This is a genomic window from Actinomadura hibisca NBRC 15177 (genome assembly GCF_001552635.1).
GTDB classification, from domain to species: domain Bacteria; phylum Actinomycetota; class Actinomycetes; order Streptosporangiales; family Streptosporangiaceae; genus Spirillospora; species Spirillospora hibisca.
On the sequence record NZ_BCRO01000086.1, the window covers coordinates 1 to 55,314 of the forward strand.

The following is a 55,314-nucleotide window of genomic DNA, read 5'->3' on the forward strand; positions in this document are numbered from 1 at the left end:
CCGCCCCCACACCCCCAAGACCGGCTCCGCCGCACAGTCGCGTCACGGCAGTGCGAGAACGATCAGGCCGTTTTGGACGTGAACTGTGCAAGGTCTATCCAGCGCGACGATTACTCCGCTGAGCTGGAGTTTTTGCGCTGGTTGGTGTTGAAGCGCGCTTTCTTCTGGCGGTTCCCGCACGTGTTCATGTCACACCATCTGCGGGTGCGGCTCTGGCTGGTGTCGAAGAAGGCGGCCTGGCAGGTGGGTGACGCGCACAGGGCCAATTTGCCGTCTCGTTCACCCGCGATGATGTTGATCGCATCAGCGGCGATCACGCCGAGGGCGTCTTCCACGCCGGAATCCGCGTTGAGCCGCCACTCCCGCTTGCCCTCGGGCGTCAGGATCGCGGCGGCCCGCCCCTCGGCACTGCGGTCGTTGATGACCTGAACGGCGGACGCGGGCAGCGGGTGCTGGAGCGCGGCCGCTGTTGCGGCCAGGTGAATCGCTTCCCTCAACTCCCGAGCGAGGTCGAGTTGGGCAGCGGTGCAGGAGTCCACGGCGAGGCCGTACACCGCCAGCCAGTCGACGAGTCGTTGCGGCGTGGGAATGCGCTCGACGGGAGTGCCGTAACGCTCCGAGAGGGTCCCGGTGAAGCTGGTCGCCAGCACGGTGCCGAGGCGGAAGTCAGGGAAACCGGCAGGCATGGAACCACCTTAGCTGGTTTTGCATGGCGGCGTGGGGGCATGTTAGAACCGTCTTAGCCGGTTCCGCGATGGCCAGGAGGTCTCATGTCCCGCCCGACCAGCGACGTGCAAGCATTCGAAGCCCACGCAACTGACGCCGACCTGGAAGATCTGCGCGCACGACTGGCCGCGGCGCGACTACCGGAGGCCGAAACGGTGCAGGGCGCCGCGCCCGGCCCTGACCGATGGGGCCAAGGCGTTCCTCTCGCCGACCTCGTCGATGTCGTGAACTACTGGCGCACCGAGTACGACTGGCGGTCGTTCGAGAAGCGCCTTGACCACATCGGCCAGTTCCGCACGACCATCGACGGGCTGGGAATCCACTTCCTGCACCGCCGGTCCACGCGTGCGGACGCCACTCCGCTGGTCCTGACGCATGGCTGGCCGGGCAGCATCGCCGAGTTCATCGACGTGGTGGACGAGCTGGCAGACCCGGAGGACGCGGGCGCGCCGGCGTTCCACGTCGTGGTCCCGTCGCTGCCGGGCTTCGGTTACAGCGACAAGCCGACCACCAGCGGGTGGAGCACCGGGAAGATCGCGGCCGCCTGGGTGGAGCTGATGGGAAGGCTCGGCTACGACAAGTTCCTGGCGCACGGCGGCGACTGGGGAGGCAACATCACCACGGTCCTCGCGGGCAGGTTCCCGGAGCACGTCCTCGGCATCCACACCCTGTTCGCGGGGGCGGTGCCCGGGGCGACGATGGACGGGCTGACGGCGGACGAGCGCAGGTGGGCCGAGGGAACCCAACACTTCTGGCACCACCGCGCGGCGTACGCGAAGCAGCAGGCGACCCGGCCGCAGACCATCGGCTACTCGCTCGTCGACTCACCGGTCGGGCTGCTCGCCTGGCTCCTCGACAAGTTCGCCGAGTGGTCGGACACCGAGGACAGCCCGTTCGAGACGATCTCCAGGGATCGTGTCCTCGACGACGTCACCCTCTACTGGCTGACGCGGACCGGTGCGTCGGCGGCCCGCATCTACTACGAAAGCCACAACTCGCTCGACCCCGAACTCCGGGTGGACGTCCCGACGGCGATGACCATGTACCCCCGCGACATCGAGAAGATCCCGCGCCCCTGGGCCGAGGAGCGGTACCGGCAGATCGTCCGCTGGAGGTCACCCGAACGCGGAGGCCACTTCCCGTCGCTGGAAGTCCCCGAGTACTTCGTCAAGGACTTGCAGGAAGGACTCGCAGCAGTACTGGCCGCCCACCGCTGACCGGCAATGTGAATGACGGACCTTCGGGCAGGCTACTGGCAGGTTGTCGGGCCATGTGGTTCGCCTGCCCGAAGGGGCCCGTCACGCCCTTTGCGAGCGAAGCATCATGAACCGGGCCCGCCCGTAGGTGCGCACCCTGAGTTCGCCGCCCTCGCGAACGACGATGCTCGCCAGCTCACCCCGATAAGGGGCGACGATGATTCCCCCCGGCCTCGTCTGCTCGATCCACGCCGGTGGAACATCGTTGATCCCGCACGTCACATGGATGCGGTCGTAGGGGGCGCCGTCCGGGAATCCGTTCGTTCCGTCGGCAGTGATCAGCCGGGGCGCGTGCCCGGCCGCGTGCAGGTTCCGCGAAGCTCGCTGCGACACCTGGGGATCGACTTCCACCGTCGTCACTGCCGGCTCTCCTACAACGGCACTGAGCAGCGCTGCCGTCCACCCGGTACCGGTGCCGATCTCCAGCACGTTGTGACCTTCGCGGGTCCCGAGAAGCGACAGGAACGCCACCACGGTCGAGGGGGCCGAAGCCGAGGAGGTGAACCGGGCGCCTTCCCGGACGGCCTCAGTGATCGGGAAGGCTCCATCGTCGATCTGCGTGATGATCGCTTCATCCGCGTAGCAGGCCCGCAACCACGTCTCCGGGTCGGCCTCTCGGTCGATCACATATCCGGGCCGATCATCTGGAGAAACGTAGGCGGGGGAGGGGATGAAGAGGTGCCGGGGGACGGCGCGGAGAGCTCCTTTCCACGGGCCCAGATCTCCGAGCTTCTCGATCTCGCTGATCATCGCCTGGTTGAGGCGCTCCGAGTCCATCGCCTACTTGCCCTTCTCGTGCTTCCCGCCGCCCTTGGGGTCCTCCTTCTCCGGGGGTGGTACCGGCCGCCCCTTCTCCTGTCCGTTCTTGTCGATGTCCCTTTCCCTCTTGCCCATGATGACGTTCCCTTCTACGGGCACCGGATTTTCGCGCTCCGTCGTCTCGTCACGAACATGACGGTAGGAAGGCCGTCCCACGCTGGTCCATGAATTTGGCAGTCTTTGGCAGTAACTCTCTGCTGCTGGCTCTTGACGCTGCCCGGAGTGACGGCGAGGGTCGGTTGCGTCGTCTCAACGGGAGGTTGCGCGTATGGACTTCGTCGGTATGGATCCGCACAGTCCGGCGGACAAGTGCCCGGCCGTCCACGTCGAGCCGGCGACCGGTGACCTCTACCTGGTCGGCCGTCAGGTCACCGACCCCGCCACGCTGGCCAAGCTCGCAGAACACGCCTCGATCGAAGAGGACGAGACGGCGATCTGGATGCCCGCCCGGATGGGGCCCTTCCTCCGTGAGGCCGTCACTGGCGACCACGAGCCGGGCCGACAGGGCAGAGGGGAGCCGACGCTCTCCGAACTGCTGGCCGGCTGCCGCCGCTCAGTGGTCCACCTGGAAGCCCGTGACACCTACGACGCCACCGATCCCGCGTTCCTCAAGTGGCGCGAGAACGGCGACACCTCGTACGACTGGGACGGCTGGGTCGAGAAGCTGTCCGACGCGATCGCGCGAGGCGTGCGGTTCCGGCGGCTGCGGATCGTGTCAGAGCCGGTCAGCGACTACATCCGGTGGGAGCACGCCATCAGCTACGGCAACGTGCGGGCCGGTGAGGAACTGCGCTGGCTGCCCCGCCGTCTGGCCTTCGACCTGGCGCAGCCGGTGGCCGACTACTTCATGTTCAATCAGAGGTTGATCCGCTACAACTTCACCGCCGGGGACGGCACCGACACCGGCGACATGAAGTACGTGACCGACCCACGCCAGATCGTGCCCGTCGTCGGGCAGTTCGAGATGTTGTGGGAACGGGCTGTCCCGCACGAGGACTACGACCCGTCCTGATCCTCGGCGGCGTTGAGCGCCTCGCCGATCAACGCGCGCGCCCTGTCGCCGAACACCGCCAGCGACGACAGGCGGTTCCATTCGAACTCGTACATTGCGATCTCGGCGGGCGTGGTCACCGACAGGTACCCCGAGACGAGCTCGACGGTGACGAGATCCGAGTCGAACATGTTGAACGCCTCGGCCGGGTGGATTCCCCGGCGACGGGCGTCCATCGGGATGATCCCGAGTACCACGTTGGGGCGGCGCATGACCTGCATGAGATGCCGCAGTTGGGCCGCGTGGACCTGACGCGAGTAGGGTCGGAACCGCAGTACGGCTTCTTCGAGCACGTACAGCCAGCGGGCGTCGGGACGTCCGAGGAGCCCTTGACGCGCCATCCGTTCGGCCACCGCTTCGGCCAGATCGTCGTCCGCGTCGGGCACCTCCACGCTCTGCTCGATGATCACGCCCGTCAGCGCGTGCCGCGTGTAGTCCTCGACCTGGAGCATTCCGGGGATCAGCTTGGGTTGGTACGAGCGCGACAGCGTGAGCTGTTCGTACTGCTCCCGCACCGACTTCTGCGCTCCGGCCAGCCCGCCTCGGTTGAGTTGCTGGTAGGTCATCCACATGCGCTCTGCCGCCGCCTGCTCGGACAGCAGTTCCTCGGTCCGGCGCGGTGACGCCGCACAGACCCGGCACCACAGCCGGACATGGTCGGCGGTGATCGTCCGCTGTCCCTTTTCGACTTTGGACACCACCGACGAGTCCCGCCATCCCGCCAGCTCAGCGAAGCGGACGCCGGAGATATGCGCCGCCTCACGCAACGCCCTGAGTTGCTCGCCCAATCGCTGGCGTGCGGCCTGGGCGCTGGAAGAGGAGGGTCTGGACATCAGTTCGCATCATCGCGGACGCGCGTCGGTCAGGGCGGCCCTTTGACGGGCTTTGCCATGCTGGTCAGCGTGCAGCCGGGCGGGCGCGTCCGGCTGGCCGTCGCGCTCGATCTGCTCGTTCACGTCGCGACTCCCCGTCCTTCGGACGGAGGTCGGCCCGCCTCGGCGTCGTCCGGTTCGGCAAGGGCGGCGCCATCCGGCGCCGCCCTTCCGCACGTCAGCCGGGTGGTGTCACTCCGGCGTCGACTCCTTCTCGTAGGCGTCGATGATCGCGCCGAGCTTGGCGAACTTCTCGGTGTAGGAGTACGGGTAGACGCCTCCGGGCAGGGGCGGCCGGTCGGCGTCCACGTACTGGGTCCCCAGGTTGGAGAACACCGTGATGATGTAGTGGCGGCCGCCCTTGCCGCGGAACTTGACGATGCCCGCGTCCGAGGCCGAGTTGTTCACCCAGCCGGTCTTGTGCAGGAACGACACCTCGGCGGCGGTGTTGCACGGGCGGACGTCGGCTCCGAAGTTCGAGCCGTTGACGTTCACGGTGCCGTCCGCCTGGAGCCAGGGAGCGCCGACCGCGTGCGGGATGCCCCGGGCCGGGTAGGTGCCCGAGCACCGGTTGGCCGAGGACAACATGTCGTTGAAGCCCTGCTGCCCCAGCTTGGCCTTGAAGACGTTGCGCGAGGTCTCGCTGAGCACCGCCCTCGGCTTGACGGGGTCACCGTTCGGCGCCGTCCACACCGTCCCGGCGGAACCGTTCACCAGCACCAGGAGCTTGGCGGTGTCCAGCGAGTTCATCGTGACCGGGTTGCCCCAGCGGCCGCCGTTCACCGGGTTGGTGTTCTTGAGCTGGATCGTCTCCAGGCCGAGGTCCTGGAAGGTCTGGTTGAGGGTGCCGATGTAGTCGTGGTCGTGCATCAGCTTGACCAGCGCGCACGCGGCGCCGTTCGACGACCAGGTCAGCGAGTCGTTGATGTACGACTCGACGGTCCGGCTGGTCGCCCCGCCGCACAGGGAGCTGATCGTGGTGGGGTTGTAGTCGTAGGTGTCGGTCAGGCGGATCTTGCCCTGGTCGACCATCCGCAGCACACCGAAGTTCACCGCGAGCTTCAGGACGGACGCCGGGTAGGGCGACATGAAGTCGTACTCGGCGTTCTCACGTCCGGGCACGATGTCGACGGTGCCCCGGGCGTTGTTGGCGTACCAGCCCGCGTCGTCCCACTGCCGCCACCGCACCGCGTCGGTGCGGAGGTTCTCGTCGACGGGGACGACCACGCCGTCCTTGTACTGCGGGCTCATCAGCACGGTCCCGGACCTGGCGGGCTTGCCGCCGCTGTCCAGCTCGATGACCGTGGCGTCGATCTGCGGCTGCTGGACGATCGGCTTGGCGTCGGCCGCCGCCGCCAGGAGCCGCGACCGCTGCCCGGCGGCGGTCGCCTCCTTGTCCACGGTCACCAGCGTCCTGGCCAGTGCGCTGCTGGGCGGCGCGGTGTCCAGCACCTCCTGGAACCTCAGCCGCTCCATGGTCGAGCGCAACTGCTCGGCGACGGCACTGGTCTGCGCGGGGGCCGCAGAGGCCGGTCCCATCGCGCCCATGGTCAGCACGCCGGCCATGGCCAGCCCGATCGTTCCGTGAACCCATGTCCGTCGCATCCACACCCCTCGATGGTTCTGACAGTTTCAAGATCATTTTAGGGCGCTCTGTCGGTTCCATCGCGGTACTTGCGAAAAGTCCGACGCGGCGTCGTCATGACCTGCGCCGGGGGCTCGATGGGCGATCGCATGCCGAACGTCGATGCCCGGAGGCTCGGGCCGTACCTGCGACGGGCAGGGTGCGAATCCATCATTTCTCGACTGTGGAGGCAAAGGAGATGCCCCCATATTCGGTCACGGATATGGGGGCGCTCGTGGCGGGGGTTTCTGGCTCGTCAGAGGCTCTTGAGTGCCTTTGCGAAGTGGGTGAAGTCCTGACGGCCGATGAGGATGTTGCCGCCGTCCGGGTCCTTGCTGTCGCGAATTGCCACCGTGGTGGGCGCCGACGCAACCTCGATGCAGTCACCGCCGTTGTCGGTGCTGCGGCGTGCCTTGCGCCACACGACGTTGCTCAAGTCCATTTCTCCTCAATCACCTTTCTTATAGCGTCTCGCGTCTGGTCTTCCGGCAACGCCTTCGCTCGCAGCTTTACCAGCGATTGCGCGATCTGCGCGAGGTCATCCGGGCTATCGGTAGTGATACCCCGGATGGTGGTTTCTAGATAAGCTATCTCGCTTCGGTCGTTCATCGTCGCGAGAATGAAAGCGCCACCGAACGCGGCGGGCCGACCACTGTTGGGGACGAGTTGGATCGTGATGTTCGGCCACTCGCTCAGCTCGATCAGGTGCTCCAGTTGAGCCCTCATGATCTCAGTCGATCCGACGCCGTGCGTCAATACTTGCTCGTTGAGGAGCACGACCAGGGTGAGGGGCGCGGGCTTGGTGCGGGTGAGTACCGCCTGGCGCGCGATGCGAGCTTCTACGGCCTCTGCGCTGAGGAACTGTGCGGCGTACGCGGGAGTCTGAAGGAGGCCGGGCACCACGGACGGCTGCCACGTGACCGCCATGTCCGCTTCGGCTTCGACCTGCGGCCAGTCGAACCAGAGGGGAACGGGGCTGCCGTCCTCCTTGGTCAGGTCGTCGTACAGCTCCAGGAGCGCGCCGCCCGCGCCGGTGACTTGATCGACCGTGGTCGCGAAATTGCGGGAGCAACGCTTCTTGCCGGTTTCGACTTGCGAGACGAACGAGTCGCTTGTATTGGTATGTCCTGCTATGGCCTCTTGGGTGAGATTGGCGTGAATTCTCACGCGTTTCATCTGCCGCCCGAAAGCCTTCAGGGCGGGCTCTGACCTGCGCGTCTTGCGAGCGGGGGACATGATCACTTCTCCTTACCGGGTTGACTGGATGCTAGCCGTTCTTCGTCTTCTGCATGGTTCTTTCTGCTGGATGGCTAGCTTGCAGAGTCAGGGCTTAGAAAGGGGGCGCAGGTCAGAGCGATCAAAGGCGGAAATGATGATCATAAAAGAGGAACTCCGTCCGCCGGAGTCGATCACCGAGCCGTCGGTGCTGGTGATCTACGCCGAGCCGCAGTCGGTCAGGGCAGCGCGCGGATTCGTTGGGCGGTGGTTCGAGGATCACGCCATGAGCGCCAGTGAGGACGACGCCGTCACCGCCGTCTCCGAGATGGTCACCAACGCCTTCAAGCACGCCTGCGCCCCGGGCGAGAAGATCGAGCTGTGCGTCTACCGCAGTGCGCCGGGCGTGGTGATCGAGGTTCTCGACCCGTCGTCGGAGCTGCCCGTCATCAAGCCGTTCGACCTCACCAGCGAGGACGGGCGGGGGCTGGCGATGCTCTCTCTGCTGGCGGCGCGGTGGGGGACCTACACCCGGCTCGCGGGCGGCAAGTGCGTGTGGGCGGTGATCGCGTGAGTCGGCCGGACGACCACCTGGACGCCGTGCAGGCCGCGACGGCGATGATCGTTCTGGCGCGCACCCTCAACGATCTCGACGGTTGCGTCGCCGTGGTGGACACCCGCACCGAGGTGCCCACCGTCCTCGCCGGCAACCGCGACGCGTGGGGCACCGCCACCGTCCGCGTCTGGGTGTCCGGACGGGCCTTCATCTGGCAGCACGGCGTCTGCCCCTGCCTCGCCCTGGACGAGTTCGTGTCCCTCATCCACCGCGTCGGGCCGCACGAGGGGTTCTAGCACTCGATGACGTTGACGGCGAGGCCGACGCGGCTTTGACCGCTCCGCCAGGTCTAGCGGTGTGTCGCTGGAGTCGAAAGGCACGATCACAGCTCGTCGAGCCGGGCCTGCCAGCGCCGTTCCTCTTCCTCCTGTCCTTTTCGCCGAGCGATATGGGCGGCCAGCTCGGCCACACCGGCACGAATGTCATCGACCTCGCGAAGTTGCCAGGCGGGCTGCCGGGTCAGATCCCAGACGATCGCGTCCGCCGCAGGTTCGGCGGCGATGACCCGCCAGCCGCTGTCGGCGAGTTGTAGAGCGACCGTTTCTTTGCCGACGGCGGTAAGGCAGCACATACGGTGGTAGATGTTCCGGGCACGGTTGGTGTAACCCAGTTCGTTGGCGTCGACCAGATGCTTGTAGGCTTCCGACGGTTCAACCGGCATTAGGCAGAATCCCCAATGATGGTGAAATTGGGAGTTCTGGGGGATTGCGTGCACGGCGAACTCGAAAATCGCCGCCGCCTCCCGGAACCTCTCCTGCTTCAGCAGGCGTAGGGCGTGGTTGGACATCTGGGGTTCCAGGAGCTGGACCGATGTCGCCGCGAGGTTGCCTCCCTCGGAGGCGGCCGTGTTGACGACGGTGATGCCGTTTTCCCAAGGGACGCTTTCGCCCTGGTCGTCCACCACCCGAAGAGCGATCTCCTCGTTCAGTTGCGCGGTGACGATGTCGCGCTCTCGCATGAGATCTTCGCCGCACGGTGGCGTTTCGTGCCCTCTGAGCCATCGGTGAGCGAGATGGAGGGAGCTGGTGGCCCACTCCTGGAAGAAGGTGCTCGAGAAGTGATCCACCGCCCACCGGTAGTACCGGTGAAGTTCCAGATCACCTTGAAGACGGTCCTGAGTGAGCTTCTCGATCCGGTGCGGCGGCCTCAGGAGCACCAGATCCTCGATCGGGGCGGTGGCCAGCCACGGCATGATCGAGTCGAACATGCCGGTCACCACCTGTCCGACGTAGCGAAGAAACTCGTCGGAGTTCGCCGGGGGCGCGGGCTTCTCCTGGAGGTCCAGCACCTTGAGCCAGCCGTCCAGGTCGAAGTCCGCGAGCCATCCGTCCCGATCGAAGTCCTCGATCTCCAGCGGGCGGTGGATTCTGATGTAGGGCACCACGTGCGCTGACAGCACCGCCATGACGACCGATCCCACGATCTGCTGCCCCATCCCGTACCGGATCAGGGAGTGGGCATCCAGGCCGCGGCGGCTCAGTTCGCGGGCAGCCGTCCGAACGGCGGACAGACGGCCGTCGGCACTCTCGGTGGGGGAGTACAAGCCGCCTTCCAGTCCGCTGCGGATGGATTTGACCAAGCTTGTCGTCTGCCAACAACTCGGCTCCCGTCCCTTGTCGCACAAGTACGCCTCATGGGCGTCGAAGGGCTTCTCCGTGCTCATCGGGAGGGCGTCTCCAGAGGGTGGACCTTGATTCTTTACGATAGTGGCTGTCAGATTACCAGGATCTTGGGTATCATCATGTCCATGAAAGCGGAGACGGGTGGCTTGGCATGAACGAAGCGATCTATCTTCCGTCCGACCTCGCCAGCAGCAAGCGGACCGACTTCATCCGGGAGGCCCGGGAGGGGGGCGCGCGGCTGCGCGACAAGGACGGGACCAGTCTCGTGATGCTTCCTGAAAGCAGGCTTGAGCTTTTGGAGAGCCTCGAAAAGTGGAGTGCGGCATACGTGCAGGTCAATCACGCGCTGCATCGTTCGGCGACACCGCCGTCGTTGAGTGATCTGGGGGAACTGGGGTGGCTGCGCCGGTTCGACCGTGATGACCAGTTCGAGTTCCTTCAGGAGCTGCATGACGCGCTCCTCGCCGCGCGTGCGGATTGCGACCTGAGTCCGCTGCGTGAATGCCTGCACGAGTGGCAGGTCACCGCCAGAGAACTTGAAGATCCGCTGCGCAAGCGGGTGCTGCTGGAGGACTTCCGCTCGGAAGACTACGTTGAGGCGGCTGAGCCGGATGACGCCGGAGAGTAACTACCGGCCTTTCGAGCCGGCCCGCCGACCGGGCGGACGGCCCGACAGTCAGCCCAAGTACCGCGTTCTGGTGCACCGCAGGTTCCGCGACCACTGGGATGAGCTGGTGGACCGCGTCGGGCTCAAGATGGCCCAGCAGTTCTGGGACCATGTCTCGAACTCTCCTGGGAACCCCGATCCCATCGCGGCCACCTGCTATCTGCGCGGTAAAGCCGGAAGGCCGCGTGGTGTCGGCTGGTCTCGTACGATTCACTACGAGATCAGCGGGCCCGGACGCATCAACTATCAATATAACGATACTTATCAGACGTCTCCTGACGGGGATGTGCACCGTGTCGTCGCGATATTGACCATTAATTACAGCAGTCACTGAGCAAGAAGCGTCACGGGCTTCCGTGGCTCATGGGCGTGGGATGCGGTAGCGGCCTTCCCCGCTCCCGGCGTCCCCCGTCCACGCGAACGACGATCGAGCCGACCGCGCGGACGCCTAGCACTCGATGACGTTGACGGCGAGGCCGCCGCGGCTTGTCTCCTTGTACTTGTCCAGCATGTCGCGGCCGGTGTCGCGCATCGTCTTGATCGCCTTGTCCAGGGACACGAAGTGGCGGCCGTCGCCGCGCAGCGCGAGGCGGGTGGCGCTGATCGCCTTGATCGCGCCCACCGCGTTGCGTTCGATGCACGGCACCTGCACCAGGCCGCCCACCGGGTCGCAGGTCAGGCCCAGGTTGTGTTCGATGCCGATCTCGGCCGCGTTCTCCACCTGTTCGGGAGTGCCGCCCAGGACTTCGGTGAGGCCCGCCGCCGCCATCGAGCATGCCGAGCCCACCTCGCCCTGGCAGCCCACTTCCGCGCCCGAGATCGACGCGTTCTGCTTGAACAGCACGCCGATCGCGCCCGCCGTCAGCAGGAAGCGGACCGCGCCCTCGTCGTTCGCGCCCGGCACGAACTTGTCGTAGTAGTGCAGCACCGCCGGGATGATGCCCGCCGCGCCGTTCGTCGGGGCCGTCACGATCCGGCCGCCCGCCGCGTTCTCCTCGTTCACCGCCAGCGCGAACAGCGTCACCCAGTCCATCGCGTGCAGCGGGTCGGATGCTTCTTCGGTCACCAGCTTGCGGTGCAGCTGGGGCGCGCGGCGGCGCACCTTCAGGCCGCCCGGCAGCAGGCCCTCGCGCGCGTTGCCCCGCGCGACGCACGCCTGCATGACGCGCCAGAGCTCGATCAGGCCGTCCTTGATCTCCTGCTCGGTGCGGCCGAACGCCTTCTCGTTCTCCAGCATCAGCGCTGAGATCGACAGGCCCGTCTCGTGGCAACGTTCCAGCAGTTCGGCGGCGGTGTCGAAGCGGTGCGGCAGCACCGTGTCGTCGGCCTTGATCCGGTCGGCCCCCGTGGCGTTCTCGTCCACGATGAAGCCGCCGCCGACCGAGTAGTACACCTTGGACCGCAGCTCGTTGCCGTCGGCGTCGAACGCGGTGAAGCTCATCCCGTTCGGGTGGCCCGGCAGCGACTTCTTCCGCTCGAAGATCAAGTGTTCGTTCACCACGAACGGGATGTCGTGAGAGCGGTACAGGCGCAGGGTTCCGTTCTCGCGGATGGTCGCCAGGCGCGCGTCCACCCCGTCCACGTCCACCAGCTCGGGCTTGTCGCCCTCCAGGCCCAGGATGACGGCCTTGTCGCTGCCGTGCCCCTTGCCCGTCAGGCCGAGCGACCCGTACAGGATCGCCTGGACGGAGGCGGTCTTCTCCAGCAGGCCGTCGTCGTGCAGGCCGCGCGCGAACCGGTGCGCGGCCGCCATCGGGCCCCCGGTGTGGGAGGACGACGGGCCGATGCCGATCTTGAAGAGGTCGAAAACGCTGATTGCCATGAAGGGGTGCTACCTCGTCGTAGCGGGCCCGCCCCGCCCGGTGGGCGGAGCGGGCCGGTGAGTTACAGGTTCGGGTACAGGGGGTGCTTGTCCGCCAGCGCGCGCACGCGGGCCGACAGCGCCTCGGCGTCGAACGACGGCTGGAGCGCCAGCGCGATCACGTCGGCGACCTCGGCGAAGTCCTCGGCCGTGAAGCCGCGCGTGGCCAGCGCCGGGGTCCCGATCCGCAGGCCCGACGTCACCATCGGCGGGCGCGGGTCGTTGGGGACCGCGTTCCGGTTGACGGTGATGCCGACCTCGTGCAGACGGTCCTCGGCGTCGCGGCCGGTCAGCTCCGAGTCCACCAGGTCCACCAGGACCAGGTGCACGTCGGTGCCGCCCGTCAGCACCTTCACCCCGGCCTTGGCCGCGTCCTCGGCGAGCAGCCGCTCGGCCAGGATGCGGGCGCCGTCCAGGGTGCGCTGCTGGCGGTCCTTGAAGCCGTCGGACGCCGCGAACTTCAGCGCGACGGCCTTGGCCGCGATCACGTGCTCCAGCGGCCCGCCCTGCATGCCGGGGAAGACGGCCGAGTTGATCTTCTTGCCGTACTCCTCCTTCGCCAGGATCAGGCCGCCGCGCGGACCGCCGAGGGTCTTGTGCGTGGTGGTCGTGACGATGTCGGCGTGCGGCACCGGCGACGGGTGCAGCCCCGCCGCCACCAGGCCCGCGAAGTGCGCCATGTCCACCATCAGCAGCGCGCCGACCGAGTCGGCGATCTCGCGGAAGGCGGCGAAGTCGAGCTGGCGCGGGTAGGCCGACCAGCCCGCGACGATCATCTTGGGGCGGTGCTCGGCGGCCAGCGCGGCGACCTCGTCCATGTCGACGAGGCCGTCCTCGGCGCGCACGTGGTAGGGCACCACGTTCAGCGTCTTGCCCGAGTAGTTCAGCCGCATCCCGTGGGTGAGGTGCCCGCCGTGCGCGAGGTCGAGGCCGAGGATGGTGTCGCCGTGCTGGAGCAGCGCGAAGTACACCGCCGTGTTGGCCTGCGCCCCGCTGTGCGGCTGGACGTTGGCGTGCTCGGCCCCGAACAGCGCCTTGGCGCGGTCGATGGCGAGCTGCTCGGTGACGTCGACGTACTCGCAACCGCCGTAGTAGCGGCGGCCCGGGTAGCCCTCGGCGTACTTGTTGGTCATCACCGAGCCCTGGGCCTCCAGGACCGCCACGGGGGCGAAGTTCTCGGAGGCGATCATCTCCAGGGTCGACTGCTGGCGGTGCAGCTCGTCGGCGATGGCCTTGGCGACCTCGGGGTCGGCGACGGCCAGGTGCTCGTTGAGGTCCACGCTCAGGACTCCTCGATGAGCTTGCCGTACGCCTCGGCGGTCAGCAGGTCGCCCGGCTCGTCGCCGATGCGGACCTTGAAGATCCAGCCCTCGCCGTAGGGGTCGTCGTTGATGACCTTGGGCTCGTCCAGCACCGCCTGGTTGATCGCGGTGATCTCGCCGCTGACCGGGGAGTACAGCTCGCTGACCGACTTGGTGGACTCCACCTCGCCGCAGCTCTCGCCGGCCTCCACGGTGTCGCCCTCGCCGGGCTGGAGCTCGATGAAGACGATCTCGCCCAGCGCGTCGGCGGCGTGCGCGGTGATGCCGACGGTGACGATGCCGTCCTCGGCCTCGGTGCCGTCGAGACCGGCCACCCACTCGTGCTCTTCGCTGTAGCGGAGCTGCTCCGGAACGCTCACGATCTTTTCTCTCTCCAGGTCTCAGGAACGCTTGTAGAAGGGCAGGACGACCACGTCGACCGGCTCGTGCCGGCCCCGCACGTCCACCGCGAGTCCGGTCTCCCCGACCCCGCTGTCGAGGTAGGCCATGGCGATCGGCTTGCCCAGTGTGGGCGACGGGGCGCCACTGGTCACGACCCCGCACGGCGTGCCGTCGGAGGTGACGACCGCGTACCCCTTGCGGGGCGCGCGGCGGCCGCGCGCGACCAGCCCCACGAGCCTACGGCCTGCGGGGGTCTGGGCCGCGGCCTCCAGCGCGGACCGGCCGACGAAGTCGCCGGGCTTGTCGAATTTCACCACCCGGCCGAGGCCCGCGTCGAACGGGGTGGTGGCCGAGGTCAGCTCGTTGCCGTACAGCGGCATCCCGGCCTCCAGGCGCAGGGTGTCGCGGGCCGACAGGCCGGCGGGGACGACGCCCTCGACGTCGGCGAGGGTCTGCCAGGTCTTGACGGCGTCGCCGCTGGAGACGAAGAGCTCGAAACCGTCCTCGCCGGTGTAGCCGGTACGGGCGATGAGCGCATCGACGCCCGCGACCTGCCCGGCCATGATCGCGTAGTACTTCAGGTCGGCCAGCGGGGCGTCGGTGAAGCGGGCGAGGATCCCGGCGGCGTCGGGGCCCTGGAGGGCGATCAGCGCGTAGGAGTCGGAGCGGTCGTCCACCGCCGTCTCGAAGCCCGCGGCCCGCTCGACCAGCGCCTCGCGGACGACGTCCACGTTGGCGGCGTTCGCCACCACCATGTAGGTCTGGTCGGCCAGCCGGTAGACGATCAGGTCGTCCAGCACGCCGCCGTCCGGCGCGACGATCATGGTGTAGCGGGCCTTGCCCACCGCCATCGGCGACAGGTTGCCGACCAGCGCGTGGTCCAGCGCCTTGGCCGCCTCGGGCCCGGACAGGAAGATCTCGCCCATGTGGGACAGGTCGAACAGCCCGGCGCCGGTGCGGACGGCCTTGTGCTCGGCGGTCTCGCTCGCGTAGCGCAGCGGCATCAGGTAGCCCGCGAAGTCGACGAGGTTCGCCCCGAGGTCCTGGTGGACGTCGTACAGCGGCGTCTTCTTGGGCTGGGAATCGGCGGACATGCGGGTCGGCTCCTTCGTCGCGGGCACGCGTGGGCACAATCGTCCCACCCGCGCACCGGGCGTTGTCGGTGCCTCCCCCTCTGTCATCGGCGCCTGAGAGTTTCACCCCGGGGTGGCGGGGCTTTCACCTTCGGCGGGGGACCGGCAGGGGTCCCCGCTTTCCAGAGGTCGCCTGGTCCGTGCGGTCCGTGGGCCTGAGAGGTTCCGGGGAGGATTTGCTCCTTCGGCGTTCCGCGCTGGCTGCGCGGGACTCTCCCGCACGGGATCATCGGCTGGGGCCAATCTAGCAGCGCCGATGCCGTGCGAACAGCGCTCTCCGGGCCCGATCGGAGCCGGGCTTCAGGCCGCCAGCGCCTTGCGCAGGGTGCGCAGGCACAGGCTCAGCGCCGTGTGCTTGGACGCGCCGTTCTCCCGGACGTGCGCCCACGCCGCGTACAGCAGCGACCACATCGTCTGCTGCACCCACTCGTCCGGCAGTTCCGGGTCGAACGCGCCCTCCTCGCGGCCCCGCTGGATGAGGTCCAGCAGCGCCCGGTCGGCGTCGGTCTCCTCCTCCCAGCCCTCCCAGCTCATGAGCTGGGGGTTCTCGAAGATCAGCGTCAGGCCCCGGCTGACCTCGAAGTACTCCTGGCACAACCGCTCCAGCGCGGCCATGGCGGGCCCCTCGCCGACGCGGGCGCGGTCGGTGGCGTCGCCGATCTGCTCCAGGACGTGCGCGCCGATGGCGTCGAGCAGGTCGGCGCGCTCGGGGAAGTAGCGGTGCACGGTGGTGCGGCCGACTCCGGCGGCGGCGGCGACGTCGGCCAGGGAGGCGGTGGGCGTGGCGGCCAGGGTGGTGACGGCGGCGTCGAGGATGGCGCGGCGGGTGCGCTCGCGCGTGCCGTTCCGTGCCGTCGGCCCGCCGCCCGACCGGACCGCCGGGGCTGCGGCGGCCTGCTCTTGCGTCATGCGCACAACGGTAGCGGCAGCGTTCGATTTGGAACACCTTTGACATTTATGGAACAGTTCTGTTCCACTAGAGAGCATGGATGCTCCGCCTCCCAAGGCTCCCCTCTCCCTTCCCCGCCTCCGGTTGCTCTGGACGTTCGCCCGGCCGCACCGGGGGATGCTCGCCGCCGGGCTCGTGCTCGCCCTGCTCGGCTCCGCGCTGGGCCTGGCCACCCCGATGGTCACCAAGTGGGTGCTGGACACCCTGGCCGACCGGGGCTCGCTGGCCGCCCCGATCGTCGCGATGGTCGTGCTGTTCCTGGTCGGCGCGGTGGTCTCGCTGCGGCAGTGGGTGCTGCTGGGCGCGATCGGCGAGCGCGTGGTGCTGGAGGCCCGCGAGTCGCTGGTGCGGCGCATGTTGCGCTCGACCGTCCCGGCGCTGACCCGCCGCTCCACCGGCGAGCTGGTCACCCGCGTCACCTCCGACACGCTGCTGCTGCGCGAGGCCGCCGCCGGGAGCCTGGTCGGGCTGGTCAACGGCCTGGTCATGCTGGTCGGCACGCTGGCGCTGATGGGCGTGCTGGACCTGGTGCTGCTCGGCGCGACGGTGCTGGCCACGGCGGTGGTCGTGGTGCTGTTCGTCGCGCTGATGCCCGCGCTGGCGGCGGCGCAGGTCCGCGCGCAGGACCACGTCGGGCGGCTCGGCGGCGTGCTGGAGGGGGCGCTGCGGGCGATCCGCACCGTCAAGGTCAGCGGGGCCGAGGACCGGCAGGCCGAGGCGATCCTCGCCGACGCGCGCGCCGCCGCCGAGCACGGCGTGCGCTCGGTGCGGCGCGAGGCGCTGGCCTGGACCGTCGCGTGGTCGGGCCTCCAGGTCGCGATCATCGTGATCCTGGGGCTGGGGGCCTGGCGGGTCGGCGCGGGGCGCATGGAGGTGTCGGCGCTGATCGCGTTCCTGCTGTACGCGTTCGGCCTGATGGAGCCGATCATGCAGCTCAGCCAGAGCCTGACCACGCTCCAGTCCGGCATCGCCGCCGCCGAGCGCATCCGCGAGGTGGACGACCTGGAGACCGAGCCGGTGGCGGTGCCCGGGACCGGCGCGACGGGCGACGCGGCGGGCCCGGTGCTGGAGCTGCGCGGCGTCACCGCCGGGTACGGCCCCGACGCCGCGCCCGCCGTCCGCGACATCGACCTGACGGTGCCGCGCCGGGGCCACATCGCGATCGTCGGGCCGTCCGGCGCGGGCAAGACCACGCTGATGTCGCTGATCCTGCGCTTCCTGGAGCCGCAGGAGGGCGAGCTGCGGCTCGACGGCGTGCCCTACCGCGACCGCACGCACGCCCAGATCCGCGCCCGCCTCGCCTACGTCGAGCAGGACACCCCGATCGTGCCGGGCACCGTCGGCGCGAACATCCGCTACGCCCGGCCCGACGCCACCGACGAGCAGGTGGCGCGCGTGCTGGCCGACGTCCGCCTCGCGGGCAAGATCGAGGCGCTGGACGAGGGGCTGGACACCCCGCTCACCTCCACCTCGGTGTCGGGCGGCGAGCGGCAGCGGATCGCGCTGGCCCGCGCCCTGCTGCGCGAGCCGGAGGTGCTGCTGCTGGACGAGGCCACCGCCCAGCTCGACGGCCTCACCGAGGACGCGGTGCAGCGCTGCATCCGCGAGCGCGCCGCCGCCGGGGCCGTCGTCACGATCGCGCACCGGCTGTCCACGGTGATCGACGCCGACCTGATCGTGGTGATGGAGGACGGCCGGATCCGCGCGCAGGGCGGCCACGAGGAGCTGCTGGCGTCCGACCGGCTCTACGCCGAGCTGGTCGAGGCGCTGCGCATCGCCGCGCGCCCCGACCGGCTCGACGCGGCGGCTACACCGGCGTGACGTAGGCCCCCGAGATCCCGCCGTCCACCAGGAACTCCGACGCCGTCACGAAGCTGGCGTCGTCGGAGGCCAGGAACGCCACGGCGGCGGCGATCTCGGACGCCTCGGCGAAGCGCCCGACCGGGATGTGCACCAGCCGCCGCGCGGCCCGCTCGGCGTCCTTGGCGAACAGCTCCTGGAGCAGCGGCGTCGAGACCGGCCCCGGGCACAGCGCGTTCACCCGGATGCCCTCGCGCGCGAACTGCACGCCCAGCTCGCGCGACATCGCCAGCACGCCGCCCTTGGACGCGGTGTAGGAGATCTGCGAGGTCGCCGCGCCCATCACCGCCACGAACGACGCGGTGTTGATGATCGACCCCTTGCCCTGCGCCCGCATGTAGGGCAGCACGTACTTGCAGCACAGGTAGACGCTGGTCAGGTTGACGTCCTGGACGCGCTTCCAGGCGTCCAGCCCGGTTTCCAGGATGGAGTCGTCGTCGGGCGGGGAGATCCCGGCGTTGTTGAACGCGACGTCGACGCGCCCGTAGGCGTCGTGCGCCGTCGCGTACAGCGCCTTGACCTCCTCCTCGGCGGTGACGTCCACCCGGACGAACAGCCCGCCGACCTCGCCGGCCGCCGCCTTGCCGCCCGACTCGTCCAGGTCGGCGACCACGACCGTGGCCCCCTCCTGCGCGAACCGCCGCACGGTGGCCAGCCCGATCCCGCTCGCGCCGCCGGTCACGACGGCCACGCGGCCTTCCAGGCGCTTCACTTCTCCTCCTCGGTGGCGATGAAGACGTTCTTGACGTCGGTGAACGCGGCCAGCGCGTCCGGCCCCAGCTCGCGGCCCAGCCCGGACTGCTTGAGGCCGCCGAACGGCGTCCAGTACCGCACCGACGCGTGCGAGTTGACCGACAGGTTCCCGGCCTCCACCGCGCGCGCCATGCGGATGCCACGGCCGAGGTCGCGGGTCCAGATGGAACCGGACAGGCCGTAGGGGGTGTCGTTGGCCAGCCGGATCGCCTCAGCTTCGTCCTCGAACGGCGCGACCGTCACCACCGGCCCGAACACCTCCTCGTGCCAGGCGGGCAGCGTCGCGAAGTCGGGGGTGGCCAGCACGGTCGGCGGGAACCAGAACCCCGGGCCCTCGGGCGCGGTGCCCCGGAACGCCACCGGCGCGCCGTCGGGCACGTACCCGGCGACCTTCTCCCGGTGCGCGGCGCTGATCAGCGGGCCCATCTGCGTCTTGGCGTCGCGCGGGTCGCCGACCGCGACGGCGCGGACGGCCGGTTCCAGCAGCTCCATGAACCGGTCGTAGACGCTGCGCTGCACCAGGATGCGCGAGCGCGCGCAGCAGTCCTGCCCGGCGTTGTCGAACACCGCGCCGGGGGCGGTGGCGGCGGCCCTCTCCAGATCGGCGTCGGCGAAGACGATGTTGGCGCTCTTGCCGCCCAGCTCCAGCGTCAGCCGCTTCACGCCGGGCGCGCACGCCGCCATGATCTCCTTGCCGACCCGGGTGGAGCCGGTGAAGACGATCTTGGCGACGTCCGGGTGGTCCACCAGCCGCCGCCCGGCCACCGGGCCCGCGCCCGGCAGCACCTGCACCACGCCCTCGGGCAGCCCCGCCGCCAGGGCCAGCTCGCCGATCCGCAACGCGGTCAGCGGTGTCAGCTCGGCGGGCTTGACGATCACGGTGTTGCCCGCCGCCAGCGCCGGGGCCAGGCCCCAGCCCAGGATCGGCATCGGGAAGTTCCACGGGACGATCACCGCGACCACGCCCAGCGGCTCGGCGAACGTCACGTCCAGCCCGCCCGCCACCGGGATCTGCCGCCCGGACGGCCGCTCCGGCGCGCCCGCGTAGTAGTGCAGCACGTCGCGCAGGTTGTCGGCCTCCCAGTACGCCTGGCCGATCGGGTGACCGGCGTTGCGGACCTCCAGCGCGGCCAGCTCGTCGCGGTGCGCGTCGATCGTCTCGGCGAACGAGCGCAGCAGGCGCGCGCGGTCGCCGGGCGCGACGTCGCGCCAGGACCGGAACGCCCGGCTGGCACGTTCCACCGCCGCGTCGGCCTCCTCGGGGGAGGCCAGCGCGACCGTCTCCACCACCTGCTCGGTGGCGGGGTCGATCACCTGGTAGTCGGTCATCACAACCTCTCGAAGCCTCGGAACATCTCCCAGTCGGTGACCGCGCGGTCGAACGCGGCCAGCTCGACCCGGGCGTTGTTGGCGTAGTGCTCCACCACGTCCTGGCCGAACGCCCGCTCGGCCAGCTCGCTGGCGCTCCAGTCGACGGCGGCCTCGCGCAGCGTCGTCGCGACCGTGTCGGCGTCGGTGGCGTAGGCGTTGCCCGCGAACGGGTCCTCCAGCGGCAGTTCCCGCTCGATGCCGTGCAGGCCCGACGCGACCAGCGCCGCGACCGCCAGGTAGGGGTTCACGTCCCCGCCCGGCACCCGGTTCTCGACGCGCAACGACGGGCCGTGCCCGACCAGCCGCAACGCGCAGGTGCGGTTGTCCACGCCCCACTTGACGGCCGTCGGCGCGAACGAGCCGGGCTGGAACCGTTTGTAGGAGTTGATGTTGGGCGCGAGCAGCAGCGTGAAGTCGCGCAGGCACGCCTGCTGCCCGGCGATGAAGTGCTCGCCGAGCTTCGACAGCCCGTGCGGGCCGTCCCCGGCCAGCACCGGGCGGCCCTGCCGGTCGCGCAACGAGAGGTGGACGTGGCAGGAGTTGCCCTCGCGCTCGTTCGGCTTGGCCATGAACGTGATCGACATGCCCTCCTGCGCGGCGATCTCCTTGGCGCCGGTCTTGTAGAGCAGGTGGTTGTCGCAGGTCGCGAGGGCCCTGGCGAAGCGGAACGCGATCTCGTGCTGGCCGAGGTTGCACTCGCCCTTGGCCGACTCCACGTACATCCCGGCCCCGGCCATCCCGTTGCGGATCTTGCGCAGCAGCGGTTCGACGCGGGCCCCGCCCAGCAGCGAATAGTCCACGTTGTACTGGTTGGCGGGGGTGAGATCACGGTAGGCGCGGCGCCAGGCGTCCTCGTAGGAGTCCTGGTAGACGACGAACTCCAGCTCCGTCCCGACGAACGCGTCCCAGTCGTGCTCGGCGAGCCGGGCGAGCTGGCGGCGCAGGATCTGCCGGGGCGAGGCCGCGACGTCCGAGCCGTCCGCCCAGCCCAGGTCGGCGTGGACCAGCGCGGTGCCGGGCAACCACGGGACACGGCGCAGCGTGCCGAGGTCGGGCCGCATGACGAAGTCGCCGTAGCCGGTGTCCCAGGAGGACATGGCGTACCCGTCCACGGTGTTCATGTCCACGTCCACCGCGAGCAGGTAGTTGCAGCCCTCCGAGCCGTGCCCGGCCACCTCCTCCAGGAAGTAGCGGGCCGACAGGCGCTTGCCCTGCATCCGGCCCTGCATGTCGGCGAACGCGATGACGACGGTGTCGATCTGGCCCGCCTCGGCCTCGACCCACAGTTGTTCCAGCGTGAGCGGTGCTTCGGGCATGGGTGCCGCCTTCCTGTCAGCCGAGGGCCTTGTCGACGGCCTTGAGCTCGTTCTCGATCGCGGCCAGCTCCTCCGCGCTGCCCTGCACCTTGGGCCCGGTGAACCACTTGCGGGCCGACAGCACCCACCACAGGCCCGCGCCGCCGAGCACCACGAGCACGGCCACGGGGGAGTAGTTGAAGGTGTCGCGGGTGATCGGGTTGGCGGGCGGCAACATGAACAGCACCGAGATGACCAGCACCCAGACCACCGCGACGATCCCGACCGGGCGGCTCCAGCGGCCGAGGTTCCACGGCCCCGGCCGGAAGTCCGCGCCCTGGCGCAGCCGCAGGAACGTCGGGATCACGTAGGCGATGTAGAGGCCGACCACCGCGACCGAGGTCACCGCCAGGTAGGCGGTCTTGTTCCAGATCGCGGGCAGCGCCAGCACGAACGCGCCCCCGGCGGCCAGCCAGATCGCGTTGGTGGGGGTGCGGGTGCGCTTGTTGATCGCGTGCCAGAACCGGGAGAACGGCAGCGCGCCGTCCCGCGAGAACGCGTAGATCATCCGGGAGTTGGCGGTCACCGAGGCCATGCCGCAGAAGAACTGCGCCACGAACGAGACGAGGATCAGCAGCTTGCCGGTCGTCTCGCCGGTCGCGGCGATGAAGATCCCGGCCGGGCCGTCCTTGACCGCCGCGCCGTAGTCCTGGATCGCGAAGGTGACGCCCAGCAGCAGGATCCAGCCCGCCACCACCGACACCAGCACCGAGTTGACGATGCCCCTGGGGCCCGAGCGCGCCGCGTCGCGGGTCTCCTCGGTCATGTGCGCCGAGGCGTCGTAGCCGGTCATCGTGTACTGCGACAGCAGCAGGCCGATCAGCGCGGCGTACCAGCCGTACTGCCAGCCCGTCTCGTTGACGAACTCGGTGAACACGAAGCCCGCCGACTGGTGGTGCGACGGCTTGAACACCAGCACCCCGACGACGACCGCGACGCCGACGACGTGCCACCACACGCTGACGCTGCCCAGCAGCGACACGAGCTTCACGCCGAACTGGTTGAGCAGCGCGTGCGCGGCCAGGATCACCGCGAACAGCACGAACGTGTGGCCGAGCGAGACGTCGAACCCGAACTGGAGGTCCAGCAGCGGGTTGAGGAAGGCCGCCGACCCGTAGACGATCGCGGCGGTCACCGCGACCTGCCCGATGAAGTTGAACCACCCGGTGAACCACGCCCACGCCGCGCCGTTGCGTCGCGCGAGCTTGGCGGCCCAGTAGTAGAGGCCGCCCGCGGTGGGGTAGCTGGAGCAGACCTCGGCCATGGCGAGCGCGACCAGCAGCGTCATCGCGCCGACGAACAACCAGCCCCAGGTGATGACGACCGGGCCGCCGCCGGCCAGCCCGATGGTGTAGGAGGTCAGGCAGCCGCTGAGCACCGAGATGATGGTGAACGAGACCGCGAAGTTGGAGAAACCGGACATCGAGCGGCTGAGCTCCTGGGCGTAGCCGAGCTCGTGCAGCCGCTTCTCGTCGTCGGACAGATGGTCGGGGGAGGGATCGGAAACCTGGTGCTCGTCGATGCCCACGAGCGTCTCCTCGCGTCCGGGACGGAGACCGTCAAAAGCGCGTAAACGGGCTAATGTCAGACCATTAACGTTTGCCGGACCCTCGCCGTCAAGAGGGCGGCGGACCCGAAACAGACATGTAACGTGGGGCCGAGGACCCCCGCCGACGCGAAGGGCGGCCATGTCCCGCACGACCGACGAATCCGCCGCGCCCGCGGTGTTCCGCCCCGTCCGCGCCGGGAACGCCTTCGAGGAGACCGTCGAGCGCCTGCTCCAGGCGATCAAGCTGGGCGTCGTGGCGCACGGCGACCGCCTGCCCCCCGAACGCGAGCTGGCCCCGCTCCTCGGCGTCAGCCGCGTCACCCTCCGCGAGGCGATCCGCGCCCTCGCCCAGGAGGGCTACGTGGAGTCGCGCCGCGGCCGGGCGGGCGGCACGTTCGTCACCTACACGCGTCCCCGCCCCCGCCAGGCCGACCTGCGCCGCGCCCTGGCCGCGATGGGCGACGACCTGAACGACACCCTCACCTACCGCCTGGCGGTGGAGACCGGCGCGGCCCAGGCCCTGGCCGCCATGGACCTGACCGACGGCCGCGACGAGCAACTGCGCGCCCGCCTGGCCGAACTGAACGCCGCGGGCCCCGACGACTACCGCCGCCAGGACACCCTGTTCCACCTGGCGATCGCCGAACTGACCGGCTCGGCGCTGCTGGCCGCCGCGTGCACCGACGCGCGGATGCGGGTGACCGACCTGCTGAACGCGATCCCGGTGCTCGGCCGTAACATCGACCATGCCGCCGTCCAGCACGCCGCGATCGTCGAGGCGATCCTCGCCCGCGACCCGGAGGCCGCCCGCCGCGCGGTCACCGAGCACCTGGAGGGCACGGCCGCCCTCCTCCGCGGCTTCCTGGGATAAGCGGAAAGTAAGGGCGAAAGCCCTATTCCGCGGTGGATTTGTACGCGCTCGCGGCCAGGAGTGATGACGTAACCTGAGTTCGCTAACGGAGATCGCGGAGGACGCGCACTGTGGACTGGCTCATCTGGCTCGCCGGGGTTCTGATCATTTTTGTGGGCCTGCTGGCGTCCATCGGCCTGCACGAACTGGGGCACCTCTCGTTCGCCAAGCTCTTCGGGGTGCGGACCACGCAGTTCATGGTCGGGTTCGGGCCGACGTTGTGGTCGCGGCACAAGGGTGAGACCGAGTACGGCATCAAGTGGATCCCGCTGGGCGGCTACATCCGCATGATCGGGATGTTGCCGCCGCGCAAGCAGGACGCGCCCGGCCAGGTGCGCCAGATCAGCACCGGGCCCTGGCAGGGGCTGATCGAGACCGCTCGGGGCGCGGCCCTGGAGGAGGTGCGGCCGGGCGACGAGGACCGCGTCTTCTACGCCAAGAAGTGGTGGCAGAAGCTGATCATCATGTTCGCCGGGCCCGCGATGAACCTGGTGCTCGCGGTGTTCTTCTTCGGCATCGTGCTGATGGCCATCGGCCAGCCGGTGCGGCACCTGGAGCCGACGGTCGGCGTGGTGACCAAGTGCGTGGTGCCCTCCAGCCAGTCGGCCGCCGAGTGCCCGGCGGGCGCTCCGGCCACGCCCGCGCTCAAGGCCGGGATGTTGCCGGGGGACAAGTTCGTGTCGTTCAACGGCACCAAGATCACCTCTTACGAGCAGGTGCAGAACCTGATCCGCGGGTCGGCGGGCAGGACCGCGACGGTGGTCATCGACCGCAAGGGCGCGCAGCAGACCCTCCAGGTGCCGATCACGGCGAACAAGATGGCGGACCTGAAGGACGGCGACAAGATCGTCACGGTCGGGTTCCTCGGCATCAGCCCGGTGGAGCGCGTCGTCTACGAGCGGCAGGGGCCGGGCGGGGTGGCCGCCTACATGGGCGACCTGACCGTGCGCACCGCCGAGTCGGTGTTGCGGATGCCGCAGAAGATGGTGGGCGTGTGGCACGCGGCGTTCGGTGACGAGGCGCGCGACGTCAACGGGCCGATCGGCGTCGTCGGCGTCGGCCGGATCGGCGGCGAGGTGGCGGCCTCCGACCAGCTCGGCACCCAGGAGAAGCTGGCGGTCCTGCTCAGCCTGGCGGGCTCGCTGAACCTCGCGATCGGCCTGTTCAACCTGATCCCGCTGCTGCCGCTGGACGGCGGGCACATGGCCGGCGCGCTGCTGGAGGCGATCAAGAAGGGCTTCGCGCGGCTGTTCCACCGCCCCGACCCCGGACCGGTCGACGTGGCCAAGGCGCTGCCGGTGACCTACGTGATGGCCAGCGTGCTGATCGTCATGGGCGCGCTGCTCATCTACGCCGACCTCGTCAACCCGATCCGGATGTTCGGGTAGCTTCCGGCCGCGTCACATCGGGGTGGGCATGTCACCGGTCTTGAGGAAGTCGCGCAGGGTGTCCAGGTAGGGCTCGATGTCCAGGCCCTGCCCGGCCAGCCACGCGTCCGACCCGTAGGTCCGGGCGTAGCGCTCGCCGCCGTCGCACAGCAGCGTCACGACGCTGCCGCGCTGCCCGGTGCGCCGCATCTCGGCGATCAGGTGCACCACGCCCCACATGTTGGTGCCGGTCGAGCCGCCGACGCTGCGGCCGCTGACCTCGGTGGTCCAGCGCATCGCCGCCACCGACGCCGCGTCCGGCACCCGGATCATGCGGTCGATGACGGTGGGCAGGAACGACGGCTCCACCCGGGGACGGCCGATGCCCTCGATCCGCGATCCGGTCGCGGTGCGCTCCAGGTCGCCGTCGCGGAAGGCGTCGAAGAACGCCGAGCCCTCCGGGTCCACGACCATCAGCCGCGTCTGGTGCCGCCGGTAGCGCACGTACCGGCCGAGGGTCGCCGAGGTGCCGCCGGTGCCCGCGCCGACCACGATCCAGGCCGGTTCGGGGAAGCGCTCCAGCCGCAGCTGCTCGAAGATCGACTGGGCGATGTTGTTGTTGCCGCGCCAGTCGGTGGCCCGCTCGGCGTAGGTGAACTGGTCCATGAAGTGGCCGCCGCACTCGCGGGCCAGCCGCCGCGACTCGGCGTAGATCGTGGTCGGGTCGTCCACCAGGTGGCAGCGCCCGCCGTAGAACTCGATCAGGTCGATCTTCTCCCGGCTGGTGGCGGCGGGCATGACCGCCACGAACGGCAGCCCCAGCATGCGCGCGAAGTACGCCTCCGAGACCGCCGTCGAGCCGCTGGACGCCTCGATGATCGTGGTGCCCTCGCGGATCCAGCCGTTGGCCAGCCCGTACAGGAAGAGCGATCGCGCCAGCCGGTGCTTCAGCGAGCCGGTCGGGTGCACCGACTCGTCCTTCAGGTACAGGTCGATGCCCCACTCGGGCGGCAGCGGGAACACGTGCAGGTGCGTGTCGGCGCTGCGGTTGGCGTCGGCCTCCACGATGCGCACGGCTTCGGCGATCCAGGCCCGGCAGGCCGGGTCGCAGCGGTCCACCACAGGGTTCACGGCTCGATCTCCCTTGATCGTCGGTCTGCCCCGAACGATATCCCCGCAGCCCAGCGGGCATGATGACGGGACGGGGGGTACATGCACGACTTCTTCGAGCAGCGGATCGTGGCCGCCGGACGGCTGCCGCTGTTCGTGTTCCTCGTGGCGTTCATCGCCGCCTTCGTGCTGACCCGGATCAACGTGCGGCTGATCCGGGCCGACGTGCGCTGGTGGTTCAGGAACGTCAGGGCCGGGGACCTGCACATCCACCACGTCGTGTTCGGCGTGGTGCTGATGCTGGTGGGCGGGGTGACCTCGCTCGCGGTCCCCGGCTCCTCCGGCGCGGCCGTGGTCGCGGCGGCGGCGGTGTTCGGCGCGGGGGCGGCGCTGGTGCTGGACGAGTTCGCGCTGATCCTGCACCTCAGCGACGTGTACTGGACCGAGAAGGGTCGCGCGTCGGTGGACGCGGTGTTCGTCGCGGTCGCCGTCACCGGGCTGCTGCTGCTCGGCGTGCGGCCGGTCGGCTTCGAGGGGTTCGGCGCGGACCAGGCGACCGAGCAGCAGTTCGGCCGCGCGTTCCTGATCGCCGTCTACGTGGCGTCGCTGGTGCTCAACCTGGCGCTGGCGGTGGTCACCCTGCTCAAGGGCAAGATCTGGACCGGGCTGCTGGGACTGTTCGTGCCGCTGCTGCTGTTCCTGGGCGCGTTCCGGCTGGCGCGGCCCGGCTCGCCCTGGTCGCGCTGGTACTACCACCCGCACTCGCGCAAGTACCGGCGGGCGGTCTGGCGCGAGCGGCGGCTGCGCCGCCCGCTGATCCGGGGGAAGATCTGGATCCAGGAGTTCATCGCCGGGCGGCACGACCTGATCCCCGCCGAGCTGCTGCCGGGCAAGGGGAGCGGCGAGCGCGCCCGCCGCAGGGGCGCGCCGCCGGACGGGAAGGACCGCCGCGCCAAGCCCGACTAGCCGTCAGTCCAGCACGGGTGCGACGGCCCGCACGGTGTCGATCGTGTCGGCCTCCTCCGCCTTCTTGTCGGGCCGGTAGCGCAGCACGCGGGCGAAGCGCAGCGCCAGCCCGCCCGGGTAGCGGGGGCTGCGCTGCACGCCGTCGAAGGCGATCTCCACGACCAGCTCGGGGCGTACGCGCACCGTCCAGCCGTCGTCGTCCACGGCGAGCGCGCCCAGTTTCTCGGTCTGCCAGGCGAGCAGCTCGTCGGTCATGCCCTTGAAGGTCTTGCCGAGCATCACGAAGCCGCCGGTCTCGGGATCGCGCGCGCCGAGGTGCAGGTTGGACAGCAGGCCCTGCCGCCGCCCGCTGCCGCGCTCGACGGCGAGCACGACCAGGTCGAGGGTATGGCGCGGCTTCACCTTGATCCAGCCCGCGCCCCGGCGGCCCGCCGTGTAGGGGGTGTCGAGCGACTTGACCAGCACGCCCTCGTGCCCGAACGCGACGGCGGCGTCGAAGAACTCCTTGGCCTCGGCCGGATCGGCGGTGACGATGCGCGGCATCCGCAGCTCCTCGGGCACCGCCCCCGCCAGCGCCTCGTAGCGCTCGGCGCCCGGCCGGTCGAGCAGGTCGGCGCCGTCCAGCCGCAACACGTCGAACAGCAGCAGCGACAGCGGCACCGGCTCGGCGCCCTCCTTGGCGGCGCGGGTGGCGGTGCGCGCGGCGGTGATCTGGAACGGGTACGGGCGGCCGTCCGGGCGCAGCGCGATCAGCTCGCCGTCGAACACGGCCTCGCGCACCGGCAACCTGCGCACCGCCGCGACGATCTCGGGCAGCCGGGCGGTGATGTCGTCGAGCGTCCGGGTGAAGACGCGCACCTCGTCACCGCTGACGTGGATCTGCGCGCGCACGCCGTCGAGCTTCCATTCGACGGCGGCGGGCCCGTCGAGCTTGGCGAAAGCGTCCTCCACCGCCGGCGCGGACGCCGCCAGCATCGGCCGGACCGGCCGCCCCACCTCCAGCGTGAACGCCCGCAACCCCGCGACGCCCTCGGCCAGCGCGGCGGTCGCGACCGGCCCCGGCGCGCCGCGCAGCATGATCGCGCGCCGCACCTCGGCGGCCGGGACGTCGGCGGCGGCGGCCACCGCGTCGGCCATCACGCCGTCGAGCGCGCCCTGCCGCAGCTCGCCCGACAACAACCGGACGAGGAAGTCCTGCTCGACCTCGGTGGCCTGGCCCAGCAGCGCGGCGAGCAGCTCGCGCCGCCGCGCCACCGACCCCTTGCCGGCGACCGCGCCGATCTCGGTGAAGGCGGCGTCGACCTCGGCGAGCGTCAGGGCGGGCTCGGCGGCGGGCGGCGGGCGCTCGCGCAGCGACGCGTAGCCGACGCCGATCTGCCGCTGGGGCAGCTCGCCGGACAGGTAGGCGACCACGACGGGGGCGGCTTCCGGCCCGGCGTCGCGCAGGATCCCGGCCAGCGCCCCGGTCTTGGCCTTGCGGGCCGAGGTCGAGGCGACCGTCTGCGAGGTTCGGGCGATCTCCGTGAGCAGCACGTCTCCCATTGTGACGGCGGGGTCTGACATTTGCCGCCGCCGGGGCCCTGGCCAGAGCGCGCCGGGCTGATTACCTTTTCACGGGGTATAGGCGCACAGGGGAGTGAGGAGCCGGGGAGTGGGCCTTCGGCCGCAGGAGCCGTTCCAGCGGGTGTACTCGGCACCGGAGCCGCCCGCGCCCGCGCGTCGCCCGAAGGTGCTGGCGCTGCTGGTGGCGGTGGTGTCGTTCGTGCTCGCCGCCGTGGCCGTGTTCTGGCTGGCCCCGGGGGGCGGGCAGGAACGGCCGACGGCCGCCCGCCCGACGCCCAGCGCGGAACCGACCCCGCCCCCGGCGACCAGCGCCGAACCGTCCGCCTCGCCCGAGCCCACCACGCCCTCGCCGAGCGGCAGCCCGTCGCCTACGCGGGCCCTGGCCGTCACCGCGCTGCCGCCGCCCTGCAAGACGGTGTCGCAGGCGACGCTGCGGGCCCTGATCCCCAAGGCGAAGCAGGTCGCGGGCGCGAACCGGGGCCTCACCAGTTGCACCAGCACGGCGGGGGACGGGTCCTACCGCTGGCTGCTGGTGGAGGCGACGTTGTACCCGCCGGGCGACAGCGAGGCGCCGGTGGACCAGGCGCGCGGCTTCTACGCCTCGCGCTGGAACCAGGCGCACCAGCCGTCGATGACCGAGACGTTGACGCTGGAGCGGCGGTCCGGGCTCGGCGACGAGGCGTACCACTGGTTCAAGGTCGACAAGGGGCAGCCGACCGTCACCGGCGAGGTGATGGTGCGCGACCGCAACGTGGTGATCCGGGTCGGTTACAGTGAGACCGTTCCGGCCCGGGGCCAGGCCGCCGGACGCCGGCAGAGCTGCCTCGCGAAAGCCGCCCGGGTCGCGCGCGAAGTGCTGGCGGGCTTCCGTTAAATCATTTCTGACCTGAATCGGCCGATCATGACATAAGTGCGGTCATCCCCTCCTAGGGTGTTTCGGGAAAGGGGAGGGAAGCGTCGATCGGGTCCCGTGTGACGCGGGTGATCGGCGTGGCCTACGTCTGAGGAGGAGGACGAGACCGTGGCCGCACAACCCGCAGGAGTGTCCTGGGCCTGAGACCTGGGACGCAGGGGAGGGAACTCCCGGCTCGACGGGCCGCGGGGCGCTTCGCGCCCCGCGGCCCTTGCGCTCTCATGGAGCGCGGGAATTGTGCCGAATGCATCACCGGTTAATGTGACCTTCGGCCGCCGAATGAATGGAGCGAAAGTGGAACCGGTTACTGTTTGGTGGGCGCGCCGGGAGGCGGCCCACCCGGGTCTGCCCGCTCTGCTCGACACCGTCGAACGGGCCCGCCGCGACCGCTACCTCCGCGCCGAGGACCGCGACCGTTTCACTTTGGGCGTGGCGATCACCCGGCTGGCGCTGGCGCCGCTGCTGGGCGTCGCGCCGGAACAGGTTCCGCTCACCCGCGCGTGCGCCGACTGCGGCGACCCGCACGGCCCGCCCCGCGTGCCCGGCGGCCCGCACCTGTCGGTCTCCCACTCCGGCGACCGGGTGGCCGTGGCGATCTCCCCGCACGGCCCGCTGGGCGTGGACGTGGAGCAGGCGACGGCCCGCATGGCCGACGTCAGCGGCCACCTGCTGGCCCCGGACGAGTCCGCCGCCGACGAACGGGCCCTCCTGGCGTACTGGACGCGCAAGGAGGCGCTCCTGAAGGCCACGGGCGACGGCCTGCGCATCCCCCTGACCAACCTGCACGTGACCCCACCGGAGATGGCCCCCCGCCTGCTGACCTGGAAGAACCGCCCCGACCTACCGCCCCGCTTCACGATGCGCTCCCTGGACGCAGGCCCCGCCTACACCGCCTGCCTGGCCCTCCTAGACCACCCGGACGCCCCGATAGAGGAACGCCCCGCCGCCCCCCTCCTCACCACGACCGCCCCCCGCTGATCAGGCGTCGAGCAGACCAGCTTTTTGCCAGACGGTTCGGGCTCGGCCGTCCAGGAAGCCCACCTCGTCGAAGAAGTCCGTGCACTTCCGGAACGACCACGTCATCGTCGCGCGCCGGTGCGGGCTCCGGGCCGCCACGCGGCGGGCCAGTTTCGGGTCCAGGCCCACGGCGGTGTAGCAGGACGGGTCGATGAAGCGCGCCGAGATCAGGCGCGCGCCCTGCGCCAGGGCGTAGGCGGCCACGCGGCGGCGGGCCGGGGACGCGCGCACCACCAGCCGTTTCAGCTCCTCGCGCGCGTACTTGATGTGGCGGGCCTCCTCGATCACGTGGATGCGGGTGACCTGCCGGATCAGCGGCTGGATCTCCTCGTCCGGGAAGGTCAGGCGCTGGAAGGCGTCGGTGAACTCCTCCACCAGCAGCGTCCCGGCGAACATCGGAATCGGGTCGTAGACCGCGTTGACCAGCTTGCCCGCCTGGTACTCCAGCGGGTGCGGGCGGTTGGCGCGCAGGCCGCAGGTGCGCACCATGCGGCCGAACATGACCGAGTGGCGGCACTCGTCGGCGACCTCGGTCAGCGCGTAGGCGACGTGGCCGCTGTCGTAGCGCTGCCGGTAGGCGTGCCCGACCAGGCCCTGCATGAGCTGGAGTTCGGACCAGATGCCGAACGAGGCGATCGAGCACATCTCACGCTTGGACAGCTCGACGCGCCGGCGGTGCGTCAGGCCGTCCCACAGCGGGGTCTCGTACAGGGAGACGAGCTGGGGCGGCATGTAGAAGCGGTCGGGGTCCTGGGGCGCGTCCCAGTCCACGTCGGTGTCGGGGTCGAAGGAGTGCTTGCGGGAGGTGCGCAGGAGGCGTTCGGCGACCACCTCCCGGTCGGTCAGCTCCAGGGTGTGGTCGCCGTCGCGGCAGCGGATCGCGGCGGTCCAGGTGCGGGGGCGGCCGGTGGTCGCGGGAGCGGGCATGGTGGCTCCTTCTCCGGTGGGGCGCCCCGGGCGGTCAGCTCCGCGGGGCGGGGATGCGGGCGATCAGGCGCAACGACGCGGGGGAGACCCGCGACAGCGCGCGCAGCACGTTGCTCTCGAAGTTGACCGGGACGACCGCCTTGTTCTTCACGATCGCGTCCACGACGCGCTCGGCGACCTTCTCGGCGGGGAAGCCGCGCAGCCGCAGGGCCTTGTCGCCCTTGTCCTGCAAGCGGCGCTGGGCGTCGGCGTCCACGCCGACGCGGACGGCGTTGCGCGCGATGCCGGTCTTGGTGAAGCCGGGGCACACGGCCGTGACGCCGATGCGGGACGAGGCCAGCTCGGCGCGCAGGCACTCCGACAACATCAGGACGGCGGCCTTGGTCGTGCAGTACGCGGGCAGCGCGGAGGACGGCGCGTAGGCCGCCGCCGACGCGATGTTGACGATGTGCCCGCCGAAGTTGGGCTTGTCGGGCTTGGCGGGCAGCGCCGCGACCCGGTCGGCCATCTGCTGTCCGAACAGCCGCGAGCCGTGAACGACGCCCCACAGGTTCACGCCGAGGATGCGGTCCCAGTCCTCGACGCCGGTCTCCAGGAACGGACCGGTCACCGCGATGCCCGCGTTGTTGACCACGATGTCGGGGGTGCGGTGGGCGGACTTCACCCCGGCGGCGAAGTCCGCCATGGCGTCGGCGTCGGACACGTCCACCTGGTGGGCCACGCCGTCCGCGCCCAGCGCCCTGGCCAGCACGAGCGTGCGTTCGGCCGACTCCAGGTCCAGATCGGCGGCGACGACCGTCGCGCCGCGCTCGGCGAGCGCCAGCGTGATGGCGCGGCCGAGACCGCTTCCGGCTCCGGTGATGACGGCGAGCGCGCCGTCGAAGTGCGCGAGGGGCATGAACGGCCTCCGGGGGGATGGTGGGCGTCCGGGAAGCCTACGAGGACGCGGCCTCCGCCGCGATCACCGCGTCCACCTCGGCCTTGCGGTCGGCCTCCTCGGCGGCGAAGCGGGCGGCGTCCAGCCTCTCGGCGATCTCCTCGTCCTGGCCCATCAGCGCGTCGAGGTCGGACTTGGACGCCTCCAGCACGCCCATCTCCTCGAACGTCGCCTGGATGCGCGGGCTCCACAACCCGATGTCCTTCACGCACGGCACGATCCGGCTGAACAGCAGGCTCTGGAACATGCGCATGTAGGGGGAGTTCTTGACCAGCTCGTCCACCTCGGCGGCGTCGATCCCGAAGTTCGTCCAGATCTCCCGGCCCCGGATGCGGTCGCGCATCAGGTAGCAGCCGTCGATGACGAACTCCTCGCGCTCCTTCAGCTCCGGCGCCGACAGCTCCTTGTAGTAGTCGCGCAGCGCCAGCCGCCCGAACGCCACGTGCCGCGCCTCGTCCTGCATCACGTACGCCAGGATCTGCTTGGGCAGCGGCTTGGTGGTGATGTCGCGGATCACGCCGAACGCCGCCAGCGCCAGCCCCTCGATCAGCACCTGCATGCCGAGGTAGGGCATGTCCCAGCGGGAGTCGGACAGGGTCTCGGTCAGCAGGTCCTGGAGCTTGGTGTTGATCGGGTAGACCATCCCGACCTTCTCCTGGAGGAACTTCGAGAAGATCTCCACATGGCGGGCCTCGTCCATGGTCTGGGTCGCCGAGTAGAACTTGGCGTCCATGTCCGGCACCGACTCCACGATGCGCGCCGCGGTGATCATCGCGCCCTGCTCGCCGTGCACGAACTGGGAGAACTGCCAGGAGGTGGAGTGCTGGCGCAGCAGCCCCCGCTCCTTCTCGCCCATCTTGTCCCAGTGCGGGGTGCCGTAGATCGCCAGCGACTGGTCCGGCACGCCGAGCACGTTGTGCGGGTCGACCTCCAGGTCCCAGTCGATGCGCTTGACCGAGTCCCACTGCTTGTCCTTGCCCTTCTGGTACAGGGCGAGCAGGCGGTCGCGGCCGTCGTCGTACTCCCAGGTGAACCGGGCGTCCCCGGCCAGCGGGACGTCCCAGGTGGACGTGGGGACGGGGTCGGTGTACAGGTCATGTGTCGACACGGGCGCCCTCCGCGGGAGCGAGGCTGACGTACGTTGTACGTCAGGCGTACGTTGTACGTACCGTGTCACGCGCCACTTACCGATGTCAACGACGAGAGGGGCCCCAGGCCCATGGCCGACGACGCGAGCCCCGCCATCCCCGCGCCGCGCCCCGCGCTGACGCGGGAGCGCATCGTCCGCGCGGCGATCGACCTCATCGAGCACGAGGGCGCGCAGGCGCTGTCGATGCGCCGGGTCGCCGCCGCGCTGGAGGTCGCGGTGATGTCGCTGTACAACCACGTGCCCAACAAGGCCGCGCTGCTGGAGGGCGTCGCCGAGCACGTGGTCTCCGGCATGGACTTCGACGGCGACCCCGCCGAGGACTGGCGCGCCCGCGCCCGCGCCCTGGTGCGCGCCTTCCGCAAGGTCGCCCACGACTACCCGCGCTGCATGACGATCGTGCTCACCCACAAGGTCGACTTCCCGATGGGGCTGCGCCCGGCCGAGCGCGCGCTGGCGCTCGCCGAGGTCGCCGGGTTCGACGGCGAGACGGCGGTGCGCATCATGCGGGCGCTGATGGCCTACGCGCTCGGCGCGCAGATGCGCGAGATCGGCGCGATGAAGACGCTGGACCGCCTGTCGGCCCAGCCCGCCGAGATGTTCGCCGGCCTCGACCCGGCCGAGTTCCCGCACGTGGTCGCGATGGCCCCGCACCTGGTGCGGCACGACCCCGAGACCGACTTCGAGTTCGGTCTCGACCTGCTGATCAGCGCTCTGGACGCGCTGCCCCGGACGGGCCGGGCGGGTCCTGGAGGTAGGGGCTGAGACCCTGCCAGCAGAAGTCGCTCATGTAGCGGGCGGCGTCCTCGGCGCTGACCTCCGGGCGGCCGACGCGCCACAACGCCAGCCGCTCGCAACCCCCGACGATGATCTCGGTGTGCGCCTCGATCACCACGCGCGGCGCGTCCGGCGCGTAGATCGCCAGCACCCCGGCGATCAGCGCGCTCTGCTGCCGCCGGGTCTCCTCGATCGCCTCGGCGGTGCGCGGCGGCCCGGCGAGCGGCTCCTGGAGCAACATCGCGAACGAGCGGCTGTGGGAGTCGACGAAGGCGAAGTAGGCGACCATGCCGCGCCACAGGATGTCCTCGGGCGTGGTGGCGCCCGCCATGGCCTTGTTGGTCTCCTCGTACAGCTCGGCCTTGGAGCGGCCGATGCACGCCAGCAGCAGCCCCTCCTTGGAGCCGAAGTACTCGTAGAGCATCGGCTTGGACACGCCGCAGCGCTCGGCGATCTCGTCCATGGAGCTGGCCGCGTAACCCTGCTCGCCGAAGACCTCCTCGGCGACGTCCAGCATCTGCCGTTCCCGCTGGGCACGGGACATGCGGCGGCGGCGCGGCCGGTCCGGTGTGGCGCTGCTCACAGCCGAATCCTAACTGTTGGACCTACCGTCAGTAACCTACTCGCGGTAACTTACTCGAAGTAGGTTACCGCGAGAGGCAGGTAGAGGTCATGAGCGAGCGCTCCCCGGCCATCGTCATCATCGGCTCCGGTTTCGCCGGGCTCGGCATGGCCGTCCAGCTGAAGAAGTCCGGGTTCAACGACTTCGTGATCCTGGAGAAGAGCCGGGCCCTCGGCGGCACCTGGCACGACAACACCTACCCCGGCTGCGCGTGCGACGTGCCGTCGCACATGTACTCCTTCTCCTTCGAGCTGAACCCGGGCTGGTCGCGGATGTTCGCGCCGCAGCCGGAGATCCAGGCGTACATGGAGCGCACCGCCGACAAGTACGGCGTGCGCGACCACCTGCGCTTCGACAGCCACGTGGAGGCGATGGAGTACGACGACGCCGCCAAGCGCTGGGACGTCACCCTCACCGACGGCACCGTGCTGCGCCCCCGGGCCGTGGTGTCGGGCATCGGCGCGCTGCACATCCCGTCCTACCCCGACCTGCCGGGCATCGAGCGGTTCCAGGGCACCACCTTCCACTCGGCGGAGTGGAACCACGACTACGACCTGACCGGGAAGCGCGTCGCGGTCATCGGCACCGGCGCGTCGGCGATCCAGTTCGTGCCGCAGATCGCCAAGCAGGTCGACAACCTCGTCCTGTTCCAGCGCACCCCGCCGTGGATCCAGCCCAAGCCCGACCGCGCCATCCCCGCCCCGGTGCGCAAGGTGTTCGAGAAGGTGCCGGCCGCCACCCGCGCGTTCCGCAACGGCATCTACTGGGCGCTGGAGGCCCGCGCGGTCGGCTTCACCATCGACCCGCGCCTGTCGGCCCCGCAGGAGAAGCTCGCCCGCTGGCACATCAAGCGCCAGATCGCCGACCCCGAGCTGCGCGCCAAGGTCACCCCCGACTACACCGTCGGCTGCAAGCGGGTGCTGCTGTCCAACGACTACTACCCGGCGCTGACCCGCCCCAACGTGACGGTCGAGACCGCCGGCGTCGCCGAGGTGCGCGAGCACTCCATCGTCACCGCCGACGGCACCGAGTACGAGGTCGACGCCATCGTCTACGGCACCGGCTTCAAGGTCACCGACGCGCTCGGCGAGCAGCGCATCGTCGGCCGCGACGGCCGCAAGATCCAGGAGCAGTGGGCCGACGGCATCGAGGCCTACCGCGGCACCACGCTGCCCGGCTTCCCGAACCTGTTCTTCCTGCTCGGCCCGAACACCGGCCTCGGCCACAACTCGGTCGTGTTCATGATCGAGTCGCAGATCCAGCACGTGCTGAGCTGCCTGCGCCTGCTCCAGGAGCGGGAGGCCGTCGCCGTCGAGCCCAAGCCCGAGGCGCTGCGCGCGTTCAACGACCGGATGCACAAGCGGCTGCGGCGCTCGGTGTGGAGCGAGGGCGGCTGCCAGAGCTGGTACCTGGACGAGAACGGCGTCAACCGCACCTTGTGGCCGGGACACACCTTCGAGTTCTGGGCGAGCACCCGCAAGGCCAAGGCGGAGGACTACACCTTCACCTACTGATCCGCCCGCCCCTCTACCCTTCGACGCTGAGGGGGCGCGCCTCCAGCAGGGCGACGCCCCCCGGCAGGTCGATCACCCGGTCCAGCCGCAGGTCCGCGCGCTCCAGCAGCGCCCCGTACTGCGCGCGGGTGCGCTCGGCCCCGTCGCCGAACAGCGCGAGCATCCGGATGTCGCCGTCCAGCCCGACGTGCGGGCGGTCGTCGTCCGGCAGCGCGTACTCCAGCACCAGCACCCGGCCGCTCGGGGCCATCGCCGCGCGCACCGAGCTCAGGATGCGCACCGCGTCGTCGTCGGACCAGTTGTGCAGGACGCTGCCCAGCAGGTACGCGTCGGCCCCCGCCGGAAGCTCGCCGGTGAAGAAGTCGCCGCCCACCACCTCCGTCCGGTCCACCAGCCCGGCGGTCTTCAGGTGGTCGCGCGCGGCGGCGGCCACGTGGTCCAGGTCGAACAGCACGCCGCGCAGGTGCGGGTGCGCGGCCAGGACCGTGCTGAGGAAGTGGCCCTTGCCGCCGCCGACGTCCACCAGCGTGGTGACGCCGGAGAAGTCGTAGCGGTCGGCGACGGCCTGGCGGTGCGGCACCGCCCGCGAGGTCATGTAGTCGTCGAACAGCCGCGCCCGCTCCGGCCGGTCCGACAGGTGCTCGTACAACGTGCCGTGCTCAGCGACGAACGCCGACCGGCCCTCCCGCACGGTGCGCGGCAGGTTGTCCAGCGCGTACCGCAGCTCCGGCCCGGCGTTCATCAGCACGGCCGCCCGCATCGAGTCGGGGGCGTCGGCGCAGAGCGTCTCCCCGGCCGGGGTGAGCGTGTAGCGGCCGCCGGGCGCGGACGCGACGACGCCCGTCCCGGCCAGCTCGCGCAGCACCCGCGCCAGCGCGTCGGCGTCGGCGCCGCAGCGCTCGGCCAGCTCGGCGGGGGTCAGCGCGGCGTCCCGCAGGTGCTCGGGGCCGCCCAGCTCGGTCAGCGCCGCGAGCGCCGCGAACCGCGACAGCCCGCCGATGACCTCCCAGATCGGCCCGGTCGGATGGTCGGTGGCGTTCATGAGACCCCTCCCGCGCCCCGGTGCCAGGCCAGGACGCGCCGTTCGGTGAGCTGGAACAGGGTGTTGAGCGCCAGGCCGAGCACGCCCAGCAGCACGACCCCGCTCCAGAGCCCGGCGTTGTTGAAGTTGCGTTGTTGCTGCAGGAGCTGGAAGCCGATGCCCGAGCTGGCGCCGACCATCTCCGACACCACCATCAGGATCAGCGCCAGCGACAGGCTGATGCGCATCCCGGCGAAGACCTTGGGCGCGGCGGCGGGCAGGATCACCCGGGCCAGCCGCTGCCCGGCCGACAGCCGGAACGCGGCGGCGGTGTCCAGGTACTGCCGGTCCACCGCGCGGGCGCCCTCGGTGGCGTTCAGCAGCACCGGCCAGACGATGCCGAACAGGATCGTGGCGAGCTGCATCTGCGCGCCGCCCTCGAACAGCGCGATGAAGAACGGCAGCAGCATGATGGGCGGGATCGCGTAGCCGAAGTGGATCAGCGGCCGGACGTAGCCGTACAGCCGCGCCGACCGGCCGAGCGCGACGCCCAGCGCCGTCCCGACCAGGCCCGCGACCACCCACGCGGTGAGCAGCCGCGCGACGCTGCCGGGGAAGTCCTCCAGGGCCGCGTCGGTCAGCCACAGCCGCGAGGCCGGGCCGCTGAACCACAACTCGCGCGCCATCGACGCGATCTCCGACGGCGGCGGGTAGTCGATGTTCTCCGCGCGCCGCGCCAGCAGCTCCCACAACGCCAGCGCGGCCGGGACGGGGACGACCCGCAGCAGCAGGCGCACGGCCCTCACGCCGCACCGCCCGTCCGGCCGACGTTCCAGCGGAACAGCCGGCGCTCGGCGCGGGTGAACAGCAGGTCGAACGCCAGGCCCAGCAGGCCCGCCCACACCGTCGCCGCGATGATCATCTCGATGCCGTCCTCGCTGCTCCCGGCCTCCAGCACGTACACCCCGATGCCGGACTGGCCGCCCGCCATCAGCTCCACGCTGATCGCCAGGATCAGCGCGATGCCCGAGGCGACCCGCACGCCGGTCGCGATGAACGGCGCGGTGCTCGGCAGCGACACCCGGCCGAGCACGCTGAGCGGCCCGAACCCGAACGCGCGGAGCGTCTGCTTGGCCACCGGGTCCACCTCGCGCAGCCCGTAGACGGTGTTGATCAGCACCGGCCAGACCGCGCCGAACGCGATCACCACCAGCTTCAGTTCCAGCTTGCCGGGGAACAGCACCATCGCCAGCGGGATCACCGCCACCGACGGGATCGGCCGCAGGAACTCCACGAACGGCCGCACGGCCGTCTCCACCGGCGGCACCGACCCGATCAGCAACCCCAGCGGGACCGCGACCGCCACCGTCAGCGCCAGCCCGGCGGCCCACGCCAGCAGCGTCGCGCCGACGTGCGCCAGGAACGCGCCGTCCGCGGCGAGCCCGGCCGCGCGCGCCAGCACCGCCGACGCCAGCGGCAGCACCTTGGGGTCGATCACCTCGGCGCGGCCGACCAGCTCGGCGCCGCCCAGGAAGACCAGCACCCCGAGCACCCCGCGCCGCAGGTCGGGGTCGCGCCGCCGCCGGCCGCCCGGGACGGCGCGCGCGGGGCGCGCCGCCGCGGGCAGGGCGGGGGAGGAGACCGGGCTCATCCGTCCGAGCCGACCAGGATGGTCTTGGCGTCGGTCGACTCGCGCAGGTAGCCGAACTCCTTCATCAGGTCGGCGACGCGCTGGATGCGCTGGGGGTTCAGCGTGGTCGGGTAGCCCGGCAGCACGATGACCTTCACCGAGTCCTTGTCGATCTTGGTGTAGGTCGGCACGATGTCCTGCACCTCGCGCCGGTTCTCGGCGGCGAGCTTCTGGCCCTTCAGCACCGCGCGCTGGAAGGCCGCCACCGTCTTGGGATTCTCCTTGGCGAACTTCTCCGACACCTGCCAGCCGGCGATCGGCAGGTCGGCGGTCGGACCGGTCATGGTGTCGGCGACCGTGCGCAGCCCCTGCTTGCTCTGCCCGGTGGTGATGAACGGCTCGGTCACCCAGGCCGCGTCGATGTCGCCTTTCTGCAGCGCAGGGCCCATGTTCGGGAAGGGGTATTCCACGAACTTGACCTCCTTGGCCGCCACGCCCTGCGCTTTCAGCGTCGCCGCCACCGCCAGCTCGCCCACGTTCCGCAGGGTGTTGACCGCGATCTTCTTGCCCTTCAGATCCGCGGCGGTCTTGACCGGGGAGTCCTTGCGGACCATGAGGTTGAACAGGTTGGGCTTGGCCTCGGCGGCGTCGGCGACGACCTTCACCTTGGTGCCGTTCTCGCGGGCCAGGAACACCGAGGTGTAGTTGGTCTGGGACACGTCGAGGCTGCCCGCCATCACCTGCTTGGTCGCGGTCGCGCCGCCCTGCACCGTCTCCAGCTTGACGGTCAGGCCCTCCTCCTTGAAGTACCCCTTGGCCTGCGCCAACGGGACCGCGGCGGCGTCGGCGATGGGGAGCAGGCCGATGGTGAGGTTGGTCTTCTCCAGCCCGTTGGGGCCGGTCTGCTTCTTGTCGTCGGACCCGCCGCAGGCGGCCAGCGCCAGCGCGGCGGCCAGGGTGAGCGGAAGTAGGCGGCTGACCCTCATGAACTGCTCCTGGCTGCGAAAAGGGAACGCGAAAACCGGCGTCCTCGCGGACTCCGGGGTGGGGGAACGCGGGTCAGCATAGCCACAAGATCGTGGCATATAGCTCGAATGTGCGCGGCTTCCGACAAGTGGCCCTTTTCGGCCACTCCTTTCGGGCTTTACGGGCCTAGTTGTCGTGCGGTCAACCCGCCGGGGGCGCTACTTGAGCGGCGCGAACAGCGGCCGAATACCCGTGATGAGCTGCCGGATCACCGGCCGCTGCTCGGCCGGGGTGCGGCCGCGCAGGTCCAGCACCGGGTCGAGGCCGTCGTAGTACGGCGACAGCGCCAGATACGGCAGCGCCATCAGCATCAGCGCCGACAACACGTCCAGGTCGGCGTCGGGCCGGATGTCGCCGCGCTCGCGCCACGACGTCAGCGTCGGGTGGATGACCTGGAGGTAGTGCTGGTTGGCGGTGTCGCGCACGACCGAGCGCACGCTGTTGTCCAGCTCGAAGTTGGTCGCGGCGGTCACCGCGCGCTCCAGCGGGTGGGCGGCCATGTACTCGGTCCACTCGCACAACACGTCGAACAGCCACTCGTCGAAGGGCTGGTCGAAGTCCAGCGCGGCGATGCGGCGCTCCATCTCCTCGCGGATGCGGCGGGAGGTCTCGTCGCACACGAACGCGAAGAACTCCAGCTTGTCGGTGAAGTACTGGAACAGCGAGCCCTTGGCGATGCCCGCCTCGCGCGCGATCGTGTTGAGGCTGCCGGTGGAGTAGCCGTGCTCGCCGAACTCGCGCATCGCCACCTCCAGCACCCGCTCGCGTTTGGCGACGTTGAGCCGGAACCATGTGGATGTGGGCATGGGCCTGGCGACTCCACTTCCGATAGCGGGCGGCTGACCGCCCCTGACCCGGACGGTCAGGGTACCGGGCGGGCCGCCGGAAGGGGGATGAATCGTCGCCTCCGTCCCTGGTCGCGGCCTTCGGCGCACATTCAGGGAACATTCAGGCCAACTTCGGGAGAGAACCAGGCGTCAATAGAGAACGACCGTGTCACCATCGTCGCGGTCGGTCCCTCAGCAGCTCCGGCGTCGCCCCGCTCCAGGACGCCGGTCGTGCCGCACGGGTGGCGGCACGGAACATGGAGGCGTCATCATCCCCATCACACGCTCCCGCGTGCGCAACACGGCCGTCCTCACCGCGGCGGCAGGCGCGGCCGCCTACATCCTGGTCGGCCTGCCCGCCCAGGCCGAGGCGGCCCCCGGCTCGCTGCGCCTGATGACCGGTTCCCCCGGCGTCCAGCTCGACCGCGACTCCGACGGCTGGGTGTACCTGGACGTGGGCGGCTACCTGGCCGCCGACAAGGCCCCGTTCGAGGTGCGCCTGAACCGGCGCTCCTACGACCAGCCGATCGTGGCCACCCAGATCGTGCGCGACGGCGCGAAGGTCACCCGGCGCAGGCTGCCCGCCGGCCTGGTGAAGGACTTCACCGGCTTCCCCGGCATGGTGCGCACCACCCTCACCGACGCCAAGGGCCGCAAGGTGCTGGACCGGACGGCCGGGTTCTGCCCCAACGCCTACGAGGCCAGCCGCATCCGGCCCGAGGCCCCGGCGGTCTCCAAGTACCCGGCCGGCTGCCCCGACAACGCCTTCACCCTCGGCTCGGTGCAGGGCATCGAGGGCGGCTGGGCGGCGCCCGTCAGCGGCGGGATGTACGGGCGGGGCAGCATGGCCAAGCTGCCGACGGGCAGGTACACCGCCAGGATCTGGGTCACCAAGCCCTACCAGAAGGCGCTCGGCATCAGCGGCGCGGTGCAGACGGTGAAGGTCACCGTCAAGCAGGCCGCGCCCGGCTCGCGCACCGCCGTCCAGCGGGCGCAGGCCAAGCAGCCCCCGCTGCGCGGCCACCTGGCGCACCTGCTGCGCTCCCAGGGCAGGGGCGAGACGCTGGCGAGGTCCGCGCCGTCCGACCTCGCCAAGCCGCGCTCGGCCCCGCCCGTCGGCGCGGCGGCGGTGCCCGCGGGCGGGCCCCGGCCCGACCTGCGCGCGCTCCCCGCGTTCGACGTGATGATCCAGAAGATCGCGCCGAACCCGAAGAAGCCGAAGGTGAAGAAGGAGTACCTGACCTTCGCCGCCAACGTGTGGAACGGCGGCACCTCGCCCCTGGTCGTGGACGGCTTCCGCCGCCCCGGCAAGGACCTGATGGACGCCTACCAGTACTTCTACGACGCCCAGGGCCGCGAGGCCGGGCACGCCCGCACCGGCGACTTCAAGTGGGACCCGCGCCCGGGGCACGTGCACTGGCACTTCCTGGACTTCGCCAACTACAGCCTGGTGGACTCCGCCAAGAAGCAGGTCGTGCGCAGCCAGAAGGAGGCGTTCTGCCTGGCCAACACCGACGCGGTGGACTACACCGTGCCCTACGCCAAGTGGAAGCCGGGCAACACCGACCTGTCCACGGCCTGCGGCTACCAGAGCTCGTTGTCGATCCGCGAGGTGCTGGACATCGGCTCGGGCGACACCTACAACCAGTACCTGCCGGGGCAGTCGTTCGACCTGGCGGGGATCAAGAACGGCACCTACTACATCAAGGTGCTGGCCAACCCGGTGCGGCGGCTGTACGAGCTGGACGTCAACAACAACACCTCGTACCGGAAGATCGTGATCGGCGGGAAGGTCGGCAAGCGCACCGTGCAGGTGGCGCCGGTCGGCATCGTCAAGGAGACGCCGGGCCGCAGCTAGTCCTGCGACCGGGCTGAGGAACGCCCGCGCGCCCCGGCTCGCCGAGCCGGGGCGCGTCCGGCGGTCAGCGCGCCAGGCGGATGAGGATGCGCACGACCTCGTCGAGGATCTCGTGCGCCTCCGCCCGGTCGTCGGCCAGCGCGATCTCCCGCCCCGCCTCGCCGATGACGGTCGTCAGCACCAGGCTCAGCACCTGCGTGGCGCGCTCGCCGCCGTGGCCGCGCAGCAGCTTGGTGTTCTGCCCGACCCACTTCTGCGCGCGCTTGCGGCGCATCAGCGAGAAGCCGGACGGGCCCTCGCCGCCGTGGAACAGCCGGGCCGCCTCGCGGCTCTCCCAGCACACCTCCAGGTAGGCGCGCGCGCCCGCGACGAACAGGGCGATCGGGTCGTCCTCGCCGGCGGCGCGGGCGGCGGCCACCGCCTCGGCCGCGCTCTTCTCCTGCTCGCCCGACAACTCCTCGTACAGCGCCAGGTACAGCCCGGCCTTGCCGCCGTAGTGGTGGTAGAGGCTGCCGACGCTGATGCCGGAGCGCTCCACGATCTCGGCGATCCCGGCGTCGGCGTACCCGCGGTCGGCGAACACCTGCTGGGCGGCGTTCAGCAGCGCCTGCCGCGTGGCGTCCGCCCGCGCCCACTGCCGGCCGCCGCCGCCCGTCTCGCCGCCGCCCGCACCGTGGCCGCCCGCACCGTGACCGCCAGCACCGTCGCCCGCGCCGCCGTCCTGGCGCGTCCTGCTCGTCCGCATCCCCACATGGTGCACGGGTGAGGGCCCGGTCACCAAGCGGTGACGCCGATCAGTACCAGTGGTGCGCCGACCACCATGACCACGCGCCGCACGGGTCCTTGTAGCGGGCCTTGATGTAGTTGAGGCCCCACGCGATCTGGGTGGGGGAGCTGGTCTTCCAGTCCGCGCCCGCGCTGGCCAGCTTCTCGGGCGGCAGGGCCTGCGGGATGCCGTAGGCGCCGCTGGAGGGGTTCTCGGCCCGCTCGTTCCAGCTGCTCTCGTGCTCCCACAACGTCTCCAGGGAGTCCCAGCAGCGGTCCCAGCCCTTGAGGGCGGCCATCTTCCGGGCGTACTTCTTGTTCTGCCCGGCGCTGGGGTTGGACCGTGCCAGCCGTTCGCGCTCCTGCTGCTCGCGCAGCTTCTCCCTGGCCTTCTTGTCGCGCTTGGCCTTCTCCCTGAGCGCCTTCAGGTCGCGCTGCTGCTTCTCGTAGGCGTTCTTCTTGGCCTGCGCGACGACCCCGGCGGCGATCGAGTCCATGTCGGAGCTCGTCATCATCGCCAGCATGTCGTTGGTGGACAGGTCGTCCGAAACGCCCGGCGGCGGCTTGTCGGAGCCGCCGCCGAGACCGTCCAGATCCACCAGCGCCACCGTCGCGAACAGCCCGCCCAGCACGACCAGGGTGATGGTCACGTTGTGGGTGAGCAGCCGCCACACCGAGCGTCCCCGCCGTGGCGGGGGCGGCGGTGCGGGGTTCTCCTCGGCGGGGACGCGGGGCCTTCTACGTGTGCCGTGACTCGATGGCATGAGAGACAGGGTGCCTTATCGCCGGAGTGCGGTGCCGTTCCTTGCAGAGGTACGCAGGACGGGTCGCCGGGCGTTCACCTACAGATCCAGGTCCCCGGCCGCCAGGCGGGCGGGCTGGACCGCCTCGAACAACTCGCGGTGCAGCCCGTCCAGGGCCGCGAGCTCGCTGTCGGGCCCGCCCAGCGCCAGGTTCACCGCGCCGACCGTCTCGCGGCCCGCGTCGGTGATCTCGACGAGGGTGGCGCGGCGGTCGTGCGGGTGCGGGCTGCGCGCGGCGAGGCCCGCGGCCTCCAGCTGGTCCACGGTGAGCTTCACCGACGTCGGGTGCATCATCATGATGCGCCCGAGGGTGCTGAGCCGGGCGCGGCCGGAGGTGGTCAGCGCGAGCGTGGTGAGCAGGAAGTACCCGGTGCGGCCCAGACCGTGCTTCTTGAGCTCGGTCTCCAGCGCCCTGGTCATGATCTGATGAAGGCGGCCCACCGCGCAGATGGCCATGAAGGGCCAGGGCCCGCCGGGCAGGCCCTGGTCGCTCCAGCGGTCGTGGATGCCGGTGACCAGCGGGTCGGCTGTGGTGACCTGCGGGTCCGGCCGGTCGGTCGTCTCGGTGTGCACCGCCCGATCGTAGCTTCGGACAAATCACGATGTAAGTACTCGCTTCTTAGACCTTTCTTCAATAGAGTGCTTCAGATCACAGCCGGTGGCGGGAGTGTCGAGGAGGCACCGCCGCGACCGCTGTGATCCCGGTCCCCTCGGGATCGTGACGGCGCGGCCGGAGCCACCCCGGCGGCCGCGCCGCACGTGCGCAGAGCGGGCCCGGCGTATCGGATGGGCGCCCACGTCCGAGAACGAAGGAGGCTGGAATGACCCTTCACCCTGCCCCCGAGGGGGAGGTCTCCGGCTGATGGCCGTGAGCCTGACCAGGGCCCCCGACCTCGCCCGCCGCCGGGTCGAGACCGCGCTGGACGAGACCGGGCTGCTGTGCGTCACCCTCCTGGAGGGATTGCGCCGCACCTGGGACCTGCGCCAGTGGTGGGGCGAGTTCATCGAGCAGTGCTGGTTCCTGGCCCGCGTGACCAGCGTCCCGGTGATGCTGATCGCCGTCCCGCTGGGCGCCACCATCTCGCTCCAGGTCGGCGACATCGCCCGCCAGCTCGGCGCGCAGTCGGGCACCGGCGCCCTGCTGGTCGCCGCCATGATCCAGCAGGTCGCGCCGCTGGCGGCGGCGCTGCTGGTGTCGGGCGTGGGCGGCTCGGCGATGACCTCCGACATGGGCGCGCGCAACATCCGCGACGAGCTCGCCGCGATGGAGGTCATGGGCATCAACCCGATCCACCGCCTGGTCACCCCCAGGCTGTGGGCGGCCAGCACCGTCTCGGCCCTGCTCTGCTCGGTGGTGATCCTCGCCGGCGTGCTGGGCGGCTACTACTTCAACGTCATCCAGCAGGGCGTGAGCTCCGGCGCGTTCTTCGACGGCGCCACCACGCTGCTGCAGTTCTCCGACCTGCTCGTCACGCTGTTCAAGGCATGGATCTTCGGCTTCGTCGCCGCCGCGGTCGCCTGCTACATGGGCATGAACTGCGACTACGGACCGGTCGGCGTCGGCCGCGCGGTCAACAAGGCGGTCGTGGTCACCTCCATCGTGGTCTTCGCCGTCAACTACGTGATCGAAATGGTCTACCTGGTCCTCGTCCCCCGGAAGTTCTGAATGGTCGCCATCCCCCCCCTACGCAGACTGGGCCGGGCGGTCCGGCTCCGGGCGGCCGGCCTCGCCGCCTCCGCCGACCTGCCGATCTTCCTCGGCCGGGTGCTCTACCACCTGCTGTTCGACATCGTCCTGCGGCGCAAGTACGGCCGGACCCTGGCCAAGCAGGTCTCCGACATCACCGTCGGCGTCGGCGCGCTGGTGATCGGCGGCGGCATGATCTTCGTGATCGCCACCATGTCGCTGGCCACCGGCGCGATGGTCGGCCTGCAGGGCTACCCGGGCCTGGAGCGCATCGGCGCCGAGGCGTTCACCGGCCTGGTCGCCTCCTACTCCAACGTCCGCGAGGTCACCCCGATCATCGCCGGGGTCGCCCTGGTGGCCCAGGTCGGCACCGGCTTCACCGCCGAGATCGGCGCGATGCGCATCTCCGAGGAGATCGACGCGCTGGAGGTCATGGGCATCAACTCGCTGGCCTACCTGGTGTGCACCCGGGTGGCCGCCGGGGTGATCGCGCTGGTGCCGCTGTACCTGGTGTCGCTGTTCATGGCGTTCTTCGCCACCCGGTTCATCTCGATCCAGTACTACGGGCTGTCGCCGGGCATCTACGACTACTACTTCCACCTCTACCTGCCGCCGATCGACGTGTTCTACAGCGTCGTCAAGGTGGCGGTGTTCGCCTTCATCGTGATGTTCATCCACTGCTACCGCGGCTACTACGCCGCCGGCGGTCCGGTCGGCGTCGGCGTCGCGGCCGGCCGGGCGATCCGCGAGTCCACCATTCTGATGATCCTGATGAACCTGGTGCTGTCGTACATCTTCTGGGGTCACGGCAGCACGGTGAGGTTGACCGGATGAGCGACGAACCCCTCTCCGCGCGGTCGCGCGCCGTCTTCGGGCTGGCCGGGGCCGGTGTCATCGCGGCCGCCGCGGTGGCCGTGGCGCTGGGCTCCACGCCCTCGCACGGCGGGTCCACCTACTACCGGGCGGCGTTCTCGCGCGCCGGGCAGGGGCTGGACCCGCAGAAGTCGGACGTGAAGATCCGCGGCATCACCGTCGGCACGGTGGACCGCATCGACCTGTCGCGCGACGGGCGGGTCCAGGTGCGCATCCGGGTGGACAAGGGCGTGAAGATCCCGCAGAGCACCAGCGCGCGGATCGAGCCGCTGTCGGTGTTCGGGCCCAAGGACATCGCGCTGGACCTCGGTCCGGGGGAGCAGGGCGGGCCCTACCTCGCCGACGGCGGTCGCATCGCGAAGACCTCCGACCCGCAGGAGCTGTCGGACACCGCCTGGCCGACCTACCGGCTGACCAAGGCCATCAACCCCGACGAGCTGGCCACCATCCTGCACACCTTCTCGGCCGGGCTGAACGGGCAGGGCCCGGCGCTGCGCCGCACGCTGGAGAACGGCGGCAAGGTGATCGACGCCGCGCACGCCAACCGGGCGGTCATCAGCCGGCTCATCAGCGACCTGACGGGCCTGTCGGGCACGCTGGCCTCGCGCGGCGACACCGTCGTCAAGGTCGCCGGGGACTTCAACGACATCGCGCCGGTCGTCTACGAGCGCCCCGACAAGGTGCAGCAGCTGCTCGGCGAGTCCGGGCGGCTGGCCGACACCGTCGGCGGGACGCTCCAGCGCCAGGGCCGCAACGTCGGCGAGATCATCGACGGCGGCGCCAAGACGTTGCGGGTGTTGTCCCAGGAGCGGCGCAACGTGCCGGTCCTGCTCGACAGCCTCAACGGGTTCTTCAACCTGTTGTCGCAGATCATCCGCGTGCCGGGCCCGAACGGCACCACCATCGCGCAGGCCGTCAACACCCTGCCGCTGGACCTGTGCCAGACGCTGGTGGACGTGTGCCCCAGGCCGCCGGCCACGACGGCCTTCGACCAGAAGGTGAAGTCCGGACCCAGGATGGTGGTGCAGCCATGATCGGCCGGCTCGCCGGCAGGCGGCCCGGGGGCGGCAAGCCCGGCCGCGGCCCGCAGTACGCGGTGACCGCCAAGTTCGGCGTGTTCGTGCTGCTGACGGCGCTGCTGACGTTCTTCATCGGGCAGCAGATCCTGGGCACCAGCTTCCGTGACCGCTACCGGCTCACCGCCGAGTTCGACGACGTCACCGGCCTGCTGGAGAACGACATCGTCAAGATCGCCGGGACGCCGGTGGGGCAGGTCAAGGGCATCAGGGTGGTGCGCGGCAAGGCCGTGGTCGCGCTGGAGGTGGACCGCGAGGTCCGCGTCCCGGCCGACTCCACCGCCGCGATCCGCTGGCGCAACGTCATGGGCCAGCGGGTGGTCTACCTGGAGCCGGGGCGCAGCGCGAGCAGGCTCGCGCCGGGCTCGCGCGTCCCGCACACCCGCTCGGTGGTGGACCTCGGCGAGATCGTCAACGCGCTGGGCCCGCTGACCCGCAACCTCGACCCGGCCCAGCTCAACAAGATCCTGTTCTCGCTGTCGCAGGCGCTGGAGGGCAACGAGGGCAACATCAACCAGATGATCACCAGCCTGGACGGGCTGCTGGCCACCGTCGCGGTGCGCAAGCGCACGATCGCGCAGATGATCGACAACTACGAGACCGTCAGCGACGCGGTGGCGACCCGGGACCGGCAGATCGCCGCCAGCGTGGACAACCTGGCGGCGCTCACCAAGGTGTTCGCGGGCAACCACAAGCTGCTGGAAGACGCGGTCGTGCAGATCTCGGGCGTCACCACCAACCTCAACCAGGTGCTCGGCGGCAACGACGTGCAGCTCGCGCGGATCATCGACAACCTCGGCAAGGTCAGCACCACCTTCCGCCTCAACGTCGACCAGCTGGAGCGCATGGTGCAGACCCTGCCGCTGACGTTGCGCCAGCTGTTCGCGGCGGGCAACGGCGGCCACTTCCTGCGCACCAACGTGGTCTGCCTGAACCTGGTGCAGGGGCCGTGCCCGTTCCCGATGCGGCTGCCGCCGCTGACCGGCACCCGCCCCTCCAACGCGCCGACCAAGGGCGAGCTGGACCAGCTCCGCGCGATGTTGCGAGGTGGCCGGTGACCCGTCACGACCAGACCGCCCCGGGGGCGCCGGGAGGTGGGCGCCGATGGCGCTGAAGTCGCTGCGCGACGCCAACCACAAGATCGTCGCGATCGTGTCGCTGACCGTGCTGGGCGCGGCCTGCGTCTTCGCCTTCGCCGTCGGCCAGCTCCACCTGTTCGACCGCGGCTACACCATGAGCGGGGAGTTCACCGACACCGCCGGGATGAAGAAGGGCCAGGACGTGCGGGTCGCCGGCGTCAAGGCCGGGCGGATCACCTCGGTGGAGCCGGACTTCAAGCGCGGCCGGGTGATCATCACCTGGCATGTGAACGCCGGCATCGACCTCGGCCGCGACACCCGCGCCGAGGTGCAGACCACCACCCTGCTGGGCGGCCGCTACCTGCGGCTGACCGGGCCGGTGGCCGGCCGGCTGATGGCCGACCTGCCCGAGCGGCAGCGGCGCATCCCGCTCGGCCGCACCGCGGTGCCGTTCACGGTGCCCGACGCGCTGGAGGGCGCGCAGAACATCGTCGGCAAGCTGGACCAGCGCAGCATCGACAAGCTGCTCACCCAGGTCACCCGGATCAAGTCGCCGAGCGCCGGCAAGCTCCGGGAGATCCTGGTCAACGTGCAGACGGTGGCGCGCACGCTGAACGACGCCACCCCGCAGATCGAGCGGCTGATCGCCAACAGCAAGACCATCACCGGCACGCTGGCGAGCAAGGACGCCAAGCTCACCGAGATCATCAACTCCAGCCAGGTGCTGCTGAACACCCTGGTCGAGCGGCGCAACGAGCTGGCCGCCACCATCGGCCAGGGCAGCCGCACCGTGCGCACCCTGTCCAACGTGATCTCGCAGAACCAGCGGCAGCTCAACACGCTGCTGGACGACCTGCACCTGCTGACCACCCGGCTGGCGCCCAACATGGACGCGCTCAACACCGACCTGTCGCTGCTGGGCCCGACCTTCACCCAGGTCGCCAACGTGCGCGGCAACGGCAAGTGGGTGGAGGGCGTCATCACCGGCCTCGGCCCGCTCCAGCCGACCGGCCCCATCTCCACCCGGTGGCCGCCGGAGTCGAAGGCGCCCGAGCGCGCGGGAGGGAACTGATGAGCACGCGCACGATCCCCCCGTCCCGCGTCGTCCTGGCCGTCGGCCTGTGCCTGGCGATGCTGACCTCGTTGGGCGGCTGCTCGCTGGACGGCTCGCTCGGCGGGCAGCGCACGATGACCGTCTACCTGCCGAAGGCCCGCTCCTTCTACAAGGAGTCCAAGGTCAAGGTGATGGGCGCCGACGTGGGCCTGGTGGACCGGGTGGAGAACCAGGGCGACCGCATCAAGGTCACCTTCCACCTGGACCGCGAGGTGCCGCTGCCGCGCGGCGTGCAGGCGTCGATCGTCCCGCTGAACCTGGTCGGCGAGCGCAACCTCGTCCTGCACCCGGCCTGGCGGCCCGGCCAGGCCCGGGAGACCTCCAGCACCATCCCGATCGAGCGCACCCACGTGCCGGTCGAGGTGGACGACGCGCTGGCCTCGTTCACCAACCTCGCCAACGCTCTCGACCCCACCAAGATGCAGACCGCGCTCGGCCGCGCCGCCGACTCCTTCGAGGGCAACGGCAGGGACTTCAACGCCACGCTGGAGCAGAGCGGCCGCCTGGTGGAGGGCATCGCCGGGCAGGACCAGGAGCTGCTGCAGGTCGCGCGCAACCTCGACCGGCTGGCCGGGGTCGTGCGCGGCCGCGAGCAGGTGCTCGGCCAGATGATCCGCAACTTCGGCGAGGCGACGCGGGTGCTCAGCGCCGAGCGCGGCGAACTGCAGGACCTCATCAGCGGGCTGCTGGAGCTGTCGAGGAACGGCGGCAAGCTCGTCGACAAGTACAAGGGCCAGCTGCCCTACGACCTGGCGGTGCTGACCAAGGTCGCGCTGGTGCTGCGGGGCAACGCCCGATCGCTGGGCCAGCTGCTCGACGCGCTGCCCGGCATCAACAGCGCACTGATCAACGCCTACAACCCGAAGAACAAGTCGTTGCAGATCCGCTTCGCGACCGACGCGTTCGTGCGGACCTGGCTCGCTACCATCCTCGGCCGCGAGTACACCACCTGCCCGCTGCCCAAGCCCAACTCCAACTGCCCCTGGCAGGACGCGGGCGCGGGCGAGAACGGAGCACGCCGATGACCATCCTGGGGCGCCGCGCGGCGGCGCTGGCACTGGCGGCGGCCGTCGGGGCGGGCGGCTGCTCCTACAAGACCGCCGGGGCGCCCGGCGGCGACCTCACCCTGACCGCGACGTTCGACGACGCGCAGGGCCTGGTCGCCGGGCACAGCGTGAAGATGTCCGACGTCAACATCGGCAGCGTCACCAAGGTGGAGCTGGCCGGTTACAAGTCCAGGACGACCCTGTCGATCAAGGACGGGATCAGGCTGCCGCAGGGCACCCGCGCCGAGATCAAGGTGACCTCGCTGCTGGGCGAGAACTACGTGGACCTCGCCCTGCCGCCCGGCGGCAGCATGGACCGCGGCCCCTACCTGGCCGACAACGCCGCGATCGCCGACACCAGCGTGCAGCCGGCGTTCGAGCAGGTGGTGGGGCAGACCGGGCCGCTGCTGAAGGCGCTGGCGGGCGACGACATCGCGACCGTCGTCAACGCGGGCGCGACCGCGCTGGAGGGCCAGGGCGGCAAGCTCAACACCACCGTCGCCAAGTCCGCCGACCTGCTGAAGCTGTTCTCCGACCAGCGGCGCGAGCTCGGCGCGGCCGTGGACCAGTTCGCGCAGCTCGGCAGGTCGCTGGCCCGGGGCAGCGACGCGCTGGAGCGGGCACCCGAGGAGCTGGAGAAGACCACGCGGCTGCTGAACGACAACAAGCACCGCATCCTGGCCACCGTCGACAAGCTCACCCGGATGGCCGCCCAGCTGAACGACAAGGTGCTGGAAGGCCGCGTCGCCCGCTTCCGGACCCTGCTGAACGACCTCGACCCGGTCATCGCGCAGCTCGGCAACAACCGCACCCGCCTCACCAGGCTCGTCGACGGCCTGGTCACCTTCAGCAGGAAGCTCCCGGCCGCCACCTACGACGGCCAGCTGCTGCTCTACCCGCTGCTGCGGATCGTGTGGCCGGACGGCAGCCCGGTGCTGCCGGGCCTCGGCGGGTCGGGCAAGGCCAAGCAGAGTGGGAAGGCCCCCGAGCTGCCCGACCAGCTGCGCGGCGCGTTGCCCGACCTCGACGACATCCTGGAGCCGCGCCGATGACCAGGCGACTCGTGATCAACCTGGGGGTGTTCGCCACCCTGGCCGTGCTCATGGTGATCTGGGCGTTCAACAGCGTGGTGCGGTTCGACTTCATCGACCGCCCGTACCACATCACCGTGGAGTTCGAGTCCTCGCCGGGCCTGCACCCGGGCTTCGAGGTGGACTACCTGGGCCTGCGCGTCGGCAAGATCGACTCGGTGCGGCTGGAGAAGGGCAAGGTCGTCGTCCGCCTCGACATCGAGCGCGGCGTGAAGATCCCGCAGGGCGTCACCGCGGCCGCCGCGCGCAAGTCGGCGGTCGGCGAGCCGGTGGTGGAGCTGACGCCCGGCCCGAACGCGACGGGCGCGCCGCCGATCCGGGCCGGCACCGTGATCCCGGTGTCGCAGACCAAGGTGCCGCCCAAGTACGGCGACCTGTTCGGCGCGGTGATCCAGACGCTGAAGGCCATCGACCCCAAGGACGCCGGGGTGCTCACCCACGAGCTGGCCGAGGGCTGGTCGGGCCGCGAGGGCTCGCTGCGCCAGATCATCCAGGGCGGCGACCAGCTCACCGCGACCTTCGCCGAGAACAGCGAGCTGCTGGACGGCCTCACCCGGGACCTCGGCAAGATCACCGGCGTGCTGAACCAGAACCGCGGCGACCTGGCCGCGGGCATCGACAACCTGGCCGCGCTGACCGGCGCGCTGCGCCAGGTGCGCGGCGAGATGGTGGAGCTGCGCGACACCGGGCCCGGCCTGCTGCGGACCGTCAACGGGCTGCTGGACGAAACCGGCCCGGACTTCGAGTGCACCATCGGCTCGCTGGCCAACCTCGGCATCAGCGAGCACAACCCCGACGTGCTGAACGACCTGCGCACCACCCTGCGCTACGCCGCCCCGCTGAAGAACGTCCTGGACAACGTGATCGGCGAGGACCAGGGCAAGCCGGTGCTGAACGTCGTCTTCCTGATCACCCTGCGGAAGGCCGCGACGCTGGAGTACAAGTACCCGCTGCCGCAGCCCGCGGTGAACAAGACGCTGAGCTGCCCCAACGGCCGCCAGCCGGTGACCACGCCGCAGAAGGGCTACACCGGCAAGGACCCGGGCCAGACGAATCCGACGCACGACCCGTCGGTGAACCGCCCCGACCCGGACGTCAGGGCGCGCCCGGCGGCGGGCACCGAGCGGGACTCTTCTGCCGGACCGCCCCTTTGGCTAGTCTACGTTCCCCCGGTCCTGGCCCTGCTGGTGCTGATCAAGGTCATGGCGGGTTCGGTGCCCGTGGTGTCCCGCCTGACGCGCCTGTCGCGGCTGCGCCGCAAGGACTGAATCCCCCCGACCCGCGAGGAGTGCCCGAAGTGACAGCCGAGACCCCCAAGGACGCCGCCGACGACGTCGCGGAGACGCCGGCCGCGGAGGTCGAGGCCGCTGAGGAGGCGGCCGGGGCCGCCGGCGAGCCCGCCCCGCGCCCGGCCAAGCGCAAGCGCCGGGTGCGGGTGATCGAGGTCATCGAGGACGATGACGAGGACCTTGAGGACGTGCTGGAGGCGCTGGACGCCGAGGAGGCGGAGCAGCCGGCGGCGCGGAAACCGGCGGCGAAGGCGTCGGCCTCGGCGGCGAAGAAGGCGACCCCGGCCGCCGCCACGGCCGCCCCCGCCGCGACAGCCGTCAAGGAGAGGGAAGAGCCCGAGCCGGAACCCGCGCCCGCACCTCGCCCGTCGGGATCCGGCCCGAAGGAACCGGTCTCCCTGGACAAGGGATCGGGTGGTTCCTCGCTGCCACTGGTCCCGCTGCTGGTCGGGGTGGTGCTGGTGGCACTGCTGGCGACCCTGGCGCTCTGGCAGTGGCGCACCGCGAGCGGCCTGTCGGGCACCGAGGACGACCGGAAGGAGGTCGCGAAGGTGGCCTCCGACTACGGGAACCTGGCGCTCAACTACAACGCGTCCAACTACCAGAGCCAGATGGAGAAGGCCCAGAAACTGATGGGCGGCGACCTGCTGGAGAACTTCAAGCAGTGCACGCTGCCGAACCTGGGCACGACGTTCAAGAGCCAGCCGCAGCTGGCGCTGACGTCGAAGACGACGCAGACGTTCGTGGGAAGCGTGGACCCGCGCTTCGCGACGGCGACGATCGCGGTGGACGTGGGGGTGAGCGGCGTGAGCAACGGGAGCACGCCGGCGACGAACATCCCGTCGAACCTGATCCGGCTGTCACTGGCGAAGGCGGGCGAGGACTGGAAGGTGACGCAGCAGTTCCCGTCGGGCGTCAACGAGCAGAAGCGGGGTTGCGAGGAGCAGCTGCCGGGGGTGCCTTCGGGGACGAACGGGGAGAAGCCGAAGGAGCAGGAGAAGAAGGAAGAGAAGCCGAAGAACTAGGGCCTTGGGGCTGACGCGGCCCATCTGCGGCGCGACTTTGTTGCGCTGGGGGCGGGCCACGCCAGCCCCGCGCCCTGCCCGTAACCAGCGACCGCAGCCCCGCGCTGCGTGCGTGCCCGGCGACCGCAACCCCGTGCTGCGTGCGTGCCCGGCGACCGCAACCCCGTGCTGCGTGCGTGCCCGGCGACCCCAGCCCCGTGCTGCGTGCGTGCCCGGCGACCCCAGCCCCGCGCTGCGTGCGTGCCTGGCGACCCCAGCCCGCGCTCCGCACGAGCGCGCTGGCCTCAGCCACCGGGGACGGGGGTGCAGGGGGCAGCGCCCCTTGCCTCGTG

The 55,314-nt window shown here is 70.5% G+C and carries 54 protein-coding genes and 2 riboswitches; of the genes, 24 read left to right on the forward strand and 30 right to left on the reverse strand.

Annotated elements, in window-relative coordinates; translation table 11 throughout:
- Positions 1-110: 110 nt before the first annotated feature.
- Positions 111-686, reverse strand: coding sequence for a CGNR zinc finger domain-containing protein (locus AH6_RS33080; RefSeq protein ID WP_067488084.1), 576 nt, complete (start codon positions 684-686; stop codon positions 111-113).
- An 84-nt stretch (positions 687-770) separates the two neighbouring features.
- Here AH6_RS33080 and AH6_RS33085 point away from each other — a divergent pair, with 84 nt between their 5' ends.
- On the forward strand, positions 771-1,943 hold the full coding sequence (locus tag AH6_RS33085) for an epoxide hydrolase family protein (protein WP_067488086.1): 1,173 nt from the start codon (positions 771-773) through the stop codon (positions 1,941-1,943).
- Positions 1,944-2,024: 81 nt separating this feature from the next.
- Here AH6_RS33085 and AH6_RS33090 read toward each other — a convergent pair whose 3' ends face one another.
- Positions 2,025-2,759 carry a methyltransferase domain-containing protein gene (locus tag AH6_RS33090; protein WP_067488087.1) on the reverse strand — a complete coding sequence of 245 codons (735 nt, stop codon included), beginning with the start codon at positions 2,757-2,759 and terminating at the stop codon, positions 2,025-2,027.
- Positions 2,760-3,069: 310 nt separating this feature from the next.
- On the opposite strand from AH6_RS33090, the gene AH6_RS45515 reads away from it, so the two are divergent.
- Positions 3,070-3,813 carry a DUF6879 family protein gene (locus tag AH6_RS45515; protein ID WP_218005992.1) on the forward strand — a complete coding sequence of 248 codons (744 nt, stop codon included), beginning with the start codon at positions 3,070-3,072 and terminating at the stop codon, positions 3,811-3,813.
- Here the strand turns inward: AH6_RS45515 and AH6_RS33100 are convergent.
- From AH6_RS33100 to AH6_RS33115, 4 genes are all read right to left on the reverse strand, one after another.
- Entirely contained in the window at positions 3,798-4,685 is an 888-nt protein-coding gene (locus tag AH6_RS33100; RefSeq protein WP_067488089.1) for a helix-turn-helix domain-containing protein, read from the reverse strand. The two genes, AH6_RS45515 and AH6_RS33100, sit on opposite strands and share 16 nt — an antisense overlap.
- A gap of 231 nt (positions 4,686-4,916) precedes the next feature.
- Complete coding sequence (locus AH6_RS33105; protein WP_067488091.1) at positions 4,917-6,290, reverse strand: serine hydrolase; 1,374 nt, start codon at positions 6,288-6,290, stop codon at positions 4,917-4,919.
- Between the two features lie 314 nt (positions 6,291-6,604).
- Positions 6,605-6,790, reverse strand: coding sequence for a DUF397 domain-containing protein (locus AH6_RS33110; protein ID WP_067488093.1), 186 nt, complete (start codon positions 6,788-6,790; stop codon positions 6,605-6,607).
- Positions 6,781-7,584 (reverse strand): helix-turn-helix domain-containing protein, encoded by an 804-nt coding sequence (locus AH6_RS33115; protein WP_067488168.1) that lies wholly within the window; start codon positions 7,582-7,584, stop codon positions 6,781-6,783. The genes AH6_RS33110 and AH6_RS33115 overlap by 10 nt, the downstream gene beginning before the upstream one ends.
- Positions 7,585-7,720: 136 nt before the next feature.
- Here AH6_RS33115 and AH6_RS33120 point away from each other — a divergent pair, with 136 nt between their 5' ends.
- Both AH6_RS33120 and AH6_RS33125 read left to right on the forward strand, forming a co-directional pair.
- A complete protein-coding gene (locus tag AH6_RS33120; protein ID WP_245679575.1) occupies positions 7,721-8,137 on the forward strand; it encodes an ATP-binding protein in 417 nt (138 codons plus the stop codon).
- Positions 8,134-8,415: a hypothetical protein gene (locus tag AH6_RS33125; protein WP_067488097.1), complete on the forward strand. Its 282-nt coding sequence runs from the start codon at positions 8,134-8,136 to the stop codon at positions 8,413-8,415. The genes AH6_RS33120 and AH6_RS33125 overlap by 4 nt, the downstream gene beginning before the upstream one ends.
- An 86-nt stretch (positions 8,416-8,501) precedes the next feature.
- Here AH6_RS33125 and AH6_RS33130 read toward each other — a convergent pair whose 3' ends face one another.
- On the reverse strand, positions 8,502-9,842 hold the full coding sequence (locus AH6_RS33130) for a hypothetical protein (protein ID WP_067488099.1): 1,341 nt from the start codon (positions 9,840-9,842) through the stop codon (positions 8,502-8,504).
- 110 nt (positions 9,843-9,952) lie between these two features.
- Between AH6_RS33130 and AH6_RS33135 the strand changes: the two genes are divergently transcribed.
- Together AH6_RS33135 and AH6_RS44330 are read left to right on the forward strand one after the other, a co-directional pair.
- Complete coding sequence (locus AH6_RS33135; RefSeq protein WP_067488101.1) at positions 9,953-10,429, forward strand: DUF6247 family protein; 477 nt, start codon at positions 9,953-9,955, stop codon at positions 10,427-10,429.
- Positions 10,413-10,802 (forward strand): hypothetical protein, encoded by a 390-nt coding sequence (locus tag AH6_RS44330; protein WP_157431879.1) that lies wholly within the window; start codon positions 10,413-10,415, stop codon positions 10,800-10,802. Before AH6_RS33135 ends, AH6_RS44330 begins: the two co-directional genes overlap by 17 nt.
- Positions 10,803-10,916: 114 nt before the next feature.
- Here AH6_RS44330 and AH6_RS33140 read toward each other — a convergent pair whose 3' ends face one another.
- The 5 genes from AH6_RS33140 to AH6_RS33160 all read right to left on the reverse strand — a co-directional run bounded on the left by AH6_RS33140 (position 10,917) and on the right by AH6_RS33160 (position 16,074).
- Positions 10,917-12,290: an L-serine ammonia-lyase gene (locus tag AH6_RS33140; RefSeq protein WP_067488103.1), complete on the reverse strand. Its 1,374-nt coding sequence runs from the start codon at positions 12,288-12,290 to the stop codon at positions 10,917-10,919.
- 62 nt (positions 12,291-12,352) lie between these two features.
- Positions 12,353-13,609: a serine hydroxymethyltransferase gene (glyA, locus tag AH6_RS33145; RefSeq protein ID WP_174555146.1), complete on the reverse strand. Its 1,257-nt coding sequence runs from the start codon at positions 13,607-13,609 to the stop codon at positions 12,353-12,355.
- Positions 13,610-13,611: 2 nt separating this feature from the next.
- Positions 13,612-14,010 carry a glycine cleavage system protein GcvH gene (gcvH, locus tag AH6_RS33150; protein ID WP_067488105.1) on the reverse strand — a complete coding sequence of 133 codons (399 nt, stop codon included), beginning with the start codon at positions 14,008-14,010 and terminating at the stop codon, positions 13,612-13,614.
- A 21-nt stretch (positions 14,011-14,031) separates the two neighbouring features.
- Entirely contained in the window at positions 14,032-15,126 is a 1,095-nt protein-coding gene (gene gcvT, locus AH6_RS33155) for a glycine cleavage system aminomethyltransferase GcvT (protein ID WP_067488107.1), read from the reverse strand.
- A 77-nt stretch (positions 15,127-15,203) separates the two neighbouring features.
- Positions 15,204-15,294, reverse strand: a riboswitch (glycine riboswitch).
- 4 nt (positions 15,295-15,298) lie between these two features.
- A riboswitch (glycine riboswitch) is annotated at positions 15,299-15,394 on the reverse strand.
- A gap of 71 nt (positions 15,395-15,465) precedes the next feature.
- On the reverse strand, positions 15,466-16,074 hold the full coding sequence (locus AH6_RS33160; protein ID WP_083983728.1) for a TetR/AcrR family transcriptional regulator: 609 nt from the start codon (positions 16,072-16,074) through the stop codon (positions 15,466-15,468).
- 76 nt (positions 16,075-16,150) lie between these two features.
- Here AH6_RS33160 and AH6_RS33165 point away from each other — a divergent pair, with 76 nt between their 5' ends.
- Positions 16,151-17,935: an ABC transporter ATP-binding protein gene (locus AH6_RS33165; RefSeq protein ID WP_067488109.1), complete on the forward strand. Its 1,785-nt coding sequence runs from the start codon at positions 16,151-16,153 to the stop codon at positions 17,933-17,935.
- Here AH6_RS33165 and AH6_RS33170 read toward each other — a convergent pair.
- Genes AH6_RS33170 through AH6_RS33185 form a run of 4 tightly spaced genes read right to left on the reverse strand, consistent with a single transcriptional unit; the run spans position 17,922 to position 22,981 of the window.
- Positions 17,922-18,686 (reverse strand): 3-oxoacyl-ACP reductase, encoded by a 765-nt coding sequence (locus AH6_RS33170; protein ID WP_067488111.1) that lies wholly within the window; start codon positions 18,684-18,686, stop codon positions 17,922-17,924. The genes AH6_RS33165 and AH6_RS33170 overlap by 14 nt on opposite strands.
- The gene (locus AH6_RS33175) at positions 18,683-20,056 is read right to left on the reverse strand and encodes an aldehyde dehydrogenase family protein (RefSeq protein ID WP_067488113.1); all 1,374 of its coding nucleotides are present in this window, start codon (positions 20,054-20,056) and stop codon (positions 18,683-18,685) included. The genes AH6_RS33170 and AH6_RS33175 overlap by 4 nt, the downstream gene beginning before the upstream one ends.
- Positions 20,056-21,414, reverse strand: coding sequence for a glutamine synthetase family protein (locus AH6_RS33180; protein ID WP_067488115.1), 1,359 nt, complete (start codon positions 21,412-21,414; stop codon positions 20,056-20,058). Before AH6_RS33180 ends, AH6_RS33175 begins: the two co-directional genes overlap by 1 nt.
- A 16-nt stretch (positions 21,415-21,430) precedes the next feature.
- Positions 21,431-22,981 carry an amino acid permease gene (locus AH6_RS33185; RefSeq protein WP_067488117.1) on the reverse strand — a complete coding sequence of 517 codons (1,551 nt, stop codon included), beginning with the start codon at positions 22,979-22,981 and terminating at the stop codon, positions 21,431-21,433.
- Between the two features lie 160 nt (positions 22,982-23,141).
- Here AH6_RS33185 and AH6_RS33190 point away from each other — a divergent pair, with 160 nt between their 5' ends.
- Positions 23,142-23,873 carry a FadR/GntR family transcriptional regulator gene (locus AH6_RS33190; protein WP_067488119.1) on the forward strand — a complete coding sequence of 244 codons (732 nt, stop codon included), beginning with the start codon at positions 23,142-23,144 and terminating at the stop codon, positions 23,871-23,873.
- Positions 23,874-23,983: 110 nt separating this feature from the next.
- Positions 23,984-25,300, forward strand: coding sequence for a M50 family metallopeptidase (locus tag AH6_RS33195; protein ID WP_067488121.1), 1,317 nt, complete (start codon positions 23,984-23,986; stop codon positions 25,298-25,300).
- Between the two features lie 12 nt (positions 25,301-25,312).
- On the opposite strand, the gene cds1 is transcribed toward AH6_RS33195, so the two are convergent.
- Positions 25,313-26,410 carry an L-cysteine desulfhydrase Cds1 gene (cds1, locus tag AH6_RS33200; RefSeq protein WP_157431880.1) on the reverse strand — a complete coding sequence of 366 codons (1,098 nt, stop codon included), beginning with the start codon at positions 26,408-26,410 and terminating at the stop codon, positions 25,313-25,315.
- Positions 26,411-26,491: 81 nt separating this feature from the next.
- Between cds1 and AH6_RS33205 the strand changes: the two genes are divergently transcribed.
- Entirely contained in the window at positions 26,492-27,355 is an 864-nt protein-coding gene (locus tag AH6_RS33205) for a hypothetical protein (RefSeq protein WP_067488123.1), read from the forward strand.
- A 3-nt stretch (positions 27,356-27,358) separates the two neighbouring features.
- On the opposite strand, the gene AH6_RS33210 is transcribed toward AH6_RS33205, so the two are convergent.
- Positions 27,359-28,888: an ATP-dependent DNA ligase gene (locus AH6_RS33210; protein WP_067488177.1), complete on the reverse strand. Its 1,530-nt coding sequence runs from the start codon at positions 28,886-28,888 to the stop codon at positions 27,359-27,361.
- Positions 28,889-29,006: 118 nt separating this feature from the next.
- Here AH6_RS33210 and AH6_RS33215 point away from each other — a divergent pair, with 118 nt between their 5' ends.
- On the forward strand, positions 29,007-29,792 hold the full coding sequence (locus AH6_RS33215) for a hypothetical protein (RefSeq protein WP_067488125.1): 786 nt from the start codon (positions 29,007-29,009) through the stop codon (positions 29,790-29,792).
- A gap of 333 nt (positions 29,793-30,125) precedes the next feature.
- Positions 30,126-30,809 (forward strand): 4'-phosphopantetheinyl transferase family protein, encoded by a 684-nt coding sequence (locus tag AH6_RS33220; protein ID WP_067488127.1) that lies wholly within the window; start codon positions 30,126-30,128, stop codon positions 30,807-30,809.
- Here AH6_RS33220 and AH6_RS33225 read toward each other — a convergent pair whose 3' ends face one another.
- Genes AH6_RS33225 through AH6_RS33235 form a run of 3 tightly spaced genes read right to left on the reverse strand, consistent with a single transcriptional unit; the run spans position 30,810 to position 33,820 of the window.
- Positions 30,810-31,775 (reverse strand): AurF N-oxygenase family protein, encoded by a 966-nt coding sequence (locus tag AH6_RS33225; RefSeq protein WP_067488130.1) that lies wholly within the window; start codon positions 31,773-31,775, stop codon positions 30,810-30,812. It abuts the gene before it with no gap.
- Positions 31,776-31,809: 34 nt separating this feature from the next.
- Positions 31,810-32,673 carry an SDR family NAD(P)-dependent oxidoreductase gene (locus tag AH6_RS33230; protein WP_067488132.1) on the reverse strand — a complete coding sequence of 288 codons (864 nt, stop codon included), beginning with the start codon at positions 32,671-32,673 and terminating at the stop codon, positions 31,810-31,812.
- A 37-nt stretch (positions 32,674-32,710) separates the two neighbouring features.
- Positions 32,711-33,820, reverse strand: coding sequence for a ferritin-like domain-containing protein (locus tag AH6_RS33235; protein WP_067488134.1), 1,110 nt, complete (start codon positions 33,818-33,820; stop codon positions 32,711-32,713).
- A 111-nt stretch (positions 33,821-33,931) separates the two neighbouring features.
- Between AH6_RS33235 and AH6_RS33240 the strand changes: the two genes are divergently transcribed.
- Positions 33,932-34,624 (forward strand): TetR/AcrR family transcriptional regulator, encoded by a 693-nt coding sequence (locus AH6_RS33240; RefSeq protein WP_067488136.1) that lies wholly within the window; start codon positions 33,932-33,934, stop codon positions 34,622-34,624.
- Here the strand turns inward: AH6_RS33240 and AH6_RS33245 are convergent.
- Positions 34,566-35,219 (reverse strand): TetR/AcrR family transcriptional regulator, encoded by a 654-nt coding sequence (locus AH6_RS33245; protein WP_245679574.1) that lies wholly within the window; start codon positions 35,217-35,219, stop codon positions 34,566-34,568. The genes AH6_RS33240 and AH6_RS33245 overlap by 59 nt on opposite strands.
- An 89-nt stretch (positions 35,220-35,308) precedes the next feature.
- Here AH6_RS33245 and AH6_RS33250 point away from each other — a divergent pair, with 89 nt between their 5' ends.
- Positions 35,309-36,772, forward strand: a complete 1,464-nt coding sequence (locus AH6_RS33250) for a flavin-containing monooxygenase (RefSeq protein WP_067488138.1) — start codon at positions 35,309-35,311, stop codon at positions 36,770-36,772.
- Positions 36,773-36,785: 13 nt separating this feature from the next.
- Here AH6_RS33250 and AH6_RS33255 read toward each other — a convergent pair whose 3' ends face one another.
- From AH6_RS33255 to AH6_RS33275, 5 genes are all read right to left on the reverse strand, one after another.
- Positions 36,786-37,814, reverse strand: a complete 1,029-nt coding sequence (locus tag AH6_RS33255; protein ID WP_067488140.1) for a methyltransferase — start codon at positions 37,812-37,814, stop codon at positions 36,786-36,788.
- Positions 37,811-38,599 carry an ABC transporter permease gene (locus tag AH6_RS33260; protein WP_067488142.1) on the reverse strand — a complete coding sequence of 263 codons (789 nt, stop codon included), beginning with the start codon at positions 38,597-38,599 and terminating at the stop codon, positions 37,811-37,813. The genes AH6_RS33255 and AH6_RS33260 overlap by 4 nt, the downstream gene beginning before the upstream one ends.
- Positions 38,596-39,444 carry an ABC transporter permease gene (locus AH6_RS33265; protein WP_083983730.1) on the reverse strand — a complete coding sequence of 283 codons (849 nt, stop codon included), beginning with the start codon at positions 39,442-39,444 and terminating at the stop codon, positions 38,596-38,598. Before AH6_RS33265 ends, AH6_RS33260 begins: the two co-directional genes overlap by 4 nt.
- Complete coding sequence (locus tag AH6_RS33270) at positions 39,441-40,409, reverse strand: ABC transporter substrate-binding protein (protein ID WP_067488144.1); 969 nt, start codon at positions 40,407-40,409, stop codon at positions 39,441-39,443. The genes AH6_RS33265 and AH6_RS33270 overlap by 4 nt, the downstream gene beginning before the upstream one ends.
- A gap of 198 nt (positions 40,410-40,607) precedes the next feature.
- Complete coding sequence (locus AH6_RS33275; RefSeq protein ID WP_067488146.1) at positions 40,608-41,255, reverse strand: TetR/AcrR family transcriptional regulator; 648 nt, start codon at positions 41,253-41,255, stop codon at positions 40,608-40,610.
- Between the two features lie 313 nt (positions 41,256-41,568).
- Between AH6_RS33275 and AH6_RS33280 the strand changes: the two genes are divergently transcribed.
- Positions 41,569-43,134: a lysyl oxidase family protein gene (locus AH6_RS33280; RefSeq protein WP_218005993.1), complete on the forward strand. Its 1,566-nt coding sequence runs from the start codon at positions 41,569-41,571 to the stop codon at positions 43,132-43,134.
- Positions 43,135-43,198: 64 nt separating this feature from the next.
- Here the strand turns inward: AH6_RS33280 and AH6_RS33285 are convergent, their stop codons facing one another.
- The 3 genes from AH6_RS33285 to AH6_RS33295 all read right to left on the reverse strand — a co-directional run bounded on the left by AH6_RS33285 (position 43,199) and on the right by AH6_RS33295 (position 45,275).
- A complete protein-coding gene (locus tag AH6_RS33285) occupies positions 43,199-43,879 on the reverse strand; it encodes a TetR/AcrR family transcriptional regulator (RefSeq protein ID WP_083983731.1) in 681 nt (226 codons plus the stop codon).
- A gap of 49 nt (positions 43,880-43,928) precedes the next feature.
- A complete protein-coding gene (locus AH6_RS33290) occupies positions 43,929-44,663 on the reverse strand; it encodes an aggregation-promoting factor C-terminal-like domain-containing protein (protein WP_157431881.1) in 735 nt (244 codons plus the stop codon).
- Between the two features lie 78 nt (positions 44,664-44,741).
- Positions 44,742-45,275, reverse strand: a complete 534-nt coding sequence (locus tag AH6_RS33295; RefSeq protein ID WP_083983732.1) for a MarR family winged helix-turn-helix transcriptional regulator — start codon at positions 45,273-45,275, stop codon at positions 44,742-44,744.
- 289 nt (positions 45,276-45,564) lie between these two features.
- Between AH6_RS33295 and AH6_RS33300 the strand changes: the two genes are divergently transcribed.
- The 9 genes from AH6_RS33300 to AH6_RS44335 are packed head-to-tail and all read left to right on the forward strand — an operon-like array spanning position 45,565 to position 54,982.
- Positions 45,565-46,368 (forward strand): MlaE family ABC transporter permease, encoded by an 804-nt coding sequence (locus AH6_RS33300; protein WP_067488150.1) that lies wholly within the window; start codon positions 45,565-45,567, stop codon positions 46,366-46,368.
- Positions 46,369-47,223 carry an ABC transporter permease gene (locus AH6_RS33305; RefSeq protein ID WP_067488152.1) on the forward strand — a complete coding sequence of 285 codons (855 nt, stop codon included), beginning with the start codon at positions 46,369-46,371 and terminating at the stop codon, positions 47,221-47,223.
- Positions 47,220-48,296 (forward strand): MlaD family protein, encoded by a 1,077-nt coding sequence (locus AH6_RS33310; RefSeq protein WP_067488154.1) that lies wholly within the window; start codon positions 47,220-47,222, stop codon positions 48,294-48,296. Before AH6_RS33305 ends, AH6_RS33310 begins: the two co-directional genes overlap by 4 nt.
- Complete coding sequence (locus AH6_RS33315; protein WP_067488156.1) at positions 48,293-49,396, forward strand: MCE family protein; 1,104 nt, start codon at positions 48,293-48,295, stop codon at positions 49,394-49,396. Before AH6_RS33310 ends, AH6_RS33315 begins: the two co-directional genes overlap by 4 nt.
- A 46-nt stretch (positions 49,397-49,442) precedes the next feature.
- Entirely contained in the window at positions 49,443-50,489 is a 1,047-nt protein-coding gene (locus AH6_RS33320) for an MlaD family protein (RefSeq protein WP_067488157.1), read from the forward strand.
- Positions 50,489-51,556, forward strand: coding sequence for an MCE family protein (locus AH6_RS33325; protein WP_067488159.1), 1,068 nt, complete (start codon positions 50,489-50,491; stop codon positions 51,554-51,556). The genes AH6_RS33320 and AH6_RS33325 overlap by 1 nt, the downstream gene beginning before the upstream one ends.
- A complete protein-coding gene (locus AH6_RS33330) occupies positions 51,553-52,629 on the forward strand; it encodes an MCE family protein (RefSeq protein WP_067488161.1) in 1,077 nt (358 codons plus the stop codon). The genes AH6_RS33325 and AH6_RS33330 overlap by 4 nt, the downstream gene beginning before the upstream one ends.
- A complete protein-coding gene (locus AH6_RS33335; protein ID WP_067488163.1) occupies positions 52,626-53,936 on the forward strand; it encodes an MCE family protein in 1,311 nt (436 codons plus the stop codon). Before AH6_RS33330 ends, AH6_RS33335 begins: the two co-directional genes overlap by 4 nt.
- Before the next feature lie 29 nt (positions 53,937-53,965).
- On the forward strand, positions 53,966-54,982 hold the full coding sequence (locus AH6_RS44335) for a hypothetical protein (protein ID WP_067488165.1): 1,017 nt from the start codon (positions 53,966-53,968) through the stop codon (positions 54,980-54,982).
- The last annotated feature ends 332 nt before the right edge of the window (positions 54,983-55,314 follow it).

Excerpts from the sequence above, each read along its gene's own strand:
- AH6_RS33080 (WP_067488084.1), bottom strand. The coding sequence starts at position 686 with ATGCCTGCCGGTTTCCCTGACTTCCGCCTCGGCACCGTGCTGGCGACC.
- AH6_RS33085 (WP_067488086.1), top strand. The coding sequence starts at position 771 with ATGTCCCGCCCGACCAGCGACGTGCAAGCATTCGAAGCCCACGCAACT.
- AH6_RS33090 (WP_067488087.1), bottom strand. The coding sequence starts at position 2,759 with ATGGACTCGGAGCGCCTCAACCAGGCGATGATCAGCGAGATCGAGAAG.
- AH6_RS45515 (WP_218005992.1), top strand. The coding sequence starts at position 3,070 with ATGGACTTCGTCGGTATGGATCCGCACAGTCCGGCGGACAAGTGCCCG.
- AH6_RS33100 (WP_067488089.1), bottom strand. The coding sequence starts at position 4,685 with ATGTCCAGACCCTCCTCTTCCAGCGCCCAGGCCGCACGCCAGCGATTG.
- AH6_RS33105 (WP_067488091.1), bottom strand. The coding sequence starts at position 6,290 with ATGGCCGGCGTGCTGACCATGGGCGCGATGGGACCGGCCTCTGCGGCC.
- AH6_RS33110 (WP_067488093.1), bottom strand. The coding sequence starts at position 6,790 with ATGGACTTGAGCAACGTCGTGTGGCGCAAGGCACGCCGCAGCACCGAC.
- AH6_RS33115 (WP_067488168.1), bottom strand. The coding sequence starts at position 7,584 with ATGTCCCCCGCTCGCAAGACGCGCAGGTCAGAGCCCGCCCTGAAGGCT.
- AH6_RS33120 (WP_245679575.1), top strand. The coding sequence starts at position 7,721 with ATGATCATAAAAGAGGAACTCCGTCCGCCGGAGTCGATCACCGAGCCG.
- AH6_RS33130 (WP_067488099.1), bottom strand. The coding sequence starts at position 9,842 with ATGAGCACGGAGAAGCCCTTCGACGCCCATGAGGCGTACTTGTGCGAC.
- AH6_RS33135 (WP_067488101.1), top strand. The coding sequence starts at position 9,953 with ATGAACGAAGCGATCTATCTTCCGTCCGACCTCGCCAGCAGCAAGCGG.
- AH6_RS44330 (WP_157431879.1), top strand. The coding sequence starts at position 10,413 with ATGACGCCGGAGAGTAACTACCGGCCTTTCGAGCCGGCCCGCCGACCG.
- AH6_RS33140 (WP_067488103.1), bottom strand. The coding sequence starts at position 12,290 with ATGGCAATCAGCGTTTTCGACCTCTTCAAGATCGGCATCGGCCCGTCG.
- gcvT (WP_067488107.1), bottom strand. The coding sequence starts at position 15,126 with ATGTCCGCCGATTCCCAGCCCAAGAAGACGCCGCTGTACGACGTCCAC.
- AH6_RS33160 (WP_083983728.1), bottom strand. The coding sequence starts at position 16,074 with ATGACGCAAGAGCAGGCCGCCGCAGCCCCGGCGGTCCGGTCGGGCGGC.
- AH6_RS33165 (WP_067488109.1), top strand. The coding sequence starts at position 16,151 with ATGGATGCTCCGCCTCCCAAGGCTCCCCTCTCCCTTCCCCGCCTCCGG.
- AH6_RS33175 (WP_067488113.1), bottom strand. The coding sequence starts at position 20,056 with ATGACCGACTACCAGGTGATCGACCCCGCCACCGAGCAGGTGGTGGAG.
- AH6_RS33180 (WP_067488115.1), bottom strand. The coding sequence starts at position 21,414 with ATGCCCGAAGCACCGCTCACGCTGGAACAACTGTGGGTCGAGGCCGAG.
- AH6_RS33190 (WP_067488119.1), top strand. The coding sequence starts at position 23,142 with ATGTCCCGCACGACCGACGAATCCGCCGCGCCCGCGGTGTTCCGCCCC.
- AH6_RS33205 (WP_067488123.1), top strand. The coding sequence starts at position 26,492 with ATGCACGACTTCTTCGAGCAGCGGATCGTGGCCGCCGGACGGCTGCCG.
- AH6_RS33225 (WP_067488130.1), bottom strand. The coding sequence starts at position 31,775 with ATGCCCGCTCCCGCGACCACCGGCCGCCCCCGCACCTGGACCGCCGCG.
- AH6_RS33230 (WP_067488132.1), bottom strand. The coding sequence starts at position 32,673 with ATGCCCCTCGCGCACTTCGACGGCGCGCTCGCCGTCATCACCGGAGCC.
- AH6_RS33240 (WP_067488136.1), top strand. The coding sequence starts at position 33,932 with ATGGCCGACGACGCGAGCCCCGCCATCCCCGCGCCGCGCCCCGCGCTG.
- AH6_RS33250 (WP_067488138.1), top strand. The coding sequence starts at position 35,309 with ATGAGCGAGCGCTCCCCGGCCATCGTCATCATCGGCTCCGGTTTCGCC.
- AH6_RS33255 (WP_067488140.1), bottom strand. The coding sequence starts at position 37,814 with ATGAACGCCACCGACCATCCGACCGGGCCGATCTGGGAGGTCATCGGC.
- AH6_RS33265 (WP_083983730.1), bottom strand. The coding sequence starts at position 39,444 with ATGAGCCCGGTCTCCTCCCCCGCCCTGCCCGCGGCGGCGCGCCCCGCG.
- AH6_RS33270 (WP_067488144.1), bottom strand. The coding sequence starts at position 40,409 with ATGAGGGTCAGCCGCCTACTTCCGCTCACCCTGGCCGCCGCGCTGGCG.
- AH6_RS33275 (WP_067488146.1), bottom strand. The coding sequence starts at position 41,255 with ATGCCCACATCCACATGGTTCCGGCTCAACGTCGCCAAACGCGAGCGG.
- AH6_RS33285 (WP_083983731.1), bottom strand. The coding sequence starts at position 43,879 with ATGCGGACGAGCAGGACGCGCCAGGACGGCGGCGCGGGCGACGGTGCT.
- AH6_RS33290 (WP_157431881.1), bottom strand. The coding sequence starts at position 44,663 with ATGCCATCGAGTCACGGCACACGTAGAAGGCCCCGCGTCCCCGCCGAG.
- AH6_RS33300 (WP_067488150.1), top strand. The coding sequence starts at position 45,565 with ATGGCCGTGAGCCTGACCAGGGCCCCCGACCTCGCCCGCCGCCGGGTC.
- AH6_RS33305 (WP_067488152.1), top strand. The coding sequence starts at position 46,369 with ATGGTCGCCATCCCCCCCCTACGCAGACTGGGCCGGGCGGTCCGGCTC.
- AH6_RS33310 (WP_067488154.1), top strand. The coding sequence starts at position 47,220 with ATGAGCGACGAACCCCTCTCCGCGCGGTCGCGCGCCGTCTTCGGGCTG.
- AH6_RS33315 (WP_067488156.1), top strand. The coding sequence starts at position 48,293 with ATGATCGGCCGGCTCGCCGGCAGGCGGCCCGGGGGCGGCAAGCCCGGC.
- AH6_RS33320 (WP_067488157.1), top strand. The coding sequence starts at position 49,443 with ATGGCGCTGAAGTCGCTGCGCGACGCCAACCACAAGATCGTCGCGATC.
- AH6_RS33325 (WP_067488159.1), top strand. The coding sequence starts at position 50,489 with ATGAGCACGCGCACGATCCCCCCGTCCCGCGTCGTCCTGGCCGTCGGC.
- AH6_RS33330 (WP_067488161.1), top strand. The coding sequence starts at position 51,553 with ATGACCATCCTGGGGCGCCGCGCGGCGGCGCTGGCACTGGCGGCGGCC.
- AH6_RS33335 (WP_067488163.1), top strand. The coding sequence starts at position 52,626 with ATGACCAGGCGACTCGTGATCAACCTGGGGGTGTTCGCCACCCTGGCC.